59 protein-coding genes and 1 CRISPR repeat array (1 of these 60 cut by a window edge) are annotated in these 56,461 nt (G+C 65.9%); of the genes, 27 read left to right on the forward strand and 32 right to left on the reverse strand.

Features of this window, described 5'->3' with window-relative positions; all coding sequences use genetic code 11:
- Positions 1-191: 191 nt before the first annotated feature.
- Positions 192-434 (reverse strand): type II toxin-antitoxin system prevent-host-death family antitoxin, encoded by a 243-nt coding sequence (locus ACFV9C_RS41425; RefSeq protein WP_380202931.1) that lies wholly within the window; start codon positions 432-434, stop codon positions 192-194.
- A 505-nt stretch (positions 435-939) separates the two neighbouring features.
- Here ACFV9C_RS41425 and ACFV9C_RS41430 point away from each other — a divergent pair.
- Positions 940-1,521 (forward strand): hypothetical protein, encoded by a 582-nt coding sequence (locus tag ACFV9C_RS41430; protein ID WP_380202933.1) that lies wholly within the window; start codon positions 940-942, stop codon positions 1,519-1,521.
- A gap of 156 nt (positions 1,522-1,677) precedes the next feature.
- Here ACFV9C_RS41430 and ACFV9C_RS41435 read toward each other — a convergent pair whose 3' ends face one another.
- From ACFV9C_RS41435 to ACFV9C_RS41455, 5 genes are all read right to left on the reverse strand, one after another.
- Positions 1,678-2,238: a hypothetical protein gene (locus tag ACFV9C_RS41435; protein ID WP_380202935.1), complete on the reverse strand. Its 561-nt coding sequence runs from the start codon at positions 2,236-2,238 to the stop codon at positions 1,678-1,680.
- Positions 2,239-2,424: 186 nt separating this feature from the next.
- Positions 2,425-2,880: a hypothetical protein gene (locus ACFV9C_RS41440; protein ID WP_380202937.1), complete on the reverse strand. Its 456-nt coding sequence runs from the start codon at positions 2,878-2,880 to the stop codon at positions 2,425-2,427.
- Positions 2,881-3,149: 269 nt separating this feature from the next.
- Positions 3,150-4,034, reverse strand: coding sequence for a metallophosphoesterase (locus ACFV9C_RS41445; RefSeq protein WP_380202939.1), 885 nt, complete (start codon positions 4,032-4,034; stop codon positions 3,150-3,152).
- 609 nt (positions 4,035-4,643) lie between these two features.
- Complete coding sequence (locus ACFV9C_RS41450) at positions 4,644-4,967, reverse strand: hypothetical protein (RefSeq protein ID WP_380202941.1); 324 nt, start codon at positions 4,965-4,967, stop codon at positions 4,644-4,646.
- Positions 4,968-5,049: 82 nt separating this feature from the next.
- A complete protein-coding gene (locus ACFV9C_RS41455) occupies positions 5,050-5,262 on the reverse strand; it encodes a hypothetical protein (RefSeq protein ID WP_380202943.1) in 213 nt (70 codons plus the stop codon).
- 396 nt (positions 5,263-5,658) lie between these two features.
- Between ACFV9C_RS41455 and ACFV9C_RS41460 the strand changes: the two genes are divergently transcribed.
- Positions 5,659-6,936 (forward strand): hypothetical protein, encoded by a 1,278-nt coding sequence (locus ACFV9C_RS41460; protein ID WP_380202945.1) that lies wholly within the window; start codon positions 5,659-5,661, stop codon positions 6,934-6,936.
- A 46-nt stretch (positions 6,937-6,982) separates the two neighbouring features.
- The gene (locus tag ACFV9C_RS41465; protein ID WP_380202947.1) at positions 6,983-7,696 is read left to right on the forward strand and encodes a creatininase family protein; all 714 of its coding nucleotides are present in this window, start codon (positions 6,983-6,985) and stop codon (positions 7,694-7,696) included.
- Here ACFV9C_RS41465 and ACFV9C_RS41470 read toward each other — a convergent pair.
- From ACFV9C_RS41470 to ACFV9C_RS41480, 3 genes are all read right to left on the reverse strand, one after another.
- Positions 7,690-8,184, reverse strand: a complete 495-nt coding sequence (locus ACFV9C_RS41470) for a deaminase (protein ID WP_380202949.1) — start codon at positions 8,182-8,184, stop codon at positions 7,690-7,692. The two genes, ACFV9C_RS41465 and ACFV9C_RS41470, sit on opposite strands and share 7 nt — an antisense overlap.
- Positions 8,177-8,866 (reverse strand): RibD family protein, encoded by a 690-nt coding sequence (locus ACFV9C_RS41475; RefSeq protein ID WP_380202951.1) that lies wholly within the window; start codon positions 8,864-8,866, stop codon positions 8,177-8,179. Before ACFV9C_RS41475 ends, ACFV9C_RS41470 begins: the two co-directional genes overlap by 8 nt.
- 75 nt (positions 8,867-8,941) lie before the next feature.
- Positions 8,942-9,349: a hypothetical protein gene (locus ACFV9C_RS41480; RefSeq protein ID WP_380202953.1), complete on the reverse strand. Its 408-nt coding sequence runs from the start codon at positions 9,347-9,349 to the stop codon at positions 8,942-8,944.
- A 404-nt stretch (positions 9,350-9,753) separates the two neighbouring features.
- Here ACFV9C_RS41480 and ACFV9C_RS41485 point away from each other — a divergent pair, with 404 nt between their 5' ends.
- Positions 9,754-10,785 carry a competence protein CoiA family protein gene (locus tag ACFV9C_RS41485; protein ID WP_380202955.1) on the forward strand — a complete coding sequence of 344 codons (1,032 nt, stop codon included), beginning with the start codon at positions 9,754-9,756 and terminating at the stop codon, positions 10,783-10,785.
- Positions 10,786-11,241: 456 nt separating this feature from the next.
- On the opposite strand, the gene ACFV9C_RS41490 is transcribed toward ACFV9C_RS41485, so the two are convergent.
- The 5 genes from ACFV9C_RS41490 to ACFV9C_RS41510 all read right to left on the reverse strand — a co-directional run bounded on the left by ACFV9C_RS41490 (position 11,242) and on the right by ACFV9C_RS41510 (position 15,895).
- Complete coding sequence (locus ACFV9C_RS41490) at positions 11,242-11,751, reverse strand: D-glycero-alpha-D-manno-heptose-1,7-bisphosphate 7-phosphatase (protein WP_380202957.1); 510 nt, start codon at positions 11,749-11,751, stop codon at positions 11,242-11,244.
- A gap of 120 nt (positions 11,752-11,871) precedes the next feature.
- On the reverse strand, positions 11,872-12,852 hold the full coding sequence (locus ACFV9C_RS41495; RefSeq protein WP_380202959.1) for a glycosyltransferase family 4 protein: 981 nt from the start codon (positions 12,850-12,852) through the stop codon (positions 11,872-11,874).
- Between the two features lie 6 nt (positions 12,853-12,858).
- Positions 12,859-14,223 carry a PfkB family carbohydrate kinase gene (locus ACFV9C_RS41500; RefSeq protein WP_380202961.1) on the reverse strand — a complete coding sequence of 455 codons (1,365 nt, stop codon included), beginning with the start codon at positions 14,221-14,223 and terminating at the stop codon, positions 12,859-12,861.
- On the reverse strand, positions 14,220-14,852 hold the full coding sequence (locus ACFV9C_RS41505; RefSeq protein ID WP_380202963.1) for an SIS domain-containing protein: 633 nt from the start codon (positions 14,850-14,852) through the stop codon (positions 14,220-14,222). Before ACFV9C_RS41505 ends, ACFV9C_RS41500 begins: the two co-directional genes overlap by 4 nt.
- Complete coding sequence (locus ACFV9C_RS41510) at positions 14,849-15,895, reverse strand: hypothetical protein (RefSeq protein ID WP_380202965.1); 1,047 nt, start codon at positions 15,893-15,895, stop codon at positions 14,849-14,851. Before ACFV9C_RS41510 ends, ACFV9C_RS41505 begins: the two co-directional genes overlap by 4 nt.
- 107 nt (positions 15,896-16,002) lie before the next feature.
- Here ACFV9C_RS41510 and ACFV9C_RS41515 point away from each other — a divergent pair, with 107 nt between their 5' ends.
- The 6 genes from ACFV9C_RS41515 (at position 16,003) to ACFV9C_RS41540 (ending at position 22,905) form a co-directional block, all read left to right on the forward strand.
- Complete coding sequence (locus ACFV9C_RS41515; protein ID WP_380202967.1) at positions 16,003-18,384, forward strand: hypothetical protein; 2,382 nt, start codon at positions 16,003-16,005, stop codon at positions 18,382-18,384.
- 104 nt (positions 18,385-18,488) lie between these two features.
- Positions 18,489-19,502, forward strand: coding sequence for an ATP-binding cassette domain-containing protein (locus tag ACFV9C_RS41520; RefSeq protein ID WP_380202969.1), 1,014 nt, complete (start codon positions 18,489-18,491; stop codon positions 19,500-19,502).
- Positions 19,502-20,317, forward strand: coding sequence for an ABC transporter permease (locus tag ACFV9C_RS41525; protein ID WP_380202971.1), 816 nt, complete (start codon positions 19,502-19,504; stop codon positions 20,315-20,317). Before ACFV9C_RS41520 ends, ACFV9C_RS41525 begins: the two co-directional genes overlap by 1 nt.
- Entirely contained in the window at positions 20,310-21,143 is an 834-nt protein-coding gene (locus tag ACFV9C_RS41530) for an ABC transporter permease (protein ID WP_380202973.1), read from the forward strand. Before ACFV9C_RS41525 ends, ACFV9C_RS41530 begins: the two co-directional genes overlap by 8 nt.
- A gap of 545 nt (positions 21,144-21,688) precedes the next feature.
- On the forward strand, positions 21,689-22,540 hold the full coding sequence (locus ACFV9C_RS41535; RefSeq protein WP_380202975.1) for a DUF6042 family protein: 852 nt from the start codon (positions 21,689-21,691) through the stop codon (positions 22,538-22,540).
- A gap of 137 nt (positions 22,541-22,677) precedes the next feature.
- Positions 22,678-22,905 (forward strand): hypothetical protein, encoded by a 228-nt coding sequence (locus ACFV9C_RS41540; protein WP_380202977.1) that lies wholly within the window; start codon positions 22,678-22,680, stop codon positions 22,903-22,905.
- A 21-nt stretch (positions 22,906-22,926) separates the two neighbouring features.
- On the opposite strand, the gene ACFV9C_RS41545 is transcribed toward ACFV9C_RS41540, so the two are convergent.
- A complete protein-coding gene (locus ACFV9C_RS41545) occupies positions 22,927-23,220 on the reverse strand; it encodes a DUF6247 family protein (protein ID WP_380202979.1) in 294 nt (97 codons plus the stop codon).
- Between the two features lie 96 nt (positions 23,221-23,316).
- Positions 23,317-23,715 (reverse strand): DUF6573 family protein, encoded by a 399-nt coding sequence (locus tag ACFV9C_RS41550; protein WP_380202981.1) that lies wholly within the window; start codon positions 23,713-23,715, stop codon positions 23,317-23,319.
- Between the two features lie 220 nt (positions 23,716-23,935).
- On the opposite strand from ACFV9C_RS41550, the gene ACFV9C_RS41555 reads away from it, so the two are divergent.
- On the forward strand, positions 23,936-24,685 hold the full coding sequence (locus ACFV9C_RS41555) for an SOS response-associated peptidase (RefSeq protein WP_380202983.1): 750 nt from the start codon (positions 23,936-23,938) through the stop codon (positions 24,683-24,685).
- Positions 24,686-24,774: 89 nt separating this feature from the next.
- Here ACFV9C_RS41555 and ACFV9C_RS41560 read toward each other — a convergent pair whose 3' ends face one another.
- Positions 24,775-25,014 (reverse strand): hypothetical protein, encoded by a 240-nt coding sequence (locus ACFV9C_RS41560; RefSeq protein WP_380202985.1) that lies wholly within the window; start codon positions 25,012-25,014, stop codon positions 24,775-24,777.
- Between the two features lie 359 nt (positions 25,015-25,373).
- Here ACFV9C_RS41560 and ACFV9C_RS41565 point away from each other — a divergent pair, with 359 nt between their 5' ends.
- Positions 25,374-26,798: a hypothetical protein gene (locus tag ACFV9C_RS41565; protein ID WP_380202987.1), complete on the forward strand. Its 1,425-nt coding sequence runs from the start codon at positions 25,374-25,376 to the stop codon at positions 26,796-26,798.
- A 91-nt stretch (positions 26,799-26,889) separates the two neighbouring features.
- Here ACFV9C_RS41565 and ACFV9C_RS41570 read toward each other — a convergent pair whose 3' ends face one another.
- Together ACFV9C_RS41570 and ACFV9C_RS41575 are read right to left on the reverse strand one after the other, a co-directional pair.
- Positions 26,890-28,161: a hypothetical protein gene (locus ACFV9C_RS41570; protein WP_380202989.1), complete on the reverse strand. Its 1,272-nt coding sequence runs from the start codon at positions 28,159-28,161 to the stop codon at positions 26,890-26,892.
- Positions 28,162-28,376: 215 nt separating this feature from the next.
- Positions 28,377-29,492, reverse strand: coding sequence for a GNAT family N-acetyltransferase (locus ACFV9C_RS41575; protein ID WP_380202991.1), 1,116 nt, complete (start codon positions 29,490-29,492; stop codon positions 28,377-28,379).
- Positions 29,493-29,559: 67 nt separating this feature from the next.
- On the opposite strand from ACFV9C_RS41575, the gene ACFV9C_RS41580 reads away from it, so the two are divergent.
- Entirely contained in the window at positions 29,560-30,612 is a 1,053-nt protein-coding gene (locus ACFV9C_RS41580) for a DUF1611 domain-containing protein (protein WP_380202993.1), read from the forward strand.
- Here ACFV9C_RS41580 and ACFV9C_RS41585 read toward each other — a convergent pair.
- From ACFV9C_RS41585 to ACFV9C_RS41625, 9 genes are all read right to left on the reverse strand, one after another.
- Entirely contained in the window at positions 30,501-31,529 is a 1,029-nt protein-coding gene (locus tag ACFV9C_RS41585) for a RimK family alpha-L-glutamate ligase (protein WP_380202995.1), read from the reverse strand. The two genes, ACFV9C_RS41580 and ACFV9C_RS41585, sit on opposite strands and share 112 nt — an antisense overlap.
- Positions 31,526-32,887: a hypothetical protein gene (locus tag ACFV9C_RS41590; protein WP_380202997.1), complete on the reverse strand. Its 1,362-nt coding sequence runs from the start codon at positions 32,885-32,887 to the stop codon at positions 31,526-31,528. The genes ACFV9C_RS41585 and ACFV9C_RS41590 overlap by 4 nt, the downstream gene beginning before the upstream one ends.
- A gap of 9 nt (positions 32,888-32,896) precedes the next feature.
- Positions 32,897-33,631, reverse strand: a complete 735-nt coding sequence (locus tag ACFV9C_RS41595) for a TfuA-like protein (protein WP_380202999.1) — start codon at positions 33,629-33,631, stop codon at positions 32,897-32,899.
- Positions 33,628-34,932, reverse strand: a complete 1,305-nt coding sequence (locus ACFV9C_RS41600; RefSeq protein WP_380203001.1) for an MFS transporter — start codon at positions 34,930-34,932, stop codon at positions 33,628-33,630. The genes ACFV9C_RS41595 and ACFV9C_RS41600 overlap by 4 nt, the downstream gene beginning before the upstream one ends.
- Entirely contained in the window at positions 34,925-36,091 is a 1,167-nt protein-coding gene (locus ACFV9C_RS41605; RefSeq protein WP_380203003.1) for a YcaO-like family protein, read from the reverse strand. Before ACFV9C_RS41605 ends, ACFV9C_RS41600 begins: the two co-directional genes overlap by 8 nt.
- A gap of 580 nt (positions 36,092-36,671) precedes the next feature.
- On the reverse strand, positions 36,672-37,160 hold the full coding sequence (locus tag ACFV9C_RS41610) for a hypothetical protein (RefSeq protein WP_380203005.1): 489 nt from the start codon (positions 37,158-37,160) through the stop codon (positions 36,672-36,674).
- Positions 37,161-37,213: 53 nt separating this feature from the next.
- On the reverse strand, positions 37,214-37,411 hold the full coding sequence (locus ACFV9C_RS41615; protein ID WP_380203007.1) for a hypothetical protein: 198 nt from the start codon (positions 37,409-37,411) through the stop codon (positions 37,214-37,216).
- A 1,099-nt stretch (positions 37,412-38,510) separates the two neighbouring features.
- Complete coding sequence (locus ACFV9C_RS41620) at positions 38,511-39,632, reverse strand: YhcG family protein (RefSeq protein WP_380203009.1); 1,122 nt, start codon at positions 39,630-39,632, stop codon at positions 38,511-38,513.
- A 436-nt stretch (positions 39,633-40,068) separates the two neighbouring features.
- Positions 40,069-41,370, reverse strand: a complete 1,302-nt coding sequence (locus ACFV9C_RS41625) for a HEAT repeat domain-containing protein (RefSeq protein ID WP_380203011.1) — start codon at positions 41,368-41,370, stop codon at positions 40,069-40,071.
- Positions 41,371-41,517: 147 nt separating this feature from the next.
- On the opposite strand from ACFV9C_RS41625, the gene ACFV9C_RS41630 reads away from it, so the two are divergent.
- The 12 genes from ACFV9C_RS41630 (at position 41,518) to ACFV9C_RS41685 (ending at position 51,150) form a co-directional block, all read left to right on the forward strand.
- On the forward strand, positions 41,518-41,757 hold the full coding sequence (locus ACFV9C_RS41630) for a hypothetical protein (RefSeq protein WP_380203013.1): 240 nt from the start codon (positions 41,518-41,520) through the stop codon (positions 41,755-41,757).
- Between the two features lie 185 nt (positions 41,758-41,942).
- Complete coding sequence (locus ACFV9C_RS41635) at positions 41,943-42,596, forward strand: hypothetical protein (protein WP_380203015.1); 654 nt, start codon at positions 41,943-41,945, stop codon at positions 42,594-42,596.
- Positions 42,597-43,215: 619 nt separating this feature from the next.
- Complete coding sequence (locus ACFV9C_RS41640; RefSeq protein WP_380203017.1) at positions 43,216-43,782, forward strand: hypothetical protein; 567 nt, start codon at positions 43,216-43,218, stop codon at positions 43,780-43,782.
- Positions 43,783-43,905: 123 nt separating this feature from the next.
- Positions 43,906-44,508 (forward strand): hypothetical protein, encoded by a 603-nt coding sequence (locus ACFV9C_RS41645; RefSeq protein ID WP_380203019.1) that lies wholly within the window; start codon positions 43,906-43,908, stop codon positions 44,506-44,508.
- Complete coding sequence (locus ACFV9C_RS41650) at positions 44,505-45,455, forward strand: hypothetical protein (RefSeq protein ID WP_380203021.1); 951 nt, start codon at positions 44,505-44,507, stop codon at positions 45,453-45,455. Before ACFV9C_RS41645 ends, ACFV9C_RS41650 begins: the two co-directional genes overlap by 4 nt.
- Before the next feature lie 391 nt (positions 45,456-45,846).
- On the forward strand, positions 45,847-46,182 hold the full coding sequence (gene cutA, locus ACFV9C_RS41655) for a divalent-cation tolerance protein CutA (RefSeq protein WP_380203023.1): 336 nt from the start codon (positions 45,847-45,849) through the stop codon (positions 46,180-46,182).
- Positions 46,172-46,699 (forward strand): hypothetical protein, encoded by a 528-nt coding sequence (locus ACFV9C_RS41660; RefSeq protein WP_380203025.1) that lies wholly within the window; start codon positions 46,172-46,174, stop codon positions 46,697-46,699. Before cutA ends, ACFV9C_RS41660 begins: the two co-directional genes overlap by 11 nt.
- 137 nt (positions 46,700-46,836) lie before the next feature.
- Positions 46,837-47,463, forward strand: a complete 627-nt coding sequence (locus ACFV9C_RS41665; RefSeq protein WP_380203027.1) for an HAD-IA family hydrolase — start codon at positions 46,837-46,839, stop codon at positions 47,461-47,463.
- 1,114 nt (positions 47,464-48,577) lie between these two features.
- Positions 48,578-48,877: a hypothetical protein gene (locus tag ACFV9C_RS41670; RefSeq protein ID WP_380203029.1), complete on the forward strand. Its 300-nt coding sequence runs from the start codon at positions 48,578-48,580 to the stop codon at positions 48,875-48,877.
- A gap of 148 nt (positions 48,878-49,025) precedes the next feature.
- Positions 49,026-49,289: direct repeats of the CRISPR family, unit length 19 nt; unit sequence GCTCCCCGCGGACGCGGGG.
- Between the two features lie 164 nt (positions 49,290-49,453).
- Entirely contained in the window at positions 49,454-49,921 is a 468-nt protein-coding gene (locus tag ACFV9C_RS41675) for a hypothetical protein (protein WP_380203031.1), read from the forward strand.
- Between the two features lie 39 nt (positions 49,922-49,960).
- Positions 49,961-50,362 carry a hypothetical protein gene (locus ACFV9C_RS41680; protein ID WP_380203033.1) on the forward strand — a complete coding sequence of 134 codons (402 nt, stop codon included), beginning with the start codon at positions 49,961-49,963 and terminating at the stop codon, positions 50,360-50,362.
- A 5-nt stretch (positions 50,363-50,367) separates the two neighbouring features.
- Positions 50,368-51,150, forward strand: a complete 783-nt coding sequence (locus ACFV9C_RS41685; protein ID WP_380203035.1) for a hypothetical protein — start codon at positions 50,368-50,370, stop codon at positions 51,148-51,150.
- Positions 51,151-51,224: 74 nt separating this feature from the next.
- Here the strand turns inward: ACFV9C_RS41685 and ACFV9C_RS41690 are convergent, their stop codons facing one another.
- The 3 genes from ACFV9C_RS41690 to ACFV9C_RS41700 all read right to left on the reverse strand — a co-directional run bounded on the left by ACFV9C_RS41690 (position 51,225) and on the right by ACFV9C_RS41700 (position 52,924).
- Complete coding sequence (locus ACFV9C_RS41690) at positions 51,225-51,890, reverse strand: 2'-5' RNA ligase family protein (protein ID WP_380203037.1); 666 nt, start codon at positions 51,888-51,890, stop codon at positions 51,225-51,227.
- 102 nt (positions 51,891-51,992) lie between these two features.
- A complete protein-coding gene (locus tag ACFV9C_RS41695; protein WP_380203039.1) occupies positions 51,993-52,532 on the reverse strand; it encodes a hypothetical protein in 540 nt (179 codons plus the stop codon).
- Between the two features lie 53 nt (positions 52,533-52,585).
- Positions 52,586-52,924, reverse strand: coding sequence for a hypothetical protein (locus ACFV9C_RS41700; protein WP_380203041.1), 339 nt, complete (start codon positions 52,922-52,924; stop codon positions 52,586-52,588).
- Positions 52,925-53,065: 141 nt separating this feature from the next.
- Here ACFV9C_RS41700 and ACFV9C_RS41705 point away from each other — a divergent pair, with 141 nt between their 5' ends.
- A complete protein-coding gene (locus tag ACFV9C_RS41705; protein WP_380203043.1) occupies positions 53,066-53,452 on the forward strand; it encodes a hypothetical protein in 387 nt (128 codons plus the stop codon).
- A gap of 473 nt (positions 53,453-53,925) precedes the next feature.
- Positions 53,926-54,630 (forward strand): hypothetical protein, encoded by a 705-nt coding sequence (locus ACFV9C_RS41710; RefSeq protein WP_380203045.1) that lies wholly within the window; start codon positions 53,926-53,928, stop codon positions 54,628-54,630.
- A 1,154-nt stretch (positions 54,631-55,784) separates the two neighbouring features.
- Here the strand turns inward: ACFV9C_RS41710 and ACFV9C_RS41715 are convergent.
- A protein-coding gene (locus ACFV9C_RS41715) for a hypothetical protein (protein WP_380203047.1) crosses the window boundary here: on the reverse strand, positions 55,785-56,461 show its 3' portion. 526 nt of this gene lie beyond the right edge of the window; the window shows 677 of its 1,203 coding nt (coding positions 527-1,203); its start codon lies beyond the right edge, outside the window; the stop codon is at positions 55,785-55,787.

Consider the following 56,461-nt stretch of genomic DNA (forward strand, 5'->3'; position numbering starts at 1 on the left):
GGCCGAACGGCACAGCTAGCTCAGCTATCCAGCAGCATTGGCTCATCTTCGCTGCATCTCGACAACTGATCAGAACAGTGGCCGCACCGCTATCGCTCCCCTAGCATCTGCATGTCAGATGCCTAGCATGCGTGTAGCTGTCCTATAGCTCTGTCCTAGCACCAGTACCTCCGGACACAGGACGGCTCAGCTCAACTGAGTCCGAGCCGGCGACGCGCCTCCTCGTGAGTCACGGTGACAGATTGGCCGGAGGCCTTCAGCGCGTCCCACTCTGCCGCCGCGGCCAAATCCTCGGCATCCTCGGCACTCGTCTTCTGCACGGCGGTCTCGATGTGGTCCATCCGCACGTCGGCTTCCTCTGCGGAGATCCACGCTGGTCCACGGGCACGGAGCGCTTCGACGGCCGCCAGATCTTGTTCATCGTCGCTGTTCATGACCACAAGCATGCAGCCTTCGTCTGTCCCTGGTGGTCTCCAGCCGGGACGCCTCGCAGCTCCGACGGCGCCGCAACGCGGGTCACGGCGTTGCCGACGGCAGGGACGGACATCCGGCGTCCTCCGGCCTCCTCACTGTCGCGCCCATCAACTTCAGTGATCGGCCCCCGATGCAGTCCGCACCGATCGTCCAGGCCGGAGGGCGTACGCGGGTCCGGGCTGCGACGAACTGTCGCCGATGCATGGCACCATCGGGCCCATGACCCCCAGACTTCGGGCTGGCATCGAGAACGACTCTCGCTGGGGTCTCGTGCATTCCGCGGAGAGGCTCTGGCCACGACGTTCGTCAGCACTTGGCCGTCCGGCACTGCTGGCACGGCCCGGTATGCCTCGCCGATCGGCATCGTCGGACGCTGTGTGGCTCCGTAGCGGCCTCGCGAGCTACGCCACGTCGACCTCGGCCAGGCCAGAGTTCACTCGCGGCATGTTGCGGAAGGTTGCTTGAGTGCCTGGTTGCGATACCCCTGGACGTTCGCCGGCTCGCGATGATCAAAGGGACGAACGGATCTCAGCGCAGACGGCCGCGGAGATTCTCGGCACCGACCGCGCAACTGTTTACCGGCTGATGGCCAAGCGCCGCCTCCCCACCTATGGCAAGTCTCACACCTTCGATCAGCTACGCCGGGGAGACGTGGAAGAGCTTCGCAACCGCGGCGAACGGATCCCACTTGCGGAGGCCGCCGAGATCTTGGGGAGATCGGTCCGCCAAGTCCGTGAGCTCATCACCGCGGGCAAGCTCGACGCTTGGTCAGGATCACGGCGGCCGGTGTTCCGCGCGGATGTTCAGCGGTTGGCTGAAACGATGCCGCCATCGAACTGGCCGCCGTGGGAGGGACGGCTGTCGACGGGCGCGGTGGCTGAACGGCTAGGGAAGAGCCGCTCACGGATCTACGGTCTTGCCCGAGATGGCCTGCTGCCCGCAATCCGCGACGCCGCTGGCCGGTACTGGGTCGACCCGCATCATCTGGAGATGTACGTGCGGGCAAAGCGACTGGAAGCCGAGGCCGAAGGTCGACCAACTCCGTGAGTGGGTGAACGAGAACCCGTTTCCACGGTCGGCGCAGGTCGGGTCGACAGTCTCGGAACTGGCACGCACCCCGACATCGCTCAGCTGAGATCGCAACTGAACGGCCGGACATCGCATCCTGCAGCACCGCGCGGACTTGAGGCGGGCACCAGGCTCCTAGTCCATGACAACCAGTTTGTAGCCGCCGACGTCCTGGAGCAGTTTCGACAGGTCGAGATTCGCCGTGGTGGACGTCTTGAGAGCGTCACGAAGGCATGTCCGGACGCTGACGGTGGCCTCTACGGGAGCGAGAACCGTCGCGTTTCCGTCCTCGTGGACGATCAGTGAGAATCCGGCCAGGTCGACGCGCTGGTCGGTCGAGCGGGGCCTGAGTTCGTCGGGGATCTCGTCGATGCCCATGGCAACCACGGGAAACAGCTCTCCCCGTTGCCACAGGTAGGGCGACGGCGATCCCTCGAACTGTCGGTGCCGCCGCCCGGGCGCGAACCGAATTCGGGGTTCGGGGTACCCGTCGACCTCGTTTGGATCTGCGACCTCGAACATGGCGACGACTCGTTTGCGGTAGCTGGCAATGATGACCGAGACACTGGCTGGGTCGATGTTGCGGGCGCCAAGGTTCCAGTCCCCCAGGACGACCTCTTCAACTGTTGCGTCACCTCGACGCACCTCAGGCCACCGCGTGCTGACGTTCACGACCAACGCGATCTCTCCGGGCATCACACGTCCACCAATCATCAATAGCCATCATCACTCACAAACATGCTATGACGGATGATGACGATCTGTCAGCCTGACAGCACCCGACTCGACGAGTGATTCTGATCGTCGATCACATCCTGTGCGAGAGCTCTCGCCAGCTCCCGCCTGGCGGCCGCACACGACGTTGCGGGGGGCCGGGAGGTGTCAGGAACGAGGCTTGAGCTTGACCAGTCGAGCGGGTTCGTCGTTGAGGAGCAGGTCGTCGACGAGTTCGTCGGTGATGTCGTCGTGTTCACCTTGAGGTAGGTCGAGACCAATGTGGAAGTCGCGCAGGGCGGCACGGATTTGGGCGGGCAGGCTTGTGAAGTCAGGGTTCTCGGTCGGGTTGGCAGCGATTCTCAGGCGAGCTTCCCGGGGTGCGTCGATCCCCGTGACGGACACGTCAGCCCACGTGATTCCGGCCTCTCGGAGCGCCTTGCGCGCGGAGTCCTGCAGCGCGACTGCAGCGAGGTACTGGGTCACCTGGTCGCGGCTGAACGCGGGCGCGACAGCCCGTGCGACCGCCTTGGCTGGGGTGCCGGCGCGGAATTCTCGAGTGATGGCGTCGACGAGCAGGCGCCTTTCGCCGAGGAAGTTGTCGAGCTCAATTCGGATGTCCACACTCGAACGATAACAGCCGCCCTCAATTCAGGCCAGACGCAATTCAGGCCGCCCGTTCCAGGGGCTGGCGCTCGGCAGTGAACAGCCAGCACGCGACGGCTGTCGGCCGCCTCGTTGACCTGCGAGGCAACATGGATCGTCGACGTGGACCTGGCCCCAGGCATGCTCTCGGCCGGCGTCGAGCCACGCGAAACGAGGCGGGCGTAGACGAGTCTGTTCAGATGCAGAACGTCGCGCAGTTCGGCGGCGCAGGCTGGTTCGTTGATGGATCACTGTCGGCGCGCCGGCCCGGGTGTGCGGCCATACGGCAGCGGCCTGGGCGAGTTCGGCACGTTCGACGTCTCGATCCTGGCGTCGAGGCACGACGGCATCGCTCGTGGGCCAATCAGCTTGGTACGGAGCTCGGCGATCTGGTCGACGATCGGCGCGAAGCCGTGTGGTGCGGGTGCCGCGGTCTGGGTCGTGTGCACCCGAGCGGTCCAGCCGTTCAGTGTTGGCTCGGCGCACGCATATCCCCGGCCACGTTCGGCGCCTTTCACGATCACGGTGGTTCCGACCTGGGCCGGCCCATACGGGTCACTGTCGCCGTGCCCGGCGAAGATGACCGTCAGGAAGGGGCAGTCGGCAGCCAACTGCAGGTCGTCGGCAAAGCCGGCGTGCGACAGCACGATCCAGTCGCCGATGCGGGGATGGCGTGCGCGAAGCCGCCGGAGCGCTTCGGCCGGAGCGATGACGCGGTGCTCAGCACGTTCGGCCCAGGGAATCGCAGCAAAGTCCTGCTGGCTGAGTACCGCGGTGATGCCAACGGCGCGGTTCCCCATCTGGACAGTGCGGATCTGATGGAACAGGAAGTGGCCGCTGGCGGCATCGACCACGTTGGTGCACACGGCGAGGGCCCATAGGTTCGGTTCGAAGTATTGAGTCCAGCCGTGGTTGCCGGGGGCAATCACGTCATAGGCCGACAGCAGCAGCTGCCGCTCGACCGCGCCGGCACCCAGAAGGTAGTAGGGGTTGCCTTCGAAGAAGTCGCCACAGTCGAGCACGAGCGAGCGGGCACGGTGGGCATGGAGGTGGCTCAGCAGGCTCCGCGCCTGGTCCAGGCTGGAGTGGAAGTCGGTCGTCGCGATGACCTGATCCAGGACACGTGCGGTCATCGTTCGTCTCCGGTGATCTCGGCGCCGAGCAACCGACGCCGCACCGCGGCCGCGGCGAGCAGCAGCGACACAGCATTCTCCGACCCCTCGCCCCGGACTGTGCCCGACAGCGGTCTCGCCCGCCGTACCCTCAGCCTGGTTCGAGGTTGGGTCTGCAGGCCAAGGGTCACAGGGTCTCCACGCCGGTTCGGATGTTCGGGACCGGCGGGAGCCGATCCGGGGAAGGATTCGTTCGATGCGGTGGCTGGTCCTCGGCTCCGTCGTGCCCGGGGGTTTTCGCGAGGCGATCTGTGCCGCCCGAGGATGCTCGTGGATCACTCCGATCACGGTTCCCTGTCCGTCGCGGCATCATGGCGGTCGCCCATTGATTCGCAATCTCTCGCAATGAACGGTCACGTACCAGGCGCGATGGGACGGCTGGCGCAGGACGGACTCGCTTTCGCGTCCCGCGCCAGCCGGACGGTGGGATCTGTGGCCGAGCCCTCCACAGGGGAGGGGAAGGCTCGGTCACAGACCATTGGAGACGGGGCCGGTGATGTGGCCTGGAACGGTGCAGGTGATCCGCTGCACCTGAGGCGGTGAGGACGCCTCACCATCGGTCCCGCCAGCTCATGTGGCGTCGGAGAGCAGGAAGCGGGCCCCCGTGGCTCGCTCGAACCTCTGCTTCACCACCATCGGGTCGCCGACCAGCGCAAGGTGCCGCCACTCCGGCAACAGGACGGTGGTGATCTCGTAACGGTTCACGGACTCCACCAGGGCATCGAACGCGGCCGGGGACGTGTCCGGGTCCTCGACGTACACCGTGCCCATGGTGTGGCCCTCCAACTTGGCAAGGTCGGCGAACTCCTGCTTGACCCGCTGGACGTGCCGGCTCGACAGGTACAGGTCCCGCCGGGCGTAGCCGAGTAGCAGCGGCCGGGTGAAGTCGGTCACCGGTCCTCGTCCATCCACCGTCGAAAGCTGGCAACGAGGCGCTCCCAGAGCCTTGACCACCAGCCGCGCCGAAGCTGGCCGTTCACGAGTCGGAGGCATCGTCATCCGCCACCGCGTCGACCAACTCTCCAACCGGCTCGATCGTCACTCGAAGGCCGGCGAACCGCCGAGTCATAGCGGCGTAGTAATCAGAGGCCTCTTCGGGGTCCGAGGTGTAGTCCGCGATGACATGCTCACCGAACCAGACACGGACCCGGCACTTGGCGGGTTGCTGCATTTCCAGAATGGTGGTCATCGGCCGCGCACGTCCTTCGCGATATTGCAAACCATGACAACGAAGATCACCACAGTGGCGATGACGAGCGCCCACATGCTGGGGATCACTGCGTGCCACCTCGTTTCGTTTGCTGCCCGAATCGGTTGATGAGCTATCACCGTAGGGAGATCCGTACGCGGTATTTGCCCTCTTGCCGCATGACTTTTATGCGCGACGCGCATACTCTTCGTGATGATTCGGATACGCTGCACTTGAGGTACCGCGGTTTCGGGGAGCTGGAGAGACTGGATGGCCGCCAAAATGGCCCAACGTAGCTGCGCGAGTTGCGGCGCGGTGCTGGCACGCAACAACCCGGCTTCTCTGTGCCGGCCGTGCCTGCGCAGCCGTCGCGCAACTGCGCCTGGGGCACCTGTGATGCCTGCCGACTTCTGGCAGTCGCCGCAGATCCACGAGGCGGCCGCGCGCAGAGACATGGGCGCGTTGCTCTACGCGTACCGGGCACATCCGGCACACGGACATCGGCCGCTGCCTCAGGCCGTGGTCAGCAACTGGATCGGTGTCACTCAGAGCCAGCTGAGCCGTCTCGAGTCCGGCCGCAACCGTGTCCGGGAGTTGGACAAGCTCGAGCACTACGCGCGCGTCCTGCGGATCCCGCCCGACGTGCTCTGGTTCGAGATGCCCAGTGTGAATCCCAGTGGGAATCCCGGCGATATTTCTCCCCCCGCTTCCGGTGAGACGTCAGAGCGACCACTGGCAGATGGTCCGGCGCAACTTCCTGTGGACCTGCGCATTCCAGCTCAGCTGGTGGCGGCCGGGCCGAGCGTGGCTGACTCGCTCCTGCTCACGCTGCAGCAGTACGCCGCCACCGACAATCTGGCCGGGTCGCGTTCCCTGGTTCCAGTGGTTCCGCATCAGGTCGAATTCATTGAGGACCTGGTCGGGAAAAGCCGCGGGCAAGGCCACACGGACCTTCTGTACGTCGCGGCTCGCTTCGCCGAATTTGCCGGCTGGGTCAACCAGGACGCCGGCAACCTGCGCGAGGCAATGCGCTGGTCGAACGCTGCCCTCGACTACGCGCAGGAGGCCGAAGACTCGCATCTGACCTCCTACATCCAGATGCGCAAGAGCAGCATCGCCAGCGACGCCAACAAGCCGAAGCTCGCGCTCGGCTTCGCCAAGCAGGCTCTTCTCAACGGCTCAGCGCTCTCGCCGCAGGTCCGTGCGGTGGCGTACCGGCAGGAGGCGCAGGCCTACGCGATCAGCGGGGACGCTACCGGCTGCGCGCGGGCACTGCAGCAGGCCTACGAGCTCGCGAACCAGCCACCGGAGGATGAGAACGACATCGCCCGCTACTGCACACCGAGCTACATCGAAATGGAAGCAGCCAACTGCTGGGTCGAGCTCGAGCGGCCCGCCGACGCGATCACCACCCTGCACCAAGGACTCACCGTGTGGCAGCCAGAGTTCCGCCGCGACCTCGGTCTTTGCCTGTCCCGTCTGGCCGTCGCATACGCTGTCAGCGAGGAGCCCGACAATGCCGTTGCGGTTGCTCAGCAATCGTTGTCCATCGCTGCCAGCACCCAGTCCCGGCGTATCGCCGGCCAGCTTGCCCGCGTCCCCGGCCTGCTGACCTCGATCGGCGCCGCAGACCAAGCCAAGCAGTTCCAGCGACAACTGGCCGCCCTGCGATAAGCGCTGCCGTGCGCAAGACTGGCTGCCGTGCGCAAGACTGAGGGAGATGTTCGTGCACCTGCTGACCACAGCCACCTCGACCGACGAGGACGCCAGGAAGGCGGCGATCGCGGTGCTACCTGTCGGCAGCTTCGAGCAGCACGGCGACCACTTGCCATTGATCACGGACACAGTCGTCGCCTGCCTGATCGCACAGGGCATCGCTGAGACCTACGATCTGCGTCTCCTCCCTCCGGTCACGATCTCGTGCTCCCACGAGCATGAGGGCTTCGCCGGAACTGTCAGCATCAGCGCGTCGACCGTGATGACGATGATTAACGACATCCGCACCTCGCTGGCTCGCTCCGGCGTCGATCGTCTCGTGATCGTCAACGGCCACGGCGGAAACCACGTCCTCACGAACGTGACCCAAGAAGCCAACGTGTCCGGCCCACGAGTCGTTCTGTACCCGCAGGCCAACGACTGGATCGCCGCCAGAACCAGCGCCGGCCTGGAGAGCACCTGGAGCGGCGACATGCACGGCGGCGAAATCGAAACGTCCATCATGCTCCACGCCTACCCCGACCTCGTACGCGACTCCTACCGGACCGCGGACCACGAAGCCCGTCATCGCCCAGAACTGCTGGTGACAGGACTTCGCGGCTACACCGACACCGGCATCATCGGAAGCCCGTCCCTGGCCACGGCCGCCAAAGGGCGCGCGGTGCTCGAGAGCCTCACGGCACTGTTCGCCGACCACCTCAAGGTCCTCGATCAGTAAGCGCCCGGTTCTTGCAGCAGGTGGGCGTTGATCGCCCGAACCGCGGGGGCGACTTCGGGTATCTCCAGGACTTCGCAGCCGGCCGCGCGCAGCAGCTCGGCACCTTCACAGTCGACGAAGATGCTCGGCTCGCGCCAGGCGAACACCACCCGCGGGATACGGGCAGCGAGGATGAGTTGAGTGCAGGTCCGCGGGTGCGACGATCGCTTGCTGCACGGCTCCAGGCTGCTGTAGATCGTGCTCGACGCCAGGCGCGGGTCTCGCTCGGCCTTGGCCAAGGCGGTCTCCTCGGCGTGATCATGGGGATCGCCTTCGCGTGAGTAGCCGGTCGCGATGACATCGCCCGCGGCCGACACGATGATTGCCCCCACCGAGAACGCCGTCGTGGACGGCGGGCACTGCCTCGACAGTTCGATCGCGGCCTCGAGCCAGGCTCGATCCGTCGCAGCAGGGTCTGCACGGTCAGTGGTGTCAGGTGTGTCAGGCATCGGTTGCCTCGGTGAGGAGATACCGCAGGAGGGCGATGTCTCCGATCTGGCGTACGTCGGCCAGGTGCATCCGATGGCGGAAGTCCTGAGGAAACTGTCCGTCGACGACAAGCCGCGGAGCCATGGAGTCGCCGACGAAGAAGGGCGCGACGGCCAGGTGGATCTCGTCGACGAGCTCGGCCGTGAGGAACTGGGTGTGGATGTGCCCTCCGCCCTCAACCATCAGGCGCTGTACCTGGCGGGCTGCCAGGTCGGCCAGCACGGCGTTCAGGTCGAGCGGATCGCCGGCAGCGACGACCGTCGCTACTCCCCCCAGTCGATCGTTCGCGGTCGGCTGTGCCGAGGTTGGCACGTACACGAGCTTCTCGACGTCCTCGGCGACGAAGAAGTTCGAGTCAGGATCCAGATCGCCCTTACTACTGATGGTTACCTTGAGCGGCAGCTCAGGCAGGCCGGCCGCCAGCCGGCGGTCGCGCCGCTCTTGCGAGCGAATGCGGAGCTTCGGGTTGTCCCGCCGGACGGTGTTCGCGCCGATTAGGACCGCGTCGACGCCCGCCCGGACCTCGTCGACCCTGTCGAAGTCCGCCTCGTTCGACAGATACAGACGTTCAGGGTTGTTGTCGTCGATGTAGCCGTCGACCGAGGCCGCAACGGACAAGATCACGTGCGGGCGGTTGGTCATGAAGCCATCCTGCCGCATTCCGCGCCAGGACCATCTCGCCGCCTGCGAGCAGGCGCCGGCTGGCCAACCTGCTCGCTATACCGTGGGTGGACGGAAGTGTGATGACTCCACGCTGACGCCGTCCAGCCAGCGCCTGAGCGCCGCGTGCTCGTCGGGACGTCGGTCGAGGTTGCCGCCGGTCGTGTAGAGCGTCGTGGCGTCGGACCTGGTCGTCTCGTTCCATTCCGTCACCCGGAGCGCCTTCAGCACGCCGTAACCGTTGACGTCGCCGCAAGCCATCCGGGCAGCCCGGCCGAATGCCAGGGCCGGTTCGAGATCCTGGAAGAACACCCGCATCGCCGGCACTCGAGGTCCGTGGATCTCAACGGCGAACCCGGGCGTCACCACTTTGCTGTCCGAAGCCCGCAACTTCGGAAGTACTTCAACATGCCGGACGTCGGGATAGTTCGTCTCGACCGCACTCATCATGTTCATCACAGCCATCAGACGAATGTAGGTGTGGTCGTAGAGGCCGGACGGGAATGACGCGCGGGCTCTCAAACATCAGCCTCGGGACCGCGCCGCCGGCCACTTGTCCGGCAGGTTCGAGCTGCGGACGGAGATAGGAGGCAGGTACGCTAGTTGCTGGTCCCCGACCATCACATAATGACACTTTTTCACATTTCAAAATGCCTGCCGCGTAATTTCCTGACTCTCTGGCCTTCTGCGCCGACACTGCACACACACAAATTTCTCCGCGGCTCTCTCTCACTCAACGACTTCTTCCTAGCCTTCGCGATCTTCTCGTCGGGGCCGTTCACCCATGCGCGCATGGCGGCGGCAGCGACGAGCTGAGACGCTCTCCCAGCCTGCCGGCGTGCGCACGCTCGCGCCGAAGGGAAACGAGAGTGTCGAAACAGTTGGCGGTGCCCGGTCTCGATCCACGCACTGGCAAGGAAGTGCGGGTCGACGACGAGTCGATCGAGTACTGGCAGGAGTTGCGTTCAACCGGGCGAATCGAGGTCGTGTGCCTGTTGTGCTACCACGGCTGGGACCTGGCCGAGCCAGCCGAGGTCCCGGTCATCTTCCGGGGCAAGATCGGTGGTCTTGTGCGGCCGCACTTCGCGCACAAGCGGGGTCATGGACCGTCAGGCGGTCATGGCCCCGAGACGATGTGGCACTACAACACCAAGCTGCTCATCGCGGCCTGGGCAACGGCACGTCCAGAGGTACAAGACGTGGCGGTCGAGCGCTGGACACCACAGCGGCGCCGGCGCAGTGACGTCCAGGTCCGGCTTGCCACGGGCGAGACCGTGGCGATCGAGGTGCAGCAGCAGCGGCTGACCGACGAGGCCTGGCGCCGCCGGCACCAGGACTACGCGGCAGCCGGCATCGTCGACGTGTGGCTCTGGCACCCGACGACCGACGTTCCAGGAGTGGTCCTCGCCGAGGGCCTCCGTGGCTGGACGATCGACCTTCCAACCGAACATGTCAGCCTTGTCCAAGATCCGCTGTACACGTCCCAGGACGGGTCCGGGTCGCTCGAGCCCCGCGGCCGATCCAGAGTCACAGCGCCGCTGACAGACATCACGCTGTCGCCGACGGGTCTGGAGTTCCCCCCGCACCTCCTGCCGGCAGAAGAACCGGTACCTGAGGCACCAGACGCCCCGGTTGCACCGCCCGGAGAGGATCTTCCAGGAACCAGCGAGCAGCCTGCCCTGTTCGACCCGGAAAATCGCCCGCGGCGACCACTGGTCATGCTGTTCCCCGGCGGACGGCGACCTCCCCGCTTCGTCTATCACCTACTCAGCCCACCGGATCAGGAACACCGGATCTATCGTCCTGACGCCCTGCCGCCCTACGCCAACGCACCCGGTTCACCTCGGTATGTGTGCTGGACGTGCGGTCTCATCGTCACAGCACCAGACAATCACCCGTGATCACTTCGCCTGTCACGGTCGGCCGCCAGTCCGCAGCGTGCGTCGCCGGCGGATCGTTCCGGCTGACTCCGGCAGTGATCCCAGACCCCTGTCAGATTTCGTGAATTGGGGGCCTCCGTCGGCACAACGGACGCGGCCGTTGCTCGGCTGCTAAGAGGAGGGTGGGCTGGTGTCGACGAACACCCCCCACCTCCTCTTGTGCCGCCTGTCTGGACGAGCGGAGCAACAGTTGAGCAACCCCATCAGGTGCGTCAGACTGACGTTCGCGGGCCTATCACCCCCATCGGCAGCTCCAGCGTCGGGACACGGCTCTGACCATCGTTCGATGCGGCGAGTCGTCGGACCCGCCGATGGCCCTCGCCTGCACTGACCCGAGGTTGAAGCCATCCATCAGTTCCACCCGGGGCCGGCGGCGTCGACATCCAGCAGAACATCTCTGACCAACGACGAGATGGGTCATCTGCATCCTCCGAGCACGAGATCCGCTGCCTCGGAGAGACCAGCACAGACCAATCCGGCGGCCCCGATCCCGCTCGTCGGTCCGGCGACCAGGATGCCGGTGCCGCCGGCGGCTGTCGCCGCCTCGACATCGGTCGACCGATCACCGACCAATACGCAGCCGCGCGGGGCGACCCCGACCGCGGCACAGGCCGCCAGCACCATCCCAGGCCGCGGCTTGCGGCAGCGGCAACCGTCCTCAGGCGCATGCGGGCACACCTGCCAAACGTCGAACGGACCAAGCAGAAGCTCCACCCGCGCATTCACCGCGTCAACCTGTGCGGCTGTGACCAGCCCGCGGCTGATACCGGACTGGTTCGTTGCGACGCCAACCAGGATCCCGGCTGCGCGCAACTGGTCCAGCGCGGCCCGCGCAGTCGGCATCGGGACCACCCGCTCCGCGTCGCCGTTGTACGGCACGTCTTCCACCAGAGTGCCGTCGCGGTCGAACAGAACAAGCGTTCGCATTCAGTTGTCGCCGTAACTCCGCATTAGCTGCTCCCTTCAGTGGGAACGAACAGGCGAAACGTCCGCTAGGCACCTAACCCTTTATAAAGAAACGTGCGATAACGAACAATTCGGCCCGATTCAGGCGAGAGACTCGATCGCGTGCATCGCCTGCGCCAGCTCGAGGAGGTGCTTGCGGTAGACACGTTCCGATCGGGCGGACGATGTCCTGGAGAGCTCGCGCTCGTGTTCAGAGTCCTCTGTCAGCCGTTTGATATGGCTCCGCCACGCATCGATCTCCTTCCGATGAAGGTAGATAGCGGACGGCCCCATCGCCTCCCGGATGCCGGCCAGCATGCTTGCTATGACTGGAATCCCCGACGCAGCTGCTTCAAGTGCCACCATGCCGTAGGACTCCGCCTTTGAAGGCATCATCAGTATCCGGGTGCGTGACCACACATCCGACCGCATGTCCTGCGTGTGCTGCTGAATGGTGACATTCTCGGGAAAGTCCTGCTCCTGGACGCCGTACCCGCCGACCACTCCCAGGAACGGGATGTCCGGGAGCTGTTCGGCCACCGAGCGGAAGACTCCGACCCCCTTGTCTTCGCGAAGATTCACCAGGGTGACGTGACTTCCTTTATGTGTTCGATGAATCTCCGGGCTGACGGGTGGGTGAAGAACCTCGGATCGACCGCAATGAGCCAGGAAGAAGTCGCGCAGCAATCGTGTATTGAATATGGTCAGGTCCGGCCGGCAGGAGATCAAGTTCCGGTAGGTTCTGGGGTCGTCCGCGTGCACCACCTCGACGTACTTGGATCGGTAGGACCTGGCCAGCTCTGCGGCTATTGGGCTGGCTCCGAGTTGACCGATGATCACGTCGATCGATCGCGATCTGTCAAGCAACGCCGGAAGCTCTCCAATGGTGCAAACCTTGATCTGGATCCCGTCGAGGGGGACTTCTTCGAACGGCAGGGACGCGTCGCTCCTGATCTCAGGAACCACTAGAACCTGGATCGAATGGCCGCGGCTGGCGAGCCCGCGAAGCAACGCGTGTGCCATGACCTCTGCGCCCGCCCGACGCCAGGGAAGGTACAGAGGAAAGATGCCGACGATATCCACCGTAGGTCAGGCGCTCTCGAGTCTCGCGACGAGTGCTGAAGTGGATCGATGCGGGACCAGCGGGACCGTGACTGTACGACCGTGCCACTCATCGAGCACGGACTCCTCGGGTAGTTGCTTGTCGAGGTAGTCCGCGCCCTTGACCCAGACATCCGGACGGATATCTCGGAGCGTCCGGCTGGGCTCGGACTCGTCGAAGACGACCACGGCATCGACATATTCGAGAGCAAGCAGCACCTCCGCTCGATCGGCCTGCGGCACGATTGGCCGACCAGCGCCTTTCAATCTGCGGATCGAAGCATCTGAGTTGACCAGCACGATCAGGCAGTCTCCCAACTGTCGAGCGGAGCGGAGTGTCCGCAGATGCCCGGGGTGGATGAGGTCGAAGCAGCCACCGGCAGCGACGACGGTGCCGCCCTTTGTCCGCACCCGCTCGACTGCCGGTCTCCAGTCCGACGCCGAAGTGTGTCGATCCGGCGGCTCACCGCTCATCGAGGCGACTCCGCCACCGGCCAGGAACTCGCCTGCGTCGTCAACAGCGCCAAGAACGGCTGCCGGCAGGTCCGCGCCCGCCGCAAGCCGGGCCGCGACGGAGGCCGTCAGGCGATCGCCGGCGCCACACGTGTCTCCGATCACCTGACGAGGCGACGGAACGAAAAGGCAATGGCGGTTGCTGCTGGAGACGATTGCCCCATCGTGGCCAAGAGTGACCGCTACGGCGGCGGGAGCCCACTCCCGACGTAGGCGGTCGGCGGCATCGATCGAGCTGCTCAGGTCGGTCCCGCTGATCCCTGACAGTCGACGAGCCTCGTCCGCGTTCGGAGTGACCAGGGTGACGTTCCTGGTCGGACGAGCGCCACGCGCATGTGGGTCCCAAACAATTGGCCGTGAACCGGCAAGTCGATCCAGGCGCGCCCTGATGACGGGTGATGCGGCGACGCCACGCGCATAGTCGGAGACCACGATCGCGTCCGCGTCGTCGAGGCAACTCAGGTCCGGCCTGCTGAAGACCGGAACGGCCGGCTGATCACAATGTTCGTCGAAACGGCCGATGACCTCGGATCCTTCGAATAGTCGGGTCTTCACCGGAGTTCGACCTGGGAGCTCGGCCGCGACGACGTTCACACCCTCAAGATGTGCGACGACCGACGATGAGCTCTGATCGTCGTTGACCGCCGTCAGGAGAGTGACCTCGTGGCCGTCGAGCTGCAGCATCGACGCAACAAGACCAGCTCCGCCCGCACGGCTCAGCCGCCGACTGACATCGATCACCGGAGGGGCGGAGGGACCCACGTCGCGGGTCAGGCCGACGATATCGACATCGAGAAAGGTATCCCCAATCACCGTCAGCCGAATTGGTCTACGGATCATGCCTCACCCGCCGGTGCGATCTCCCTCAGAGTTGGCTCGAGCGCCTTGCACAACGCGTGGATCAGGACGAGATGACCCTCCTGGACCTGGGGTCGGGGACCTGCGACGCAGATAGCGCTCTCGACGGCACTCGCGAGCGAGTTGGGAGCCGCTCCGGTCATCGCCAGTGTCTGTACCTTGAGCACCGAGGCCGCTCGCACTGCCCGAATCAAGTTCGCGCTCCTGCCGCTCGTCGTCAGCAGGATCAACACGTCTCCGCTACGTGCGTGCGCGTGCACCTGCCGCTCGAATGTCTGCTCGTAACCGAAGTCGTTCCCGATCGCCGTCAGGGCCGAGGTGTCCGCATGCAGCGGAATAGCGGAGAACGGCGGCCGGTCGCCGTCGAACCTGCCCACCAGTTCCGCGGTCAGGTGCTGAGCTTCGGCGGCAGAGCCGCCGTTGCCCGCCACCAGAAGACGTCCGTTGTTCGCGAAACATGCCCCGAGACGATCGGCCCAGTCGAGCAGAGTCCGACCGTGTCCGGACAGCGTGGCCACCGTTGCCGCCGAGTCCTCGATGTGCCGTGCGACCGACTCCTCGGCAAAGCGCCGGCCTTCCGGCCCACGGACGGAATGAGGTGCGGATGTCAACGCCGGCTCCGCAGAAGCTCGCTCGACACGACGCTCTCAAGGAACACCGCTGCGCCGTCCATCAACTCGGGCACGCGGTCGAGATCGATGCTGTTGCGCAGAGCGCCCGGGGCGACAGTCGCCAGTGCCGCTCTCGGAGTCTCTGCCGCGGCCGAGAACCGTACGGTGACGGCTGCCCAGGCGAGGAACACCTGGTACATGATCGGACGGGTGATGATTGGGTCGACGGGCCAGGTTGCGCGCCAGATGCGCTCGAACTCGTTCACCAGGTCCCGCCCCTCCCAGCCACGCGCCGTAAGCCAGTCGAGAGCAGCCGTTTCCTCGGTCGGCTCATCCAGGCGCGCCTGAGTCGTTACCCTCGCCTCCGCCTGCCAGCCTATGTAGGGCAGCAGGTCGATGGAGGTGTCGGCGCCCGACATCATAGGGGGCCAGTGCTCGAGATCGTCGGCGAACAGAGCTGAGCGGATCGGACCCCGCTCGACCTTGCCAGGCCACAAGCTCGGCTCATGAGTCAGATCGTGCTGCACAAGATTCGGAACGCAGATACCGACGGCGAGATCGCGAGATCGGCAGAACTCCCACAGCAACTTCGAATCCCGCGTCTCACCACGTTCGACTGCTTCGACGCAGTGCTGGGCGAACGTCTGCGCACTGCCGGCTCGCATCAGCATGGCCTGGGGTGGGACGGAGGGCTGGAAGATCGGCGCAACGCCGTAGCCGTGCATCGCCGCAAGTCGCACCGCCTGCCCGTTGCTCGATCCCCAGTCGGCGAACAGGCTGACGACGTCGCAGTCACTGTCGGACAGGGCGCGCAACCGCGACTCGAAGTCTGCACAGATGGTCACGTCATCTTGAACGACAAGGTGATACCCCTCGTCGCCCGCGGCGCCCCACGCAACCGCGGCCGCCCGCAGCGCCGACGGCACACCATCCGGCGCCGGATCCACGGCGACGGTTGGACTCAGCGTCGCCAGCTGCGCGGCCAGGCCCTCAGCTCGCTCGAGCCGGCGAGGATGCGTCATGATGCTTGCACTGATCTTCAAACGTCGCCCCTTTTTGTCCAACGAGTGTCGCCCTTTTTGTCCAACGATGGCACCCTCGAAAAATCAGGGCTGGCACACCTGCGCCGGTCATTGGTATCGTAACGACCATGCATACCGCCGCCCCGCCAAGTGTGCTTGAATTCGAGTGTCTTCGCAACCAGATTGCGCGGGTCGCCGTTATCCACGATCCAGACCGCTGGTATCTTGGAGATTTCCTAAGAGCTCTTCCCTGGGGTGCCTTCGCGGCGTCAATCGCCCCGACTGATCTGTATTCAGACCCCTCCTACAAGACACTCGTAGAGGACACAGGGCTCTTTTCTGCAATTTACGCCCCACGGGCGCTCTCAGCCACTGCCGCGCAGCACTACGACCTCGTTATCGTGCCCTCGGCCTTCCCTCCTTCCGCTGTGGATCCGCGCTTCTCACGAGCCCTGTACTCATGGGACAGCGGATGGTTGTATGCCAGATACGGAACGGTATTCAAACGCGGCGTTGCGACCGCCATCAACGCGTTCGACCGCGCCCGCGAACAGATCCTTGACATCGGTCTTCCATCTCCACGTCCGGCACGGATCAGGCCTCGGATCGGCGAGATCGAAACGACCACTCGGCATTTTGCCGACATCGTCCACGGTCGGCCCGTCATCATCTACAATCCGACTTCCTCCAATCCAGTTACAAGGCGCACGTCGATTCCCAAAGAAGTAGCGTGGGATCTCGATATCGGACAGCACGAGTATTTGATTCGCACCCTTCTGCAGAAGTTCCCTACGCACCATTTCTTGATCGGAAGTGCGCTCGTCTCCGGTGACACCCAGAATCGGAGCATCATCGCCGAGCTCGGGCGGCGCTTCGCGGCGGAACACCGAGTGTCCACCATCCTGCGTGCGACGCCGGATGCCGTGTCGCTGAGCGGCTTCGCGGCGCTGCTGGCGTCACCGATGGTCGAAGCGACAATCGGAACAGCGACAGGGACGAACACCCACCTCGCCGCGCTGGTCGGGAAGCGATCGTTTTGCCTCGAACGAGCGGTGGATGACGAGGTCCGGGCAACGTGGCGGCGGTCCGACGCGGTGTCTACAGGGGCAATCCACTGGCGGAATCCCAGTCCGCTCGCGGGATCGGTCAACCTGCGGTGGGACTCGAGATCTAGAGACGACCTCCTTCGCGCAGCCGATGCTTTCGCACTGCATCTCGATGTCGGTCGGCGCGGCGCCGTTGCCGTCTCGCCCGAGCCGGCAACATGCATCGACTACGCCACTGATCTCCTGCGCGCGCTGGAAGGTGACTCGGATCGTCCAGTCCGGGCGGCGCTGCGGCTGTCCGGATCACTAAGTGCGGCTGCCCGCTCGATCTATGCGGACGTCACGGAGGAGCTGACCTATCTAGCCGACGCCGGCAAGAGGTATCGCAGTCTCGAAGAGCTCGACCTGGCGTCCGCCGATCTGGACGATGCAAGCCGACAGCTCATCCGCCAAGTACTCGTCAACTCTGCACTCCACCGGTTGGCTCAGGAACTTGCGCCTTCGAAACCGACGACACCGTCGAGCACTCCGGCGCGGATTCTCGGCCGGCTCCGGTCCGCGGTTCCGCTCGCCGATGACCAGTTGATCGAGCTCGGGCTGTCCGATCAGAACACGGCGCGTCAATGGGTCGCGAACACGTTGCGGGACTCAGTCGCGGAGGTGGCCGAAGACAGAAGCGGGCCAGAACTCGTGGTCGGCTGGCAGCACCGTGTCCGGATCTTGGAGACGTCGGTCGTCAAACGAATCTTCACGAACCCCGCGAGCGAGTACTTGTCGGACGAGTTCACCGACCAATGCATCGAGGACGTACTCGCTCGCGGCGGCGGCCTCGTTCCCCCGTCGGCCCGCGTCGGCAGCCACGGGGTCGTGTCTCGTCGACTCGCGATGTTCGTCGCCCCGGGAGGAGATCACGCCGAAGACCATCTTGGCGGAAGGCGAGTCGAGGAGACACATCTCGCCGCCGGATGGGTGTCCACCCACGTCAGACACTGGACGGCGCTAATGGGTCAGGGTCTGTTCAACTTCGACATCAAGTTCAAGGACACCGGCGTGAACCCGCAAGGGGTCTACCTCCTTGCCGACTTCTCGAGCACCATGTTCCTCGAGCGTGCTCTCGCCTATCGGCGTGACGATCGCCGACTCTCGATGGATCGCCTCTGTGTCAACGAGATCGTGCGGAACGGGCAGTTCTTCTCGCGGTTCGCCAACGGCGGCGAACTGGTCGATGCGTACGCCGGGGCGATCTTCGAGGCGCTGCAGTTCGACGTTCGGCCATTGATGCAGGGCTGGGTCTGGGGTGACCAGGAGTCTCCATCAGCGGACGAGGCTGCCGCGCGGGTACGGGCCATGATGGAGCGGGAGGTCCGTGACCACCACGGGGGATATCCGGCGCCACCATTGGTTTCCGACGCGTCCGACCATTCCTTGCGAGCTGCGGTGTCGCGGCGGATCTCGGGCTCCTGATCGATCTGGCGGGCCGGCCGTCAGCGGAAGTTGATGTACGCGTGAAAGAACCCGACGCGCCACAGGTGCGCAAAGTCAGATGCCAGTGGGAGGCAAGACCATAAATGCCGACTATTGTGGAGGTATCAGAACTAACGAAGGAGTTCTCTCGCCCCGATGTCCGTCCGGGGCGTTTCGCTGGCACAAGGTCGCTGTTTACCCGGGCACGGACGACTACCAGAGCAGTTGACGGAATCAGCTTCCGCATCGACGAAGGCGAGCTCATCGGATTCCTCGGCCCGAACGGCGCGGGGAAATCCACCACCCTCAAGATGCTCACCGGCATCCTGGTGCCGACGTCGGGCAGCGTCACTGTCGCCGGTCACGTGCCCTGGCGTGACCGACGCCGCAATGCGCGCACGATCGGCGCGGTCTTCGGGCAGCGAACCCAACTCTGGTACGACCTCCCGTTGCGCAACTCCTTCGAGATCATTCGCGACCTCTACACCATGGATCCCGCGACCTATCGGACCCGCCTGGGGACATTCACTGATCTCCTCGAGTTGGACGAATTCATCGACACGCCAGTGCGATCGCTGTCGCTCGGCCAACGAATGCGCGGGGACCTAGTTGCCGCCATGCTGTACGCCCCACCGATCCTGTACCTGGACGAGCCGACAGTCGGCCTCGATGTCGTTGCCAAAGGCAATATCCGTGACTTCGTAGCCGAGGCCAACGCCACGAGTGGCACCACGGTCATCCTGACGACCCACGACATGGACGATGTCGAGCGACTCTGCCGTCGGGTGATCATCATCGACCACGGCAGGGTTCTCTACGAGGGCTCCGTTGAGGTGCTCAAGGCCCAGTACGTGAGCAGTCGCGACATCGTCGTTCACTGCGCAGACTTCAACGCAACCTCGATCTCGTCGCCGTTTGCGGAGGTGATCTCCGCGGACAGGTTCAAGGCCACGCTGCGCTTCACCCCCACGACAACGCCCGCGCCGAAGGTTGTCCATGACCTGACGTCGCGCTACCCGATCACCGATCTCTCTCTACTCGAACCGGACCTGGAAGACGTGATCCGGCAGCTGTATACCGAGCGGTCGGCTTCCACTACTCGGGGAACGAGTTCCTAGTGACCGTCGACACCCTAGGATCGCGGATGCTCGGGCTTCGTGGCCTGTACCGGGCCGGATACCAGTCCGTTCTCACCTATCGTTCCGACCTCATGTTCGGCGTGATCGGTATGGTCATCCAGGCCACCCTGACCATCGTCGTCTGGCGTGTTCTCTACGAGGGCCACGACACAGTGGCGGGAGTCGGCGGCTCCACCGCGGTCGCTTACGCCGTACTGGCCGCGTGCATCCAGTCCGTTGTCATGCCGTGGCAGTTCTCGTCACTGCCGATGCGGATTATGCGCGGCCAGATCGGCGTGGACATGATGCGACCTCGCTCTCTGATCAGCCAGAACCTGGCCCAAGCCGCGGGAACGATGGTTGGCCGCCTTCCAATCGGTCTCGCCGGACTAATCATCGGGTTGGCACTCGGAGGAGTGAAACCGCCGCGCACACCGCTAGATCTGGTGGCGTGGATCGTATCGATGGCACTCGGTGTAGCGAACATAATGACTGTCAACCTGCTGGTATCGATGACCGCCTTCTGGACCCTGGATAACGGCGGCGCCATGATCCTCTACCGCTTCGGGTCAGCGTTCCTGTCCGGTGCGTTGATCCCTCTCTGGTTCATGCCCAGCTGGCTGCAGCCCATCATCAGCTGGCTTCCATTCCAAGCGCAGATCTACGCGCCGCTGTCGATCTGGTTCGGGATACGGCGCGGAACCGACCTGATCGGCACCCTGTCTGTGCAGCTCGCCTGGGTGCTGATGCTCGCCATGTTCCTGCAATTCGTCTGGCGGCGGGCAGTCAACAAGGTTGTGGTGCTCGGTGGCTAAGCCAGCCGTGGCATGGTCGGCAATCCGCGAGGACCTCCATGCGAGCCGAATCCTGCTGCGAGCCAGTTGGCGTGCGGCGATGTCCTTCCGCGTGAGCTTCATCTCGACCGTCGTCGGCGGCATAGCCTTTCAAGGCACCCAACTCCTATTCATCGGCGTGCTGCTGTCGAAGTTCAACGTCATCCACGGATGGCGACTGAACGACATCGCCTTCCTCTTCGCCTTGCGGCTGGCTGCCCACGCCTTCTACGTTGTGCCGTGCGGCGCGTTGTTCGCGATTGACCAGACCATCCAGCAAGGCGACGTCGACCGTTACCTACTTCGACCGGCGGGGATCTTCCTACAGGTCGTGACCCGCTACGCGCCACTCATGGCACTCGGCGACGCACTTCTTGGTCTCGGCGCGCTGGCGATCTTCGCCGGACATTCCTCTGTGTCGTGGACGCCAGGAAAGGTCGCGTTCATGATCGCCGGGCTGATCGGCGGCGGCTTGGTGGAGGCCGGTCTGCAGACCTTCCTCGCCGGGATGTCCTTTAGGATGACGTCCACCACGTCGCTGCGGATCCTCGCCGACGACACAGTCACCCGGTTTAGCGGATATCCGCTAACGATGTTCAACCGGTGGGGGTTCCTGTCCCTCACCTTCGTCTTCCCTATGGCATTCATCGCTTATCTACCTGCCACCGTGCTGCTCGACCGCACCGACCAACTGCCGCTACCGACTTGGATCGCGGAGGTCTCTCCGTGCGGCGGGCTCCTCATCTTCACCACCGGACTGACCTTCTTCAACCGGATGATCCGGCGTTACAGCAGCCCGGGGAGCTGAGGCATCAGCTGCTGACCTGGCGGTTCCGTTCCATACCGTTCTCCTCAGTCCGGACGCCGAGTCCGCACCCAGCCAGCCCCTCTGCGTCGGGACATCGGGTGGAAGGACCCAAATCGATTGTCTGGAACGACCCCCCGTTGACGTCACGATGCGCAATCGGAGCCGGCTCAAATCCTGAGATCTGGAGCGTGCAAACTCTGCGCGTTGGCGCGGCCAGGATCCCCTGGCGCCAGGCGGCGACTCCGACGGATGTGCCGCTAAATCTGAGGTCCATCGCTTGACAATCGGCGCCGTGCCGAGCCAGGAACGTCAGGCCCCAGTGGCACCACCAGCCTCAGAGCACCTCTCAGATAGAGCACCCAGAATCTGAGATCTACCCGTTCTCGACAACGGCCTGCCAGCGAGTACCGCATCTTCTGCCATCGGTGGCGTCGGCACCGCCATGGGGCAGGGGCCGCCTGCACGCAATGACTCACCCCGCAGCCACCACGAACTCCGGGTCCGGCTACGCCGAACATCCTGGCTGGGCGGGCATACTCCTGGACATGACCACCGCAGAGGGGAACGCCGGCCGGAGCGCGCGCGCGACGCTGTTCACGACGATCTGGTTCGACCTGGGTTGGTCTCGCTATGCCCCCGACGGGGCCCTGGCAATCATCCGCCCCCTCGTCTCGCTCGGCCCGTTGACCGAGGCCGAACTCGGCCGGCACCTGATGCCGACACCCAAGGCACCGGACCTCGGTTGGGATTCCACCGCGTGGGAGCCGCTCGACGAATACACCGACGAGGGACTGCGGCGGCTCCGCGAACAATTCGATCCCACTCCGTTCGCAGCCGGCCCTGATGAACCGACCACCGCGGCCGAGGTCATGGCCGAGGAGGCCCAGCTTCGCCGCGACCACATCGCCGATGTCGACAGCTGGAGCCAGCAGTTCGGTCTCGAGCCGGTCCGGACGCTGCGCGATCTCCTCAGGTTCCTGCTGGCGGCCGGCGTTCTGACCAAGATCGGCAGCGGTACCGAGCAGCTCATCCGCCTCAACGACGCCGCTCCCCTGCCCGCAGAGATCTTGTCCTTGTCCGAAGCCGACCGCCGCACCGAGGATGCCCAGCGATGGCAGGAACTGCACGAACCGGCCGCTCAAGCCGTCATCGATCTGTTCGACCCGCACGGCGAACCGATGACCGCGATCCGGACGAGTCTGCAGCGGCTGGCCCGACAGACCGGCCGGGATCTCGAGTCCGTCCGAGCGGGGGTCCTGAACCTGCTCGAGGACGGTGACTTCGTCGCTACGGCCGACGTCGAGCGCCTCCTGGAGCATCAGGTGTTCGAGCTGTCCGTCGACTGGGACCACTTCCACAATTCACGTATCTCGATCACCCGTGAGCGCGCCGAGTGATTCACACACCCGTCGAGCCGATGCGTCTACTCTCGCGTCCGCGGACCACAGCTGTAGCACTTGACCACGGGCGCGGCAGCCCGAGGGCCACGGAACTGGCGCTTCCCTGTACGCCGCCGATTGCGCATGCTTGAAACGTGTACACGACTGTGAGGATCTCTACCGCGACTCGGGAGGAACTCGCCCGCGTGGCCCGTGACGAGCTCGGCGACGTGGATCTTGACCAGGCCCTGCGGATCATCCTGTTCGACCGGTCGGCCGCGGCCGCGGTTGCCCGGATGTCACTCGACCCCGAGGAGCTGAAGAACTACCACGCTGAGGCAGCGCTGCTGGCTGAATGCGATGTAGCCGTCTGGGACGAGTAGACCGACCGTGTGCGCCTCGAGTCAGATCTCCAGCTCGTTTCTGCGGCGAGCCAGTTCCTGAGCCAGCAGCGGACCGGGCGTCCGGGCGCCGGCGGTGAGCTGGTCGGCCTCTTCGTGCATGAGCTGCCAGTCCGCTGGATCGGCCGCGGCGCGGACCGCCATCCGCCACCACGAGGCCAGGAAGTCGTCCAGCGCGGTGAGGTCGACCGCGGCTGTGTGGGTGATGGTGTGCAGTTCGGCATCGAATGCGGACACGTTGGGCGGCGGCAACGCAGCACGTACTGCGGTGAAGGTCCGCTCAGGCTGCAGTGTCATTGTCCGGAAGCGCCTCCTTCATCGAGCGGCGCAGCGTGCCGCTCGTCTGGTCGGGCGAGCCGGCGGCGGATAGTCACCGCGGCACTCTGTACGTCGCTAGGCCTCCTCGGGCAGCATGATCGTGAGTACAGGCTCTGCCTCGTCGCCCGGACCCATCTGCGCGAACAGATGCGTCTCGACCGCCTCGTGCGCACCGTCGACCGGCGGTACGCGGAACAGCTGGACGAGCGCCATCGCCGCGTCGTCCTTGATCTGGCGTACCGCCATGCGGGTCATCCAGAGCACATCCCACAGTCGTGTCGCCTCATCCTGCATCGGGGAGCGATCGGCTGCCTCCGGGTCCCATTCGACACAGTCGGCCCATGCTGCACGAGTCAGCGCAACCGGCACCGCGAAGCCTGCTTCTTGAGCAGCCTCGGTCACGTCGACTAGATCGCCGTCGGCGATTGCCTCCACCCGTGTGTAGACGTGGATCGGGTCGGATTCCCCGGACATCGATGCTGATCCCCCTCTTGCCCTGGCTCACGGCGGTCGGTCTTGGTGGTGCCGCGCAATCGACGGTCCAACCCACTCTAGAGACCCGGATGGACAGGTTCGGAAGGTTCGGCCCGCCCGCTCGGCGCCGTGCACACGATCGACACCATCCCCGCCTTGCTCTCGGGCCACTGGACGGCACGGCGATGCGTGGCGGGCTCGGCGTGGCAGGCTGGACGGCATGTGTGGTCGATACGCCTCCGTCGCCAGCCGTGCCGATCTGCTCGAGCGTTTCGCCGTTGACGAGAACAACGCTGACGAGCTGCGCGGCCAGGACTTCAACGTGACTCCGACCAAGACCAACCCGGTGGTCATCGCCCGCGTCCTGCCGGACGCCGGCGACGACGCCGATCCGGCGCGCGAGCTGAGGGCGTTCCGCTGGGGCCTTTTGCCCTTCTGGGCAAAGACCCTCGGCGCCGGGGCGAAGATGATCAACGCCCGTGCCGAGACCGTTCACGAGAAGCCGGCGTACCGGAGCGCTTTCAAGTCCCGAAGAGCGTTGATCCCTTGTGACGCGTTCTACGAATGGCTCGAGACGGAGCAGGTGGGCAAGGCGGGGAGGAGGCTGAAGCAGCCGTTCGCGCTTCGGCCCGCGGACGGGTCGACGCTGCCGCTGGCCGGCCTGTACGAGGTCTGGTACGACAAGGCGCTGCCACACGACGACCCGAATCGAGTCGTGCCGACGTACACCATCGTCACCACCACTGCTACCGACAGCGTCGGCCGGATCCACGACCGCATGCCCATGGCGATCGCTCCCGATCACTGGGACGCATGGCTCGATCCCCGCAACCGCAACGTCGACGAGCTCCGCGGTCTCATGGCGCCACCAGCTGACGGCGGTCTCGATATGTTCGCCGTCTCCAAGGCAGTCAACAACGTGAGGAACAACGGTCCCGAGCTGCTCGAACCGCTGCCGACTCACGACTGACCAGCGCCTTCGCCAACACGCGTCTCCCAGCGGTGAACGACGATCTCGCTGACGTAACTCGGGCCGTGTATCACTGGGCTAGTGCACACCTAGTCCTCGTGTAGTCCGTCGCGGTCAGGCTGAGTTGGCAGATCCGGCGCGCTCGCGGCCTGCGCACGCCGTCCGGTGCCGCCGGCTGGCTGTGAGGCGTCGTCTGACTGCGCCCTCTGTTCCGCTTCGTCGAGCCACTGATCCATCAATGCCTCCGCTTCGTCGGCCGGTATCCAGTCCTCTCCCCTGTCGCGGATCTTCTGGATGAGGGCGAGGTCCTCTTCGTCTTCGTTGCTCATGACATCCAGCATGCAGCGCCGCACAGACAAGAACTGCCGTCAGCGCCCCGCCGACAGCTCGTGTTGTTTCTGCCCATCCGGACCAGGTTCGATGACGGTCGAGCGCCGAGAAGGCGCGTTCCCGCCCGGGCGCGCAGTTGGTGTCGAGTTTTGTCCGGGCTGCCGGTTACTCTCAATTCTGTGCCGCTCGTGTGCGGCCGCTCTCGATCGGTCTCTGCGCCCACGCCGCAGCGGCCCGGGAGGAAGGTTCGCTCGAACTGCCGCGATGCGTTGCTAATCCTGTTCGGTACCGAGTCGTCTGACTGAGTTGATCGCTCGTACCGCGCTGGGCGTGGGCATGCGCGGGGATTGGACGATCAATGTCTCGCTCGTACCTGAAAGACGCCGCACGACGCAGGGCCCGCCGCAGCGGCGACTCGTATCAACAGGCGCTGCAAGCACTCACGCGGTTCGACCAGCCACGCCCCGACCAGCAACACAACCCGGACGGAATCGACTGGTCTCCGCTGTATGGCGTCGAGGTCTCCTTCAGCAACGACCACCACCGGTTGCGCGGCGTCGTCCTCCCTCCCGACGGCGTACGTCCTGGCGACGCGATACTCCGTGTGGCGGTTACCGATCCGCGCCCTGGCGGCCCCGTGCCGGCGCAGGTCACCTATCTGGATGCCCGGTGGTGGGACGTCGACCCGATGCCGGACCGCGTCCACCAGCGGTTCCTGCCGTCGCAACGGCTGACCCAGGGCGTGCTCGGCCTGCCTCTGTATCGCGTCGACAATCTGCCCGCCGCGGCGCTCGCGACCAAGACGATGCTGAAGCGGCAGTACCGCTTGCGGCCGGCCGACGACCAGCGCCCAGTCGCTGAGTACTACGCGATGAAGGACTACTACCCCCTCTATGCGATCGACGACGCCGAACGCATGCCGGCGCTCCCGCCCGACAAGCAGGCAGCCTGGCACAAGGTCCGCACCTGCGCGCTGTGCGGCAAACAGCAGCACTCCCCATACCACGAGGCCCAAGACGGCGGCCGGTACTGCCAGGACTGCTACCCGTTGGCGGCCGACGAGTGGTGGGACAGCCGGCTTGGCCGAGCCCAAGAGCTCGCGATCGACTGGGCACGGGAGCTTGTCGAGGATCCGAACGCCGTGGTCGCGGGAGTCGCGGGCTGGCCCGTGACCCGGTTGGCCGTCGTTGAGATCTCGACCGGCGAGGTCCTGCACAACCTGACCGCCGAGATGGTCGATGACTCGGCTTGGCCTCTGCCGGCCGCGGACGACCCGATTTGGGACGCTGCCGTGCCCCGCGAGGAGCTCGCGGCAATCATGAACACCCTGGCCGAGCGGCGGATCATCTCCTGGGGCAGCGGCCTGCAGCCGATCGCCGAACGCCTCATGAGATCCTCGCACCTGCCCGGCAGCAGCAGCACGGACGCGTCAGCCTGGATCCACACCAGCGCAGATTCGGCCTGGAACTGGTACGCCTACTGGCTCAACGAGCGCGCCTCCGAGCCCTACAAGACATTCCGTTGGGCTTCCAGTTGGAACACCACTGTTCAACTCCGCTGCCCGCCCCGTCTCGTCGACGAGTACCGCGGCGACGGCGCAGGGCTCTTGGAGCAATGCCTCAGCGACCTCGAGGTACTGCGGGCCATGGCTGCCGGCCCGCCGACATCCGAGCAGCGTGAGCGGGCTCGCAAACAGCCGGCGCGCATCTCACGCGGCCTGTACAGCTCGACGCTCGCCAAACTCACTGACGCCTCTGACGTGAGCACATCCGGCGACGAGTAGCTTCCGCTGCCACGGGGCCACCGGCACCGGGTCAGCGGAAGGTTGTCTGCGAGTCCGAAGCCATCGTGGACTGCCGAGTGCCGGTCCGGGGTCAGCGAATCGGCGTTCGGCGGTGAGCGCGGTGGCTCGGGACAGTCACGTCCGGCGGTAGCCGGTGGATTGTTCGTGTCGTGGCGTGGCTCAGCTGCTCGCGCACGTCGTGATATGTCCCGTGTGCGAGCAGCTCGGCGGCGCAGGTGTCACACGCACCGCTCTCCTGGCAGTGCTCGGTGGTTAGCCGGTTGCGGACGTGGACTCTCGCCTGTGCTGGGAAGTCTGCTCGGACGACGAACCACTCCCCCGCCTGGCCGGCGGGATCGGCGTTGATGGCGATCTCGGGTCGTTGAGGCGCCTCCAGATACCCGGCATGACTCCGGATGGCGAAGACACGGTCGAGATGGTCCCGTTCGTCGACGACCGGTGACTCGGCGAGCATCCAGGCCGCGGCATCGTCAACACTGCCTGGTCCCCACAGCCACTCCGCTTCGTACGCGGTCTGCTCGTACCGCGAGTCGAAGTCGAACAGGTCCGGGTCATCAGCCACTGCTCGGACGATCACGTAGTTCCGGTCCCTGTGGAGACCTGGTTCGTCAGCGAGCCGGTGCGCGTCGACGACCTGGATGTTGCCGGGCCCGGCCCATCCGATGGCGAGGATGTGCCGCGGCCGTGGCGCCGGGTAGTACTTCCCGTTGGGGGTCGGATACCCCCAGAGCTGGTTGATGATCTCGGCTGCTGCGCGCAGTTCGCTGGCCGCGCTCACTGGGCTGGTCAGGTCCGCGCTGCCGTGGGCGACCATGTTCCGCAGGTCGCCGAGGGTCTGTTCCTGGTGCCGGTTCTGTTGCCCGCGGAAGTACCCCACGCATCGTGCCCAGCCGGTCAGGTGGGACAGCATCCCTCTGAATGGCAGGATCGGGCCGTTGTCACCGACGAGCAGGCTGGGGGTGCGACGGCAAGCCTGGATCACCGTCTCGTAGTCGTCGGCCTCGATCAGGATCGTCTGACCACGCTTGTCGACGAGCGGGATCCGGTGGTTGTAGTGCTCGAGCAGACGGTCCCGTAGCGCGTGTTCCACGAGCAGTAGTGCGTGATCGTGGACGAGCGTGTAGGTCTCGTAGCACAAGACGCCATGGGCATAGACGGTGCGTAGGCGTTCGAACGCGTCGCGAGTCGATGCCGCGACTTCGCTGGAGATCTCGATGGCCTTGACCACCTGCTGCTGGAACTCGGCAGCGTCAGCGGCCTCCATGTGTCCAAGGCCCAACGGGGTGAAAGCAAGGGAGCGTTCGTCGGCGCTCTGAAGTTCCTCCAGCGTCTTGATCTGCATCGGCCCATGATCACTCCCACTGGCGTCGAGATGCACCTCAGCAGGGGTCCACCGCCTGGGCCCCGGTGTCGAGATCTATCCGCTCCCCCGATGGTTCCGCACGGCAGATCTCAGATTCTCGGGTTCGCCGTGACGGACATCTGAGATTGAGCTGCCCTCGCCAGCCAGGTACTCATGCCGCCGTGTTTCGGGGATGGCAGGTGCGGCGATGCTGTTCACACGTTCTCAGGATCCACGGGCTGGGCGAATCCCGCCTTCCCCAGTTCCGTCTCGACCTCTCTTGAGCGACGCCGAGCCAATGCCCGGTACTCGGCCCCTTCGGGCCAGGTCACGGTGCCGTACTTTCGCTCGACCCGGCAGCCTCGTATCCGCTTCGCCAGATAGGTACCGGTGCCGAATACGAATCGGCTGATGCCGTTCGCAATCCCCCACCGGATCGGCGAATAGAAGAACAGGTTGAAGTACGTGAAGTTCGGGTCGCCCTGCGGGACACCAACCGCGCGTACGTACAGCGTCTCGCCATCGCGAAGGCACACCACGATCCCGGTCGGTCGACCGTCGAGCTCACCGCGGAACGTGACGACGTTGTCGTCGATCGTTCGTCGCAGCAGATCGTAGCCACGCATCAGCACGTCGACCCCGGATCGGGTGCCATGGCGGGCCTGCAACCCGGCCTGCAACTCAGCGGTCACAACGTCCAGGGCGCCGGTGCCGTGGTTCACCGACACCCGGCTGCCACTCGCGTCAAACCGCCGAATCTCTGCTCGAATCGCCGACCGGCGATCACGTTGCAGAGTCGCGAGATATCCGTCGAAATCGGACCAGTTCACGTCCAGGACGCAGACTCCGGCCGTCGTCAATGGAACAGGATCGGTCTCCAGAACACCCGCAGCGATCGTCGCTTGCTCCGCGCCATCCAGGAACGGGATTGACAACGTCCTGACTTTCTCGCTCCGCGCGATGTCTTGCAGCGCCTCGACGACCGATGGGAGGACCACGCTCTGCGGACCGCTTGCCACCACCGGGAAGTGGGCGCCATCGAGCACACCGACGATCGCCGGGTACAGCTCGGCCACGACCGCGCGGTCGCCGAGTAGCAGTTCCGGTCGCCGCAGCGCGAACGCCGGCGACTCGTCGAAGAAGTGGTACGGGGCAAGCGCCACGAATTCGCCAGCAGCGCCGGAGACGCACAAGTACCGCAGACTTCCATGAGATGCCTGTTCGCAATACCTGAACCATGCCTCGGATTCGAGCAGGCGCCTCTGTCCCTCGAGGGCCTGTTTTGCAGGAAGTGGCAAATCTCGGACGGACGCATGCACGCTGTACGGCATCGTGGTACTCCTCCTGTCGGTAGATCAAGTTCTCAGAAATCGGCCGGACGGAAGGCGAACAGATCAGATGCGCATCGCGATTCACGCCGAAAGGGTGTTCGCCGCCCACGGACCCAAACTCGCTCAGGCGACGCTGCGCTACCGCCGGGACGAGGTCGTCGCCGTTGTCGACTCGGCTCACGCGGGCCGCACAGTCGCCGACATCACCGGCGACGAGCAGACGGCACGCATCCCCGTCGTCGCCGACATCGAAGCAGCGCTCCCGCACGGCCCGGACACCTTGTTGATCGGCATCTCGCTGCTGCGTACCTGGATCCCCGAGGATCTGCGACGCGACGTCCTGACGGCCCTCGCCTCCGGTCTCGACGTCGTCTCGGGTCTGCATCACGCCCTGGGCGCGGACGCCGAAATCGCAAAGGTGGCGGCCTTCCATGGCAGGTCGATCCGCGACCTGCGACACCCGTCACGCGACGACTTCGAAGTAGTGCCCACCCGTCGACGCGAGGGCGCCGGGTGGGTGACGCTGACCGTCGGCTCTGATGCTTCCGTTGGCAAGATGACGACCTCGCTGGAGCTTGACCGGAGCGCCGGCTCGCGCGGGCTGTCTTCGGTTGTCGTCGCCACCGGACAGACCGGTCTCTTCCTGGTGGACCGCGGCTTTCCGGCCGACCATCTGGTGGCGGACTTCGTCCCGAGCGTCGCCTGTCAGGAGACCTCGAGCGCCGCCCATCTCGCGGATCTTGTGTTCGTAGAAGGGCAGGGCGCTCTCACTCATCCGCTGTACTCGAACGGCACTCTGGCCCTCCTGCACGGCGCGGACCCGGACGCACTCATTCTGTGCCACCGCGCCGGGGCGACCGAGATAGCCGGGGTACCGGGAAGACGGCTTCCGCCGTTGGCTGACCTGATCGCCATTCACGAGCAGGCCGCGACCTGGTGCTCCGCCCGGGCGCCGCGGGTCGTCGGCATCGCGTTGGATACGAGCCGGATCGATCCGGCAGCGGCGCGTCATGAGGTCGAAGGAGTCGGGGCAGCGTTAGGACTGCCGGTGTCCGACCCGGTCCGCTTCGGTGCCGACGTACTGCTCGCGGCGGTGCTCGCGGCGAGGTCAGCCAACTGATCGGCGATGAGCGCCGTGAAGCCGTGCGGCGTACGGTCGTGCCCGGTTCCCTCGACTGTTCGCCAGACCGTAAGGCCCTCGTTGACCTCGATAATCACCGGTCCCGACGAGGACTCGACTAGGTCGATCACCGCGGCATCGAGACCGAGGGCCGCGACGGCGCCCAGCACGATCTCCTCGAGGGCCGGCGTGATCGGCGCCCGCTCGACCTTCAGCGGATAGAGGAAGTGCCGTACGGCGCCGTCTGGTGAGGTGCTGATGTGGTAGTCGGCGGCGGCGATCGTCGACCCGATCACTACGACGCGCAGATCTCGCGCGGGATTCGGGACAAACGGCTGGGCGCACAAGGTTTTGTGATGCTCCAGGAGATGCCACGACGCGATCTCTTCGCGGATCCCCAGTACTGTGCCTTCTTCGATCCCGCGCCCACCCGGGCGCATTCGGACGACGTCGAGCGACGCGTGACCCCAGATCGGCTTGAGCACCACCTCGCCCCAGTCCTTCATGCAGGCTTGGATCTCGTCCTGGCTGCTGACGGACCGTGTTTCGGGGACAGGCAGTCCTGCCCTGGCCAGAATCGCCGCCTGTCGTAGCTTGTTGCGGCACCGGCGGATCGCGGCCGACGGGTTGCTGATCCGTGTCCCGGCTTCCTCGAGCGCCTCGAGTTCGTCGTAGATGAGCGCAAGATCGCCCGTCGAGCGTCGCGTGATGACCCGGGACTTGACCACGGCGAGCCGCGGCGCGGTGACCGGCCTCCCGTCGCGTACTGCGCCGGCAATCCCACCTGATACCGCCAGGTTGTCCCAGTCCACGATGCGTGCGCGCAGGCCGCGTTCGGCGAGGGCGGCGCACAGCGCGAGGTTCTCCCAGCTCTTGGAGAATCGGTCGAGGAACCAAACGTCGTCTCGTGCGGTCACGGCTGCTCCTCGACCGTCACCGGGAGCATCAGGCCGCGCTTGCCCACGTTGATGATGGTGTCCACCGAAGCACGGCACATGTAGCCGGCGAACTCGCCGCCGAAGACGAAGGCGTCGAGCCCGTGCTTGAGCCGGCGGAACTCGACCGAGGTCCCGTCGACGACCGGAACATCCACCTCGGGCAACGGGACGAATTCCTGAACGACGTATCTACCGCGGACGGCTTGCCCGACCGCGGCCGACCACGCCTGTTGGGTCGTCTCGCCACCGATCACGACACCTTCCCCGCGGGTACGGTCGTTGGGCTTGAGGACGAGCCGCTCCCGGTGCGCGAGAACGAACTCGGGCAGGTCGATCGCACGACCGTCCGGATCCGTCGTACGTCCGGCCGAGACGGATCGGGTCCATGGAATGTGCTTGGCGATGGCCTCCTGCTGCTGGGTGTCGAACAGCTCGGAGTTCGCGGGATCGGTGAGGAAGGCCAGCATGCTCTTGTCGTCGAGTACGCAGTGGGCGAGCAGGTTCGGCAGCATGCAGATCTCGCCGTGAGCCATCGCCTCGAGGTACGGCCGCGCCGCGGGATAGCGGATCAGCTTGACCTGGTCGAGCTTGTTGTAGGTCAGTGATACCTCGAAGTCGCCGGCGAGCATGCCGCGGCCGGTGGTCCGGCGGCGTAGCTCGGTCGCGTCCAGTTCCCGGGTCGGTACGCCGAGCCGTTGGAACCCGTCGACCATCAACGCGACCTCGTTGGCGAACTCCCCGCCCAGGCCGACGATGGCCGCGCCCTCCGGTTCGGTGCCGAACTGCTGGCGGTGCGCTGCGATCAGGAACCGGAGGAACATCAGGTGGTCTGCGCCGAACGGCTGATTGCCGTACGACGGCGTGTCGACGTTGAAAAGTGAGGCGATCGACTCGGCCCAGAGCCGAAGCTCCGCGCCGACCTTGATGACCCCGCCCGGCCCACCGGTGCTGGCCTCGATCATCTTGAATTCACCGGCCTCGGTCAGTACGCCGTCCAGCCGGAAGACACCTGCTGTCGGGCGGATCCCGGGATCGGCCAGCAGGAACGGTTCGGCGTCACGATAGGCCGGGAAATGCGCCCGTACCGCGGGATCCTGCCGATAGAGGTCGGCGGCGTGGTCGAGCACACCGAGGATGGCTATCGCCGCCGCGCGTACGGCAGCGTCCTCGCCTGCGCTGAGGGAAAGCGGCATCAGCGAGACCGGATCGAGCCGGCGTTCGAACAGCAGCCTGGCGTCCTGCCGCCGGCTTGCGTAGCCGGCGTCGGCACGGACGAACTCGGTCGGCTCCCCCACGGCAAGGTCTGCCAGCGTTTTGGCGACGTCGATGGCGGACATGTGACCTCCTCAGTGGTGGGCGGATTCCTCGAACCGGAAGTTGTCCCAGGCGTTGGTCGGTTCGAACGAGACGGCCGGCGGTGTGGGGCCGCCGGCTGCGATCCAGTCGCGGACGACGCCGAGCGCCTCGACGGCGTCAGCCCGCTTCGGATCAGGCTCAGTGCGCTCGACGTACGCCCGGAGCGCGCGAGACCCGGAGAACGGGATGCTGCAGCGCTCGACGTCCTGGTAGACGTGCGCCCAGTGCCGATCGGCATAGAAGCGCGCCTTCGACAATGCGACGAGCCGATCGGCGACCTCGGCTCCGAGAACGCGGTCACGAACGGCCGCCCGCAGACCGTGCCGGATCGTCACCATGGGAACGGAGATCGGCCGGAAGCCGTGCTCTTCGGCAGCATGCGCGACGGCGACCTCGTCGTCATCGGTGAGTTCGCCGTCACGATAGGCCCGATAGATGGCTCCGACGCCGACCACCGGCGTACCGTGCAGCTCCGCTGCCCGCAGGGCGCCCATGCTCGACGAGCCAAACACCGCGACGCCGGAGCCGAGGGCGTAAAGCAGTTCCTTGTGCTGCACGCTCGGAACGCTGTGGAAGTAGCCGTCGATGATCAGCAGCGCGGCGAAGCCTTCGTCCACTGCCTGGGCGACGTCTCCTGCGGCAGCAGGAGGCCGGTGCTCGACCGCTGCTGCGGCGGTGACGTCCGCAGCAGCGATTGTAGGGCCGGCGAACACGGCGACTCTCACCTGTCCTCCTCATGCTGATCAGTGGCGGCCACGGGTCCGGGCGGCAAGGTGCGGATGGTGCGGATCCGGCGACGGCACAACTGGCTGGGAGATAACGCCGCGACAGCGGAACAGAGGGTCAAGGCAACGATCGGCCCGCGCCGCTCGCCCAGCCCGGCCAGAGCATCGACCGTGATGCCGCCGAGCAACGCCCCGACAGGAATCGTGCTGAGGTTGATCGTGCGCGCCGTTGCCTGCACCCGGCCAAGGAACGCGGCCGGCGTGATTCGCTGGCGCAGAGTGATCACCGTCGCGTTCCAGACGGGCAGCCACATCGACGACACAAACATCAGGCCCATAACCCAGAATGGCGCGCCACCGAGCAGGCTCAGGGGTGTCAGCAGCCAGATCAGGCCCTCGATGCTGGTGAGCAGCAAGGTGTGGCCGACCCCGAAGCGACGAAGCAGCCAGGTGGTCGTGGCGGCGCCGGCGATCGCACCGACTGCGCCGACAGTGAACACGACTCCGACCGCACCTGCCGACAGGTCGAGGCTTCGGTACATGAAGACGATCAGCACCGTGCGGTTCGCGTTGATCCCCAAGTTCCGCAGCGCCGCCGAGGTCGTCAGCGACCGCAGGATCGGATCGCACCAGACCAGGCGGACGCCCGCAACGATCTCGGAGATCAGGTCGGTACGCCGGCCTCCGCCTTGCGGCCGGTGTTCCGGCGTGCGGATCGAGGCGATGCCAGCCATCGACGCGGCGAACGAGGCTGCGTTCACGCCGAAGCCGACCGCGATCCCGCCGAACTGCAACAACAGTCCACCCACGGACGGCCCGGCCAGCCGAGACACCGAGTTCGACAGCTCCAGCCGAACGTTGCCTCGGGCAAGATCATCACCGGTCAGCAGCGACGGCAGATACGTCTGGTAGGCGATGTCGAAGAAGATCGTCGCTGTCCCAACGACCGCCGCGACGGCGTACAGCAGGGGCAACGACACCCACCCGGACGCCGCGCAGACGACCAGCCCCGCGAAGCAGGCCATCCGTGCGACGTTGGCCACGATCATCACCGGTTTGCGACGGACCCGATCCATCAACGCCCCGGCGAACAGGCCGAGCACCGGGTACGCGATAGTGCCGATCGCGTTCAGGCCGCCAACCTCGGTCGCGGAGGCACCGAGGCTGACGATGGCCGCGGTCGGGAGCGCCAGCGCGGCGACTTGGTCGCCGAGCAGGCTGACCGATTCGCCAAACCACAGGGACCTGAAGTCGCGTGTCCGGCGTTCGCCGGCCACTGTTGTGTGGCCGGCCTCACTCATGGAGGTCTGCCAGGCAGCTTGGCGGCGCAGACATCCCGAACGGGCCGTGCAGTCCCGGCACAATCACCTTGACGACGCTCGGCACGGACTCGCCCTCTGCGAGGGATACGACGACTGGTTCCTGGCCGACCAGTTCTTGAACCGTTTGGCACAACTGCCGGAACAGACTCTCGGGATGGTCGGCTGGCGCAGCGGATGGCCAGGCAACCGTTGGCTCCTCGGCATCGGCTTCTGCCCAGACCGCGGTCGCCAGGTCCGGCGAAGCCGCATGCGCCATCTCGGCCCGGCTAAGATCGTCCCGGCTCCCCGAGATGTAGGTGAGCCGCTTCTGCAACGCCTCGAGGACCGCCGCCGCAAACGCTCGCTGCGGACTGGGATGACAGGAAAAGCCGTCGTGGACGCCGCCACCTCCCCACACACCCGCATCGGGATGGGCCATCGTCACAACACCGACACATGGAACCCCAAGGGCGCTCGTGACATCCCAGGCAGCCACCCTGATGCCGGCCCGGTCTGCTGCCTCCAGCAGGACGCAGCAGTCGTCGTCGTTGACCGTGCCGAGGTCGATCCGACGGCTGTCGGCGCTGTGCCGCCAACGCCACTCTGCATCGCGCTCGATCACCTCGCACAGGCCATGCAGCGCTGCAGCAGCCCGAGTTGCGCCGGAGGCCAGCCCGTTCGACGTGCGCGCCAGCCACGGCGGCGTCAGGCTCTTCGAGCGATAGTCCAGCGAGGTTACGTCGTACGGTGTCCACACCGGCTCTCCGCTGAGTGCCCCGAATCCACGCAGCCAGCTCGCAGGGCGGACGCGGAGATCGAGTCGCCGCGGGAAGTCGACAGCCAGCGGCAGCGTCTCAGGGTCGACAGCAGCGCCGATCAGCTCTGTGTACGGCGTGTCCATGAGGTCAGGCTCGACATACTCGGCGTACCAGCACTCCAGGCTCTCCATCAGCGCGCCGACGCGTGCAGCAGCCGGCGTGATCCCCTTGCCGATCGCAATCACCAGCGAGCGGGCCGATGGACGGAAACCCAGAGCGACCGGGATCCCGACGATATCGAGACCGGTCACGTCGCCGATTCGCGTGATACCGGCGGCCGCCGACAGGTGTACGAAACGATCGAACGTCTGCTGAGCCTCGTCGTTGTGAATAGGTTTCATGCGTCAGGTCGTCAGTGGGCCCGGCAGCCGCATGCGCAGCCGCCGGGCCTCACCGATTCAACTACTTGACACCCCGAGCCGCGCCGACACCGTGCACGGACTTCACCGCGCGCGCCGCACCGACACCATGTACCGACTTCACCGCGCGCGCCGCACCGACACCGTGTACCGACTTCACAGCGCGCGCCGCACCGACACCATGTACCGACTTCAAGCTCTCGTTCATCACGACTCCCCTCGTTCGGTCCTTGGCCAACGGATCACGACGGTAGCCGAGTTGTCGGCCAATCACTACCCGTCATCAACCACCTGTCAGCAGATTGCATGAAGTTGCAGCCATACCCAGACCAGACCGATCGCAGCGCAGCAAACGCGGGGATATTCATGTGTGCAAGCAGCGAGAGCATGCGGCCCCGGTGCATGGCAGGACAGGCGGCCGAGAATCGCTGCCGACCGGGCGCGAGATGCTGAGACATCGGTCAGCTCAGCCCCATCAGCAGCACCAGCCTCAAAACACATCTCAGATAGGCACTCGAAATCTGAGCGACAACTGGTCTTCGGCCGGGGAGGTCGCGTCGGGTTACCGCTCACCGACCACGGTCGAGGAGATCGGTTGCCAGTGCGTCCGCCATTGGCGAACTGTGGTGACCCAGGGCACGGGCAGGTGGCCGAAGTTGATGTCGGTGAACTGGTGAACCGTCCAGTCGACGATCGCCTCGCCGGCCCACTCCTCGCGGTGTTCATCCCACAGCAGTGGAACCACGGCAGCGAAGTGCCCTGCGAGCATCAGTCTTACGCCTGGGAATCGCGGGTCCTCGCCGAACCGTGCACCCGCGATGGTTCGGGCCGGCAGATGTCGAGTCATGCACACCTCAGCGAACTCGCCCGAGATCTCGGCACAACGCTCACGGACGAAGAGCGGATCGTCGATCCTGGCGCTGTACCGAGCGCGGAACGCCTCCACGGCCTGGGTCACCTCAGGTTCGAGAACCAGGTCCGTCGCGGGCCTCTGTACGTTGCCATGGGCGTCGGGATGCTCAAGCGACCATGCCTGGGAAGAACGCACCATCATTGCTCCTGGTCCCAGCCTCAACTGTGAATGACGGTAGGTCGCGGCAGTTCCTAATCCACGGTTGCGAGCACTCGTTTCATGATCTCGCCGACTCGATCCTGCCACAGTTCGATACGTGCCCAGGGACCCCCTACCACTGCCGACAGCACGCTGGCCAGACTCAAGAGAACGAAGGCGAGAGTCAACACGTTCACCGCGATGAATACGCCAAGTAGCCGAAGCGCTTCCAGGACGATCTGCGCCGTCACCGAGACCATCGATCCTGCACTCCGGGCCGACGTTGTCGAGCTGCCCATCCTGATTCCTTTCATCCAGATCAAACGCTGACACAGTTCGGCAGTCGCGACACTCGGCATTGGCCTGCGTGTCATGGGATGCCGCAGCGCACCTTGCCGCCGAGCGACCACTTGCTGCGTCCTTCTAAGAGAAGAAGGCCCAAAGGTGCGCCGGTCTGTGACAGATCCACAGAGACTTTCCCGACCCGACCGGCACCCTCAGCTCCGCCGGCCACTGCCAGCGACCCGCTGCAACGCTCAAGATCGGTCCGGTCGGCCCCCCAACCGGCGGCAGCCGCGGTCGCCGCCTGGGTTGCAGCGGTCTCAGGTGCGCGAGTGTCGTCCAGGTTAGGAGGGTCAGGTGAGCGCATGCTGTCTCAAGGCTCGTCGCGGGTGGACCCGGTCAGTCATCGTTGATGCTCGTTCTGCGGGGCACGAACCTGACATCCGGCACTTGTCCCACGCCGCGTGGGACGAATGTTTGAGGCACGGCGGGCGCAGGGCTGAGCCCGCGCGGTTGGCGCGGCGCCGTCAGCCGGCGCTGATCGACCCGCTGACCTGTGTGAGCTGGTTACTGGCCTGCGCGACCTGCCGTACGCTGGCCGCCCCCCTTTCGGTCCCCGCCCAGCTCGGTCTGGACCCGGTCCGCGGGATCGTCCGGCCACAGAGTCCTGCTGCCTGATGTGCCGGTTGCGAGGCCGCGTACCGACTGCCGCATGCGTTCGATCCTGCCGTCCAACCGCTGTGACGATGTCGGGCTGGATTTCGATAGGCCCCCGGGGGAGGAACCGATGATGCGACGCTGCCGATACACGGCCCCGTCAGACCTGACACACATGCCGCGGACGTGATCCGCCGACTGCGTGGTCTGCTGGCGATCGTGTTGTGCGTCCTACCTACTGGGGTTGACCCAGTTGATCGGGATGCTGAGCTACTCGACCGTCTCGCCCGCAGGACGCATCGATAGTTGCCGGCTGTCGTAGCAGCTGCCAAGGCCCTCGAGCGCGGGCGCGCACTCGAGGGTCTTTTCGCCGTTATTTGGACCGCCGATCAGACGGCAAACGGTACCCGACTAGTTGTCGATGGGCTCGTCAGGGAGCGCGTCGGCCAGAGTGTGGTCCGCGTCGAAGGGCTCCTCGAGTATGGCGGTGAGCTCGTCCAGGTCGGGCAGATCGAGATTCTCCAGGCCGGGCGCATCGGTGAAGTTGGCTACGGCGAGCGGCGAGGTGTTGTTGCGCAGGGCGTAGCGGACAGCGGCCTCGTTGCGGCTCGCACAGAGCAGGATCCCGACTGTCGGGGCATGGATGGCGGGCTTGCGCAGTTTGTCGTCGACCATGGCGACGTAGAAGCCGAGTTGTCCGGCGTCGGCCGGCTTGAACTTGCCGATCTTGAGTTCTACGACCACGTGGGCCAGCGCATGGGTGTGGAAGAGCAGGAGGTCCACGGTGTATTCGTCGCCGTCGACGTCGAACGAGACTTGGCGGCCGAGGAACGCGAAGCCCCGGCCGAACTCGGTCAGGGTGGCCTGGAGATGGTCCATCAGGGCCTGCTCGACATCGTGTTCGAGCTTGCGCGGTGTGAGGTCGAGGAAGTCAAAGACGTAGGGGTCTTTGGTGATCTGTTGCAGCAGTTGCGCCTCGGGCGCGGGTAGCCGCTCGACGAAGTTGGTTGGCGCGGCACCGAGCCGCCGCTGGAGCCCGAGGGCGATCTGTGTCTCGAGCATTTCCAGTGACCAGGTGTGCTCGACTGCCTGGGTGGCGTACCACTCGCGCGTCGGGGCATCGTCGAGCTTGTCCAAGAGTGTCCGGACGTAGCGCCAAGGAAGTTGTCCCACGTCGCGTGGGACAACTTCTGGTCGGGGCCAGGAGGCTGCAAAAGCTCGCATGTAGTACAGGTTGGACCTCGAGAATCCCCTGGTGTCCGGGAACTCCGCGGCTAGATCCTTGGCCAGCTGCTCGATGATCTTCGCGCCCCAGCCCGCGGCCTGTTGTTGGGCCAGGATCTCGGTGCCAATCCTGCGATAGAGCTCGAGCATCTCGATGCTGACCGCGTGCTGCGCGCGGACCCGCGCGGTCCGGACTTCGACCTTGATCCTCTCGAGAACGACGCCGTAGTCGGCGGGGACCGATGTTTCGCCGCGCACCGGGGTCCTGGACGTCTCCGCCGGCGGCACCGCCTTCTTCCGCCCACTCATGGTCCGAGCCTACGGATAGACACCGTCCACGAGCCGCATCTACGCGCGGACCTCGAGGGGTGAGGTTCCTGCTTTCGGTCTGCGTCCGACGGTGACGACCTCTGTCCAGGAAACGTGAGATGCACTACGCCGCGAGCAAGCTTGCCCGGATTGCCGGGCCCAGCAACATCATCGGCCGGCAAGCCCGTGGGCGGCCGCAGCCGCGGGGAAACGCGCCGTTGCGCATCGCGTCCCGACTTGCCGGCAGAACAGGGTGGGACGCGCCGTCTCACGCGACGGCGGGCCGGTGTCAACATGGTGAATCGCTGGTTCCGGGTCCCATCATCAGCACCAGGCCTGTTCCCTCGAATGTTCGCCAGCTCGATACGACCGCCCGGCATGTCCGCATCGGCCCGTGGCCGAGCCGATCTCAGCGGCAGGTGGCCGCCCGTGCCGATCAGAACAGCCAGGTCTCATCTGTGATGAGGTCAGGGAGGTTCATCGGGAGGCCGGCGTAGCCCCGGATGCCTTGACCGATCTTTGGCAGACCTGCCGCTTGAAGCGTTTCGGCTAGTCGGTAGATCGCGTATCTGTCGAAGGTAGTGATCACGGGGTGGTCGGCTAGTGCCAGGATGATTTGCTGTTGTCCACGGGACAGGTCGACGAACATCGGGGACGGGTCGATTCCCTGGACGTCGAAGGTCTTGGTGATCACCTCGGCGGCGAGTGTGTCGCATTGCCAGACGTCCGTATAGCGCAGGCAGTTCGCGATCGCACCGAGTAGGTCATCGTTGGGGACGCTGTTGAGCAGCAGGAGAAGGGTTCGCCCGGTGTATGCGTGCGGGTTGCCCTCGTTGTGATCGGTGTGTGCCTCCGGACGCGGTCCAGCCGCGAAGTCGGCCAGCGCGGTGAACGCCCGCGTGACCGTGTCGCGGCTAGGCGCGGAGCGATCGCTGTTCGGGCCGGCGCCGGCTCTGACCAGCGCCGTGGCGGCAGCCCACCGGATCAACGGATCAGGTGCCTCAAGCTGGTCTTGCAGGTCTCCCGTCCACTCGTTGGCGCCCAGGAGACCCAGTCCGATGAGGGCGGTTGCCTTCACGACCGGATTCTGTTCGACCGTGACACAGGCGCCAAGCGCCGGCACGATCGCCTCTCGCTCTTCAGGGAACCAGTTGAGCAAGTAGGCGGTCCGGGTCCGGACCGCGGCGTCCGGGTCGTCGAGCAGCGATAGGAGGGATGGGATCTCTCGACGTACTGCGTCGTAGGAGCGCAGTGCACCTTCACGGCCGTCGACTGGGTTCCCGGCTGCTGCCCATTCGCGCAGTTCCTCGAGCTCGCGGCGTTTCGCGTCGCTGGTTTCGGTGGTGAGCTGGTCGTCGCACCACCGGACGGTCTCCTCTGGGGGTTGCGCCGCGGCGCGCCACGCGACCGTGTCGATGCCCATCGGCAGGTCGTACTCGTCGTGCCAATCCACCGCGAGCCGGGTCAGGAGCCAGAGCGCGTCGACGCGCGCCTCGGGCGGTCCAGCGATCGCGATCCTGGCGAGGAACGGTACGGCGTGCGGCGAGGCCGAGTACCGAGTGCCCTGGTGGAAGATGCTCGCGAACAGATTGCTGAACGCTTTCTCCCGGGCTGCCTGGTCTGCACTGCAGGCAGCCCGTAGATCGGCGGGCACGTCGGTTGCGTCGCCATAGGCATGGTTCAGCTCGGCCCATTCGATATTGTCCAGCCCGGCCAGGAGATCGGTGACGTCAACCATGCCTCGACTGTCCCACAATGGCCCGACACAGCTCGCTCGTGACAGGTGCCGAGCAGGTCGCGTTCGCACCTCTGCCTACTGAGTCCGCGCCCCTGCGGCCCGTGGTCGGAGGTCCGATGGACACGCCACGGCAATCGGCTCGCGTACGTGCAGCTCGTCACCACGTACGACGAACGGCAGCTCTACCTGCGGGTCATCGAGCAGGGCCTGGCCGGCGGTCTCCCCGTTGACATCCTGGAGGACGCGCTCGAGCAGCTGCCCGAGTTCTCCAGCTTGGACACGCTGGAGACGAACCGGCACGTGGCCGACCGGCTCACGGACTGCTCCGGCGGGCCGTTCTACGACTCGGCGAGGGTGCACCAGGCGATCGGCGCCGACGACGAGTGAGGCGGCCTGCCAGGCGCGCCGGGCACTCGGCGTCAAGGCTGCTCCGCACGCTCACCATCACCTCGCGCTGATGGCCGCACGCCGCAGCTGAGTCCGTTGAGCCGAACGAGCTGCTCCAAGCTGCCCGGGAACGGATCGAGTCCGTATCTGGGGAGCCCATGTCTCGGTCCGAGCTCGGAACGGCGGTGCGCGAGTGGATCTGGGAGGGGACAGGCTGCAGAAGCAGTTTCGACGGCCACTACGTCGCCCGTCTCGAGCGTGGCGTTGTACGTTGGCCCAAACTGGAGTACCGCGAAGCGCTCCGCGGGATCCTGCAGGTCGCGACTGATCTGGAGCTCGGGTTTTACCCGCCTGTCCGCGGATTCTCCACGCAGAACCAGAACTCCTTGCTCGAAGCGGTGCGCGCCGCATGGGCCAAGACCCGAAAGATCGACATCCACGGCCAGAACGTCGTGCTCGACGCCGACCATCCGCTGGCCGAGCCGCCGACGACCCGCGTCGGCCGAGCTCGCGCCAAGCAGACCCTGCCCAATGGGTACTGCGGCCTGCCGATCGAGTCCGACTGCGAGCACGCCAATCCCTGCCTGACGTGCGCGCTCTTCGTCACCACGCCAGCGTTCCTATCGCAGCACCAGGCCAGGCTGCGCTCGTCCCTAAAACTCATCGATCAGGCCGAGGAAGCCGGCCATCTCAGGCTTGCTGAGAAGAACCGCAGCATCGCGGACAACCTCACCCAGATCATCAACGCCTGCCAGCCCGAGTGCGCCGGTGATCATGAACCGGCGACCGAAGACCCGTCTTCGGCAGGACCTCCGGAAACGAGGCACGAAGGAGCGTAGCTGCGGGCCGGGTACGACGAGGCCATCAAGGCGCCGGAACGCCTGCCGGGCGGGGACGCTTGATCGGGTGAAGATCGCGGCCACCGAAGCTCGAGATCGGGAGCGCGGCACGACGCCCTGAGCGAGGCTGGGCACACGCCCGGCTTGCCCGCCCATGACCAGCGGATGGGGGGCCGCGATCGATTCGCCGAGCAGCTGCTCGAACGAGCTCCGCGACAGGCCAACGGCCGTGCGCAGAAGGCCGTGCCTGAGGTACGTCCGAGTGCGGCACCGATGCCGGATGGTTAGTGACCGAGGCTGGCCAGCTCGTCGCTGTTTCGGGCACCAACGATGCCTAACCTTGAACTTGTCGAGTGCCAACGTACAGAGATTCAGGGGACCTTGGTAACCACGTAGCTGCTCTCGCGCAGGGGCCGCGCGGCGGCTCGGTGGCCGCCGCCGGCTGTTCCTAGACTTCGATGCTATGGACGCTACCTGCAGGTCGCGACGCGCGACGCGGTCCGTGCTCAGCTGCGCGATCACCGCGCTCGACAAGGTCGGCGGTGCGTGATGGGGTTCGAGGTCGAGCTGGGTCGACGGCCGCGTCGACGCGCTCATCGCTGCTCTGGAGGAACTAGGCATGTCGGTGTCCCGCGCCGCCGCCAGCGAACTGATCCAGGAACGTGTGCGGTGGGTGTCGACCCAGATGGGGATCTCCCCCACTGCGGCTCGGCGGTACCTCACCGACGACGCGCTGATCGAGGTGGCTCGCACCATAGTTGTCTCGTTCGCCGACGAGACGCCGGGCGCCGACGTCATCGAATCGGCCCGAACCGCGGCGGTGCCGCTACCGGCTGTTGGCCGTTGCGTCGCCGGACTCGCCGAAGCCATCCAGATCCGGCTCTGGGAGCTCGACGACATCGAGCACCTGCGCACCACCGTTGCCCACCTGGCCCAAGCCCTGTCCGCCATGGGGCAGGTCACGGCGGATCAGGCACCCAGCCCATCGGCCGGTGCCGTGGTGGTCAGGATGCCGCCGGGACTGGTGAACCGTGCCGCGCGCTACCTCGATGGCGCCGCCGAGCTTGCCAGCGCCGGCGTGCTGCCCGAGGACTTCGACGCTGCCCGCGCGGCCCAGCTTGCAGCCACGTTCACCCGAGACGCTGCGGCCTTGCGCTACTACGCCGATGAACTGCACGACGTGTGAGTGGCCCTTCGGCGGTCGGGGCTGTCCGGACCCCGTTCCCAAGCCCGCCGGGGACAGCGATTCATTGTTTCTGACAGGGGTTGTCGGGTGGAAAGTGTCCGATGCCCCGATCACACTGAGTGCGTGACTGACGACGATTCGGTTCCGCCTGGTTGGCTGGTCGATCACGAGCAGCAACTTGAGGAGGCCAAGGCGCAGGTCAGGCGGCGCACGGTAGCCATGGAGCAGACGGAGCCTGGCAGCGCGGCCCGCGACCAGGCCAGGGAGCGGCTGAACGACGCGATGAAGATGCTTCGGCTGCGCACTGACCAACTCGGCCAGGCCCGGGTCGCCGTCGAGCGACATCGGGCCAGGGTGGCTCAGTCTGTCCGGTGGCGTAGGCCGAGCACCTTGCTGACCGGCGCGCAGGTTGTCGCGGTCGTGGCTCTGGTCGTCGCGGCGGCGCTCGCTGGTGTACCGGTGTGGGGCTGGATCGTTGCCGCGGTCGGCGCTGTCCTGTGTGTCCTTCAGTTCGTGGTCGTTCGCGCACCAGATCTCGGGGGTTGGCCGCCGGCGGCTGCGGCGGTCAGTTGTCTGCTCCTGGTCGTCGCTGGCCTGGGGGCGCTTGGTGTGTTGCCGGGATGGGCCGGGGTGCTGGCAGGGATCGTGATGTTCTGTGTCGGCGCGGTGCTCGTTGCCGAGCGATTCTTCGATATCGATGTACTAGCGGGAGGGCAGCCCTCGTGAGCTACAGCCACAGCTCCCCCGACGAGTTCGCTGACGCACGCGATCTCGACGATCTCCGCTCCGAGGTCAGTCGCCTTGAAGAGGACCTACGCGAGCGAATTAGATCGCTGGACCGTCAGTACGCCGACCTGTTCGATAATGTCGAGGGATTGGGCGCCGAGGTCCGCAACGGCACCGCGGAAGTGCGCGAGGTGCGGGCCGAACTCGAGCAGTTCCAACGGCGGGTCCAACGTCAGACGGCATGGTTCCTCAAGACGTCCACGATCCGGCGCGGAACGGTCGCCGAACTGGACGAGGTCAGCGGCGAGATTTCGGAGTGGGCGATCGCGTTGCGGCGCGGGAACGCCGCTTCCACCCAGCTTCTGTCCGATGCGATGCGCAAGGCTCATGAGGGCAGCATCGCGAGGTACCGCGCCTGGATTTCGAAGGGCAGGGATCTCGACGACAGGCTCATCACCAGTGTCCGAGCTACGACCGATCGCGATCTTGCGGCTGAGGAAGATTGGAGCGCCTACGAGGAAAGTCACACGAGCAGCAGCCAGCACCACCAGACCGGGCGCTATCTCCAGCAGGGCGCCGAGACCGCCACTGCCGCTCTGCAGGCCGACGACACCCTACGGGCCAGCCTTCAACCGGTCCTGCACGCGCATGAGACGGCCTCACACAATCTGACCAAGCTGATCCTTGACCGGCTCGAGGCGATGCTGAACAAGTCCCAGACACCTCCGCTGTGGTTCGTCCAGGTGCTCGGTGCTCAACCCGTCAGGGACGGCGAGTGGGACGACGACGAACCCAACTGGATCAGAACCACGGTCATGCTGGTCACGTACCGAATCACCTACGGCGTCACCGACCCGCTCGAGGCACTAGGGCGACCACTGCATCCGAGTCCAGTGCAGGAGCAGCAACGACAGGACACAGAGCGAGCTGTCGCGCGGTACAGGTGACAGAACAACGCCTTACTGCAGGCGATGCAGGGATCGCCTGCATCCCGTCGACTGTGCACCGCCCTGCACAGTCGTGTTCTCGAGCATCCACGTTCTGCGGCCAATGGCAGCCTTCCCAGCAGACGCCAGCGCGATCCCATCGTGCAGGCGGCCGGATGGCCGGATCGCAATGGTCTCCGCGGACGCGGCGATGGACCACCCTCAGGCACAGTGAAGGACGCATTCTCCCAGGCAGCGGACAACCAAGCGCAGACCTCGAAGCTGCTCACCAAACCGTGCGACCCGCAGGCATCCGCCGGCGGGATCCCGATCAGGACGACAACCCCTGTCCCGTACCTTCACCTCCCCCGGCACGCGTACGAGGCTGCAAAGCAGTCCGTTTGGAGACGCAATGACAAATGCTTGGCAGGTATCGACCACGGCGGCCTCGCACGAGGCCGCTGTGAAGCTGGCGAGCTCCGCGGTACGAGAGGGACTTGCTGCGAGCGCACAGATTCTCGGGCCGGCCACAACGATGGTCTGGCACGAAGGCGAGTTCGCCGAAATCGAGGAGTGGCAACTCACCTTTATGACCCTCGAAAGCCGTTTCGACGACCTCCACGAACACCTCCTCGAGACGCACGCCTGGAACAACCCGCAGGTGACCGCTGTGCCGATCGTCGCGATCTCAGTCGACTACCAGACCTGGCTTCATCGCACTCTCGACCTGGGCTCCCATGGCGAATAGCCCAGACCCGCACACGCAGATCGACCGCGACACCCTGCTGAGCTGGCTGATCGCCTCGACAGACCAGGTCGCCCAAGCCTCGGGCCGCAGGCCGGCACGCGAGCTCCTTCAGTGGATCACCCGCGGACGTCTCGGCCGGACTGCCGGCTGGCCGCAGCCGCCACGGCTGGACAGCCCGTGGCAGGACACGATCTCGGGTGAGCGACCCGGATGGCGCGAACGTGCCGCCAACGATCCCAGCGAGCCAGCTGGTGACTTCGCGTTCGCTGTGGACTACCAGATCTGCCATCACTGCACGGTCGGGTGGGTCGAGCAGCCGTACACCCGCGAGGACCTGCAGCGGGGCGGACTCGCCACGGCCGGGTTGGCAGCGCTGCGCAGGGACCATCCCGGGCTGGCCTGGCACACTCTGGGCGGTCATATCTCGGGTTCGCAGCCGTTCTGGTCCACCGCGGGGTCTGGGGTCGCCGGCTGCTACGAGCAGCGAGACCTGTGCCGCCATCTCAACGCCCGGTGAGGCGCCTGCGCCCCGGCATAGCCAACTGCCGCTCGCCGTCCCGCGAACCGCGGCGGCGCGCGTACGCCGCGCCCGGGCCGCATACTGAAACTTGCCCGTCGCCGGTTCACCAATCGGCAGATCACAGGGAGACCGCGGTGCGAGCAACCCACTACGACGGCCTGATTCTCGATTTTGGCGGCGTGCTCACAACCCGAATGCGATTGAACGGGGAAGCCTTCGAGAGATCAGAAAACCTGTCGCCGGGCGCCTACTTCGCAGCCTTGGAAGACCATCCCGACGGCGTCGCCGTCTACGCCGCGCTCGAGGTCGGTGAAGCCACCCAGGAGGACTGGAACCAGGTCATCGGCGGCATCCTCGGCATCGACCCCACCGACCTGATGCGCCGCGCCCTGGCCAACCTTCGCCCCGAGCCACAGATCGTTGCCGCAGCCAAGCGAGCTCGCGCGGCAGGTATCAAGGTCGCCATGCTCAGCAACAGCTTCGGCCTCGAACCCTACAACCCCTATGCGGACAAGGGACTGTGGACGGACTTCTTCGACGCCGTTGTCCTGTCCGAACGAGAAGGAATACGGAAGCCGAGTCCGCTCATCTACGAGCGGACCCTCGACGCACTGGGGCTCACCGGACCGCAATGTGTCTTCGTGGACGATCACGCGGAGAACCTGCCGCCAGCCGAGAGACTGGGCATCCACACCGTGCACCACACAACGAACCCAGCAGCAACCATCGAGGTCCTTGACGCACTCCTCCCCCGGACCTAACCGGACGGTCGACGCGGAGCTGCCCAGCACAATCACGGCAGCGGAGCAAGGCGGCACGGACTAGAGCCCAGCACGGGGAACCACGACACACGTCCCTGCGCCCGGCCCCGCCCAGGGGAGACTTGCACGCACTTGGCGAAGCCGGGTGCGTGGACACGGCAAAGATCCGGGCGCACGCCGCTGCGGTTCTTAGCCGGCCAGAGGCGGCCGCCGATCCCCGTGATGATCCGCCATCAGCCAGTGACCGCCGCTCCCAATCTGCCGTACGCTGTCCTCCCCCCTTGCGGTCCCCGCCCAGCTCGGTCTGGACGGGGACCGCGGAAACCATCGAGCCACCGTGCCCGGCGTCGGCGACCACCGCCCCCAGACGGATGCCACCCCGCGCGAATCTGCCATTCGGCCGTTGTAACGATGCCGGGCTGGATACCGATAGGCCCGCGGGGGGAGGGGAACCGATGATGCGACGCTGCCGACACTCGGCCGTCAGACCTGACATGCACACCGCGGATGTGATCCGCAGGCTGCGAGCTCTGCTGGCGGTCGTGGCGTGCGTCCCACCCGCTGGGGTCGACCCGGTTCAATGGGACGCCGAGCTACTCGACGGCCTCACTCGCGGAGTGCGTCGATAGCAGCCCGGCCATCGCGGCACCGGTCAAGGCCCTCGAGCGCGGGCGTGCGCTCGAGGGCCTTTTCGCCGCAGCCGGGCTGCTTCACCCGGCTCACAGATCTACTCCCCCTGCAGATTCGCCAAGGCTATTCGGCCAAGGCCCGGGCCCGGACCTGCCGGGCGTCTGATCGACGCGACTGTCGCCGATTGCAGTCCATGGAAGCGCGAAGCCCGAGCGCCACGGTCGTCCGGCCGGGTCTCGGGCTCACTGCCTGGAGCTCAACGCTCCAATCGTGCCGACTGTAGCACTGCATCACCTCGCATCGGACTCACGCGTCTACGCCCGAACAGCAACAACCCTCAGACAAGTCGGAAGCGCAAAGGTCGGGTCGATATCGCTGCGCTCACCCGGCACAAAGATCGGCGCTCGCCATCAGAGCCAGCACGCCAGCCCAGTCTGCCGACTAGCGTCATTGAGCAATGCGACGATCGGCTACCGTCGACTCGGTGAGCCGCCAGTACACCGTGAAGCTTCCACTGCAGACGTCCGGCCTCGACGACGCGGCCGCCGTACGGGTGCTACAGAACGCTCTTGCCGCCCATCAGCCCAACACACCCCACTCGGCGTCACTCAGCAGGCCACTGGATGCCGCCGCTGGGCCAGGGGGTGAGGTGACCGCCTACCTCGAGATCTGCGCCGACACGAACGCCGAGGTCGAGCGTCGCGCCGCAGCGGTGCTGTCAGCTATCAGCTGGCACGGCATCATCGCCACGGGTGCGATCACGATCTTGTCGGTGGGCGTGTGACTGCCGGCGTCAGCTGGCTAGAACGGTTACGTCGGCTGCAAGGAGCGGCCTCGCGGTCCGGGTCGTCGCCGCTCCGTGCGTCGGTTCAGTAGTCGATCCCCTGATCGACGCCCTCGCCTCGTCCCTGCTTCCCGCAGGCACGAGGCGGCTGCTCCCCGCGGACGCGGGGATGATCCCACCATGAAGGCGATCCAGGACCTGCAAGTAGCGTGCTCCCCGCGGACGCGGGGATGATCCGCACGTGACGATCTGCTCGGCGACGCCGGGGGTCCCGCTCCCCGCGGACGCGGGGGTGATCCCGGCTTCTACCCGAGCGCCGCCGACATCGACTCTGCTCCCCGCCGACGCGGGATGAGCCCACCTAGGCATCGAACCTTCTGGCCATCAAACTTGTTTCCCCGCCCACGCAGGGATGATCCGCGCGCCAATGCCTGCGAGATTCGGATCGCTTGCTGCCCGTCGAGACGTGGATGATCCGGAGGCGCACACCGAACTGGTCACGGCCCTGAACCCGTCCCCGCGCGGACGCGGGGACGATCCCTGCCTGCTCCGGTCTCAACAGTTACGCTCCTGGATGTGAATGGCTACACGGAGAGAACGTGGGCTCGTTGTGGGCCGATCGCCGGCCTTCCCGGCGACGCGTCGACGCTTCTGATCGATGCCAGTGAGGCGGCCGCGGGAGGGCTGGATCTGGAGGCGGAGGGCTTCGCCCAGATCTTCTCGGGGCTCCGCGTTGAACCCCACGCGGAGCTGTACCTCGTGATTCCAACGCCGTACGACCTGGAGGTGGTCCGGCAACGGGACTTCGATCCGGCCCGGTTCCAGCTGCCGGCGATCATGGCCGGCACTTTCTCCCAGCCCCATTCTCAGGTGTGGCTGGAAAGCATCGCGCGCGACCTGTTGGTGCTCGTCGTGCCAGGACTCACTGACCTACCCGACCTCCTCGGCAGCGGCGTGGCAACAGAGTTGGCGTTGCCGCAGGAGCAACTGCGGGCGGCCTGGTGCGCGTTCGCCAGGATTGTGACCCCGGTACAACCTGCGTAACCCACACGCCCCCTCGGGGGACAACGAAGGAGAGGTAGCGTGAAGTCGTTCTTCACCAAGGCTGCCACCGACTGGCGCCACTCGACCGGGAAACTCCAGGTCTATGTCGTTGCTCCGCCAGAGGTTCGCAAGCTGGCCGCGCTGTACCAGGAAGCGATGGCCCCGTTCGAGCAGAAGCTGGTCAGCCTGCAGCCGCTGGATCATCTGCACTTCACTGTCCAGATGATCGAGCGCCACTATCCCCAGGACCTCGACACCGCAGGGCTGCGCAGCCTTGCCGCCGAACTCGTCGGCGAGCTGGCCAGCGTTGCACCGTTCGATCTCACGGTCGACTTTGTCCGAGTAGGCGCCCACGGTCTCACCTTTCCTGGGGGCCGATCGCCGGCGCACGGGCCCGGATTACGCCGTAGACGAGAGATGGGGAGCGTGTTGTGGTGCTGACGGTCATGAGTGTGAACCTGCGCTACGGGGCGAAAGATGATGCCTGGCCCGGACTGGCGGGGGTGATCCGTGATGTCGCTCCGCAGGTCCTCCTGCTGCAGGAGGCTGTTGGTTGGGCCAATGACGATCTGGCCAGGTTGCGGGTTGCAGAACGGGATCTGGGGATGCGGGGCGCATTGGCGCCCAGCCGGACCGGGTTTCACACCGCGATCCTGATCAACGAAGGCTCCGTTGGGTGGGGTGAGTGGATCACCAAGTACAACCACACCAGCCTGCATGGCCACGCCGAACTCACCATCACCGTCCCCGGCCTTCCCAGACCACTGGCGGTCATCTCGGCGCACCTGTCCCCGTACTCGGCCGACACCGCCGCCCAGGAAGCCCAGGTTCTGATCGGGCGCGCGCACAAGACCGGTGGGTATGGGCTGATCGGCGGCGATATCAACCACATCCCGCCCGGCGACACCGAACCACCCTGGGACGAGGTCCCGGCCCACGACCGCTCTGCCCGCACCGTCCCCGGTGATCCGGTCCTGCGCGCTAACCACATCGTCGGCCAGGTCCTGGCCCGCGGTGACCTCGTCGACGTCGCCGCCCACCTCGCCGACAAGCACAGCGACCCGGGCCTGCGGGCCTGGACCGGGCACATCGGAAAGGTCCGTACCGACCAGGTCCACATCACCAAGGCGCTGCTCCCTGCTCTGACCGGCTACCGCACCGCCGCCACCGCGCCTTGGAGCGACCACGATGCCGTGGTGACCGTCCTCGACCCCGCCCAGCTGGACTGAGAACACCCCGGCCCCGTACCGAGGTGGTGGGGATGTGCCGGAGGCGGTTGACCGGTCTACAGGCGTAGCGGTGTTCAGCGAGGTAGCGGTCCTGCCGCTCGGGCCGCATTTCCCGCCGGTGGCAGCTCGATGTGGTCCAGGCGGCTCCAGCTGTAGCGGCCTTCCACCGGATCTTGCGTGACCGCGACCAGCTCCACGGCTGGAACGGTGAACGTGACCGGCGCCGCCCATACGTCCTTCACCGACCGGATCAGCGCGTCGGAATCGCCTGCGGTGCGGCCGTAGCCGATCGTGATGTGGGGCTGTTTCGGAGGGCCTGCCAGCACCTGCTCGCCGAAGGCATTGCCGACCGCCGCACGGCAACGCGCGACCAGTTCGGTGAACGCGGCCGCGGGCGGCGGCGACCACAACGACACGGCGTGCACCCCGACCACGGCCGGTCCAACCGTGACGTCGAACGGCTCGAATCCGCCCAGCTCGGTCCTCAGCCGATGCTGCAAAGACTCCTCGTCCATCAAGCCGGTTCTCGCGGCGCCGCGGCTCGTGTAGGCCTGGAGCATCTGGACGGTCATGTGCAGCCACTCCAAGGGCTGAAGACTCACCAAGTCCCCATGCGCATGCATCACTTCGTGGTACTTGGCCGCGAGCTCACGGACAGGGTCCGGCGCCACGATGTACAGGTGCAGCTTGCCAGCTGGCTGGTCCCAACGGGTTTCCGGCAAAGCGAAGAATGGTCGCATCGGTGCAGGCTAAACCTGCTGCCCGCGGAACACGTGCGTGAACTCGCTGTCCGGGTGCAGGACCTGCATACGCTCATGCACGGAACGCCTGAGCTGCCGGGTTCAGGAGTCCTGGAGGTCCGCCAGGATGGTCAGGATGGTCTCGCCCTCGAGCTCGTCGAAGACGTCCAGGGCCTCAGCGGCGGTTTTACGCAGGTCGGGCATGACGGACTCCTCCTCGGCGATCGCGAACAGTACGTCGACGGTCCGCAAGATGATGGAGCCGATCCTGACCATGGCCTGGTCCGTCACCGCGGCATCAAGCGGATCGTCGCCGATCCCGAGCCCTACGGGGGTGAGCCGGTCCGCCACGCCGTCGATCCGCCACCGCCCCGCGAGCGGCCCGACCGCATCGTCGAGCAGCTCGGTGGCCTCGCGGCAGACCCGGCTCACGTCGGCTTGTTCGGACGGATCGCCGCCGGCCGCTACGGTCATGGCCGCGACGGCCAGGCATCCGATCCCGGCGGTGGTCAGGGCTGGCCGGAGCCTGGCCAGCCTCACGATGGCCGGCCCGCTCGCCGCCTCGACCCAGTCCAGCGTGGCATCTGCCTCGTCGAACGCAGCCGCCAGCCGCTCCGCAACAACATCCCCGGACTCACTCATTGCCCGATGGTTCCACCTTCCGCCCCACGCGCCCAGGCGGCGCGCTCGCAGCGTCATTCGGGGTACTGCAGGAATGCTGCCTGGACCCGCAGCAGGTGAGACTTGGGGTGCGTGGCCTCGTACCGCTCGAGGACCTTCTCGTAGCGGTGCGCGTCGAACAGCTTGACCGCTTCTTCGTCTTCATCCAGCCCGCAGGCCATCGCCAGCGCGGCTCCTTCCCGCACTGCGATGGCCTTGGTCGGGTAGACCCAGATATCCAGCCGGCCGGAGCCGCTGTAGCCGCGGTGGGCCAGCGTCCATACCGCCGGGTCCTTCGTTGTGTCCACGGTGCCATCTGGGTGGTACGTCGTCGACGACGTCACCTGCCGGATGAACGTGATAGCGCGGCTCACTGCACCGACACTATCGGCCGGTCCACCGAGATAGCACCGGGCAACTCCCGAACGTGTCCCCAGGGGCTCCGGCAGCCGGGAACGAGGAGCGGATGATGGACTAGTCCCTGGCTGGCTCGTTCCCGAAGCGCGGTGGTCGTGGTGTCTCGGCTGGATTGGGCCGATGTGGTCGACCAGGCCCGTTCGATCGTCGCGTCGTACGCCGAGCGGGTCACGCTGCGCCAGTGCTTCTACCGCCTGGTCGCGGCCGGGACGGTGCCGAACACAGCATCGGCCTACAAGCGACTGTCGGCGCTGACCGCCGCGGCCCGTCGCGCCGGGACGTTTCCCGATCTGGCCGACCACGGCCGGCAGATCGCCCGGCCGCTGTCCTTCGACGGCGTGGACGACGCTGCGGCTTGGCTGCGGCGGGCGTACCGGCGGGATCGCACCGCCGGGCAGCCATCGGCGATCTACTTGGGTGTGGAGAAGGACGCGCGCTCATCTCGCAACTGGAGGCTTGGTACGACGAGCTGGGGCTGCCGGTGATCGCGCTGCGCGGGTACGGCTCGCAGACCATCGCCGATCAGGTGCGCGACGCCGTCGAGCAGGACTGACGGCCCGGGGTGCTGCTGCACGCCGGCGACTGCGACCCTTCCGGAGAAGACATCGGCCCGCGGGCAGATCCGGTGGCCAATCCGGTGGCTGGCGTTCCGCTACCGACCATCCTGGTGGGCCGGGAGAGCAAAGCAATTCGGAGAGTCTCAATATCCGACTGCGCCACTACTTGCGGCCGGCGATTCCGACCCCTTGGTCGATGCCATCGGCAAGCAGTGGCGGAGTCGATGCCGCCCAGGCAGTGACCTTTACCGTCCGCGAGGTTCAACTGCTCGCCGTCGACCAGGACCGGAGTACCGGGCATTACACGTGGCCCGCCGGCACCACCATGGCCTTGAAGGCGTGACTCAGAGACGCTCGCTAGCCCCTGGCCAGCGGTCGTCTGCGCGGTAATGTCGTCGGCTATGGGAAAGAAGAACCGGCACAAGGGCCAGTGCCGGCGAGGCCCGGTGATTCCCGGGATGGCCGAGGACGTCGTGCTCCCGACCCAGGCATCGGAGCGGGAGCTCCATCGGCGAGTCCTTGAACAGGTCCTGCGGACGAATATGTTCCTGCTCAACTACCTGTCCTACGTCGAGGACGGCGGTTTCAACGTTCCCGGCCGGACCGAGCCTCGCCGAACCCACGAGTCCATAGAGGTATTCGAGATGCGCCGCGAGCTGCTCCGGCAACAGGTCGCTGTCCAGGCTCGGTTCGGGACTTGGAAGGAGCTGTGCGCCGAGGAGCTCCAGCGCACCGCGCCGTCGGACGCGGGAGCGGTTGCCCTCAACCTCCTCAGCATCGGGAACCGGTGGTGCCAGGATTCGGGGTTCGACCCAACCGCCGACGACTATCGCGACGGTGCACGTCCGCTGCTTGCTGCCATGTGCCCCGACGAGCACCAGGACCGCGGCAACGACGTCCTGGACATGTTCTGGAACGAGATCGTCTTCCACCGCGACCCCGCCATCGAGGAGACCGTGGCCAGATACCCGATCGCCACAATCCACGCCACCGCCGCGATGACCACCTGGCTGTACAGCGAACCCCAGTGCGTACCGGACCAACCCACCCGACGTCTGGAGCTGTGCGACCAATCCGCGCAGATCATGTCCCACGGCATCTACTGAACGGGCCACTCAACCCGAGTCCAAATGCGACCTGACGGCCAAACGGGTGTCAGCTTGGGCAAGGGCGTCCGGCCGCGCCTGTGACGATCTGCCGGGGCGAGGTCAGTGGCGGGGCGAGGCGGGTGCGGTCCTTGCCGCCGGGTGTCGCCACCACTGCATCAACTGGCTGACGCTCATGACGACACAGCAGATGGCCAGGGGCCAGGCCCACGGATCAGTCAAGTACCGCAACGGGATCAGGCCGTTAGCCAGGAGTAGACCGGCCAGCACCAACTGCAGTCCTCGGACCAGGTGGCCCGCGTGGAATCCGGGTGCGCGGCAGTCACACATGAATCGGTCGGACCCGAACGGCGCCTCGCTCCACGACGCCAGAACTCCGGCACTCACCAGGGTGACTAGCGCTATGCCGACACAGATAACAAGTGCCTCCATCATTGTCCTTCCGTTGGCTGGAAGACCCCCAATGGGTCTATCCCTCTTGTCTGGAGAAGGCCCGGCTCCGGGGCGGTCTGTGACACCCGAGCCACAGATTTCGCCTTTTCGCCCGCTAAGTGTGGTGTCCGGAGACGTTCGCAGTACTGGGCCTGCCCCGAGTACCTCCGTTCGCCGTAGACGCGCGGAGGGTCCACACCGAGTTGCATCCCGCGTCCGTTGGGGATGATCCGAACTGCCGTGCTGTGAGCCACGCGGTGTCAGTGGGCACAGCTACCATGTGTTCCAGGCAACCCGGGATCACCCGGTAAGAAACCCGCCCCGTCTCCGATCAGCCAGGATCGCCACTGGCAGTCGCGCATTGCTTCCCGCGGATGCAGGAATGATCCCCACATACTCGAGCAGTTCCCCCGCGAGTATCTCTGCTCCCTGCGGAAGCGGGGATGATCTGCAGTTCTTCGGGACCAACTCGCGCACGCAGACCTGATCCCCGCGGACGCGGGGATGATCCCGGGACCTACGACCGGTACCGGCAGAAGTTCCGCTGATCCCCGCGGACGCGGGGATGACTCCTTTGCTTCTAACAGGTTGCCTCGGGAGCCCGCTACCGGGGCGTCGCTGTTGGTGTAGCGGCGCCCCAGTCTCATGCCCAGGCGAATTGGTCGCCAAGTGGTGAGCCGGCGCGGAGCGTCATGTGGCCGTCGGGAACGCAGTGCAGGTGATCACTGAGGTATGTCGAGCCGCCCGACCAGCGACTCCTCCGCAGATTCGCTGGTAATCACGACGTAGACGCTGTCGCCGCGAATCGCTCCGCCGTCGACCGCCCACGCGGCGGTTGTCACTGAGCCGTCTGGGCGCACCACGCGCAGCAGATGCTGCAGCGCGTCGCCTTCAGCAGAGTATGTGGCCGCGTTGATGATCTTCTGTGCACCGGCAGACAGCTTCCCGGTCCAGCGGTAGGCAGGCGGGACAGATCGCGAGTCTTGGGCGCCGCGGTACTGGACAGGCAGCGTCACGCTGCCGGCGTCCGCGGTGATTCCCGCGTCCGGCAGGAAGTTGGGATCGGCATCGGCGGCGTCGCCTTCGCGGGTGAACGGCCGGTCCGCGACCGGGGCACCCGACGCATCGCGCCTGCGGGCGACCGCGTGGATGGTTCCGTCCAGAGCTACGGCAAGCACACCACGATCAGACTCCAAGAAGATCGTGCCGTCGTCACCGGCAGCCAGGCTCCGCAACTGAAAGATGCCCGGCAGCGGCCAGGCGAGAGCCTTGGTCCCGGCGGGTGGCGCCACCGAACGCGCGATGGCGCCCGGATAGTCGTCGTCGCTCAATGGGGCTGACCGCCCTGCGATGGTTGTCACCCGTCCATCGGCCTCGACCCGCCGGAGCAGGCCAATGT

The organism is Kribbella sp. NPDC059898, assembly GCF_042730855.1.
GTDB lineage: Bacteria > Actinomycetota > Actinomycetes > Propionibacteriales > Kribbellaceae > Kribbella.

What these genes read in the sequence shown, in the direction of transcription:
- ACFV9C_RS41425 (WP_380202931.1), bottom strand. Translation starts at nt 434, where the DNA reads ATGAACAGCGACGATGAACAAGATCTGGCGGCCGTCGAAGCGCTCCGT.
- ACFV9C_RS41435 (WP_380202935.1), bottom strand. Translation starts at nt 2,238, where the DNA reads ATGCCCGGAGAGATCGCGTTGGTCGTGAACGTCAGCACGCGGTGGCCT.
- ACFV9C_RS41445 (WP_380202939.1), bottom strand. Translation starts at nt 4,034, where the DNA reads ATGACCGCACGTGTCCTGGATCAGGTCATCGCGACGACCGACTTCCAC.
- ACFV9C_RS41455 (WP_380202943.1), bottom strand. Translation starts at nt 5,262, where the DNA reads ATGACCACCATTCTGGAAATGCAGCAACCCGCCAAGTGCCGGGTCCGT.
- ACFV9C_RS41460 (WP_380202945.1), top strand. Translation starts at nt 5,659, where the DNA reads ATGCCTGCCGACTTCTGGCAGTCGCCGCAGATCCACGAGGCGGCCGCG.
- ACFV9C_RS41465 (WP_380202947.1), top strand. Translation starts at nt 6,983, where the DNA reads ATGTTCGTGCACCTGCTGACCACAGCCACCTCGACCGACGAGGACGCC.
- ACFV9C_RS41470 (WP_380202949.1), bottom strand. Translation starts at nt 8,184, where the DNA reads ATGCCTGACACACCTGACACCACTGACCGTGCAGACCCTGCTGCGACG.
- ACFV9C_RS41475 (WP_380202951.1), bottom strand. Translation starts at nt 8,866, where the DNA reads ATGACCAACCGCCCGCACGTGATCTTGTCCGTTGCGGCCTCGGTCGAC.
- ACFV9C_RS41480 (WP_380202953.1), bottom strand. Translation starts at nt 9,349, where the DNA reads ATGGCTGTGATGAACATGATGAGTGCGGTCGAGACGAACTATCCCGAC.
- ACFV9C_RS41490 (WP_380202957.1), bottom strand. Translation starts at nt 11,751, where the DNA reads ATGCGAACGCTTGTTCTGTTCGACCGCGACGGCACTCTGGTGGAAGAC.
- ACFV9C_RS41500 (WP_380202961.1), bottom strand. Translation starts at nt 14,223, where the DNA reads ATGATCCGTAGACCAATTCGGCTGACGGTGATTGGGGATACCTTTCTC.
- ACFV9C_RS41515 (WP_380202967.1), top strand. Translation starts at nt 16,003, where the DNA reads ATGCATACCGCCGCCCCGCCAAGTGTGCTTGAATTCGAGTGTCTTCGC.
- ACFV9C_RS41520 (WP_380202969.1), top strand. Translation starts at nt 18,489, where the DNA reads ATGCCGACTATTGTGGAGGTATCAGAACTAACGAAGGAGTTCTCTCGC.
- ACFV9C_RS41535 (WP_380202975.1), top strand. Translation starts at nt 21,689, where the DNA reads ATGACCACCGCAGAGGGGAACGCCGGCCGGAGCGCGCGCGCGACGCTG.
- ACFV9C_RS41545 (WP_380202979.1), bottom strand. Translation starts at nt 23,220, where the DNA reads ATGACACTGCAGCCTGAGCGGACCTTCACCGCAGTACGTGCTGCGTTG.
- ACFV9C_RS41550 (WP_380202981.1), bottom strand. Translation starts at nt 23,715, where the DNA reads ATGTCCGGGGAATCCGACCCGATCCACGTCTACACACGGGTGGAGGCA.
- ACFV9C_RS41555 (WP_380202983.1), top strand. Translation starts at nt 23,936, where the DNA reads ATGTGTGGTCGATACGCCTCCGTCGCCAGCCGTGCCGATCTGCTCGAG.
- ACFV9C_RS41560 (WP_380202985.1), bottom strand. Translation starts at nt 25,014, where the DNA reads ATGAGCAACGAAGACGAAGAGGACCTCGCCCTCATCCAGAAGATCCGC.
- ACFV9C_RS41565 (WP_380202987.1), top strand. Translation starts at nt 25,374, where the DNA reads ATGTCTCGCTCGTACCTGAAAGACGCCGCACGACGCAGGGCCCGCCGC.
- ACFV9C_RS41570 (WP_380202989.1), bottom strand. Translation starts at nt 28,161, where the DNA reads ATGCAGATCAAGACGCTGGAGGAACTTCAGAGCGCCGACGAACGCTCC.
- ACFV9C_RS41575 (WP_380202991.1), bottom strand. Translation starts at nt 29,492, where the DNA reads ATGCCGTACAGCGTGCATGCGTCCGTCCGAGATTTGCCACTTCCTGCA.
- ACFV9C_RS41580 (WP_380202993.1), top strand. Translation starts at nt 29,560, where the DNA reads ATGCGCATCGCGATTCACGCCGAAAGGGTGTTCGCCGCCCACGGACCC.
- ACFV9C_RS41590 (WP_380202997.1), bottom strand. Translation starts at nt 32,887, where the DNA reads ATGTCCGCCATCGACGTCGCCAAAACGCTGGCAGACCTTGCCGTGGGG.
- ACFV9C_RS41600 (WP_380203001.1), bottom strand. Translation starts at nt 34,932, where the DNA reads ATGAGTGAGGCCGGCCACACAACAGTGGCCGGCGAACGCCGGACACGC.
- ACFV9C_RS41605 (WP_380203003.1), bottom strand. Translation starts at nt 36,091, where the DNA reads ATGAAACCTATTCACAACGACGAGGCTCAGCAGACGTTCGATCGTTTC.
- ACFV9C_RS41610 (WP_380203005.1), bottom strand. Translation starts at nt 37,160, where the DNA reads ATGGTGCGTTCTTCCCAGGCATGGTCGCTTGAGCATCCCGACGCCCAT.
- ACFV9C_RS41620 (WP_380203009.1), bottom strand. Translation starts at nt 39,632, where the DNA reads ATGAGTGGGCGGAAGAAGGCGGTGCCGCCGGCGGAGACGTCCAGGACC.
- ACFV9C_RS41625 (WP_380203011.1), bottom strand. Translation starts at nt 41,370, where the DNA reads ATGGTTGACGTCACCGATCTCCTGGCCGGGCTGGACAATATCGAATGG.
- ACFV9C_RS41640 (WP_380203017.1), top strand. Translation starts at nt 43,216, where the DNA reads ATGTCGGTGTCCCGCGCCGCCGCCAGCGAACTGATCCAGGAACGTGTG.
- cutA (WP_380203023.1), top strand. Translation starts at nt 45,847, where the DNA reads ATGACAAATGCTTGGCAGGTATCGACCACGGCGGCCTCGCACGAGGCC.
- ACFV9C_RS41660 (WP_380203025.1), top strand. Translation starts at nt 46,172, where the DNA reads ATGGCGAATAGCCCAGACCCGCACACGCAGATCGACCGCGACACCCTG.
- ACFV9C_RS41685 (WP_380203035.1), top strand. Translation starts at nt 50,368, where the DNA reads ATGAGTGTGAACCTGCGCTACGGGGCGAAAGATGATGCCTGGCCCGGA.
- ACFV9C_RS41690 (WP_380203037.1), bottom strand. Translation starts at nt 51,890, where the DNA reads ATGCGACCATTCTTCGCTTTGCCGGAAACCCGTTGGGACCAGCCAGCT.
- ACFV9C_RS41695 (WP_380203039.1), bottom strand. Translation starts at nt 52,532, where the DNA reads ATGAGTGAGTCCGGGGATGTTGTTGCGGAGCGGCTGGCGGCTGCGTTC.
- ACFV9C_RS41710 (WP_380203045.1), top strand. Translation starts at nt 53,926, where the DNA reads ATGGGAAAGAAGAACCGGCACAAGGGCCAGTGCCGGCGAGGCCCGGTG.